The 42,406-nt window shown below is 67.1% G+C and carries 36 protein-coding genes and 1 pseudogene; 22 read left to right on the top strand and 15 right to left on the bottom strand.

Annotated features, from left to right (window positions below):
* The 9 genes and pseudogenes from AYB31_RS12210 to prfH form a co-directional block, all read left to right on the top strand.
* Positions 1–761 (top strand): annotated as a pseudogene (locus AYB31_RS12210) (exodeoxyribonuclease V subunit gamma); the annotation flags it as partial.
* Positions 758–4,327, top strand: coding sequence for an exodeoxyribonuclease V subunit beta (recB, locus tag AYB31_RS12215; RefSeq protein ID WP_068828965.1), 3,570 nt, complete (start codon positions 758–760; stop codon positions 4,325–4,327). The pseudogene AYB31_RS12210 and the gene recB, both read left to right, overlap by 4 nt.
* 202 nt (positions 4,328–4,529) lie before the next feature.
* Positions 4,530–6,362: an exodeoxyribonuclease V subunit alpha gene (recD, locus tag AYB31_RS12220; protein WP_068828966.1), complete on the top strand. Its 1,833-nt coding sequence runs from the start codon at positions 4,530–4,532 to the stop codon at positions 6,360–6,362.
* Between the two features lie 158 nt (positions 6,363–6,520).
* Positions 6,521–7,273 (top strand): PspA/IM30 family protein, encoded by a 753-nt coding sequence (locus AYB31_RS12225; RefSeq protein ID WP_161489381.1) that lies wholly within the window; start codon positions 6,521–6,523, stop codon positions 7,271–7,273.
* Positions 7,274–7,276: 3 nt separating this feature from the next.
* The gene (locus AYB31_RS12230; RefSeq protein WP_068828968.1) at positions 7,277–8,926 is read left to right on the top strand and encodes an AAA family ATPase; all 1,650 of its coding nucleotides are present in this window, start codon (positions 7,277–7,279) and stop codon (positions 8,924–8,926) included.
* Positions 8,923–9,777 carry a hypothetical protein gene (locus AYB31_RS12235; RefSeq protein ID WP_068828969.1) on the top strand — a complete coding sequence of 285 codons (855 nt, stop codon included), beginning with the start codon at positions 8,923–8,925 and terminating at the stop codon, positions 9,775–9,777. Before AYB31_RS12230 ends, AYB31_RS12235 begins: the two co-directional genes overlap by 4 nt.
* Positions 9,778–9,815: 38 nt before the next feature.
* Positions 9,816–11,498 carry a phosphate ABC transporter substrate-binding/OmpA family protein gene (locus AYB31_RS12240; protein WP_068828970.1) on the top strand — a complete coding sequence of 561 codons (1,683 nt, stop codon included), beginning with the start codon at positions 9,816–9,818 and terminating at the stop codon, positions 11,496–11,498.
* Positions 11,499–11,868: 370 nt separating this feature from the next.
* A complete protein-coding gene (locus AYB31_RS12245; RefSeq protein WP_068828971.1) occupies positions 11,869–13,005 on the top strand; it encodes an RNA ligase RtcB family protein in 1,137 nt (378 codons plus the stop codon).
* Positions 13,005–13,616, top strand: a complete 612-nt coding sequence (gene prfH / locus AYB31_RS12250; protein ID WP_068829009.1) for a peptide chain release factor H — start codon at positions 13,005–13,007, stop codon at positions 13,614–13,616. Before AYB31_RS12245 ends, prfH begins: the two co-directional genes overlap by 1 nt.
* 49 nt (positions 13,617–13,665) lie before the next feature.
* Here the strand turns inward: prfH and AYB31_RS12255 are convergent, their stop codons facing one another.
* Both AYB31_RS12255 and AYB31_RS12260 read right to left on the bottom strand, forming a co-directional pair.
* A complete protein-coding gene (locus AYB31_RS12255; protein ID WP_068828972.1) occupies positions 13,666–14,430 on the bottom strand; it encodes a TerC family protein in 765 nt (254 codons plus the stop codon).
* Positions 14,431–14,532: 102 nt separating this feature from the next.
* Positions 14,533–15,468 (bottom strand): AEC family transporter, encoded by a 936-nt coding sequence (locus AYB31_RS12260; protein ID WP_068829010.1) that lies wholly within the window; start codon positions 15,466–15,468, stop codon positions 14,533–14,535.
* A gap of 56 nt (positions 15,469–15,524) precedes the next feature.
* Here AYB31_RS12260 and AYB31_RS12265 point away from each other — a divergent pair, with 56 nt between their 5' ends.
* Entirely contained in the window at positions 15,525–15,926 is a 402-nt protein-coding gene (locus tag AYB31_RS12265; protein WP_068828973.1) for a GFA family protein, read from the top strand.
* Here the strand turns inward: AYB31_RS12265 and AYB31_RS12270 are convergent, their stop codons facing one another.
* From AYB31_RS12270 to AYB31_RS12300, 7 genes are all read right to left on the bottom strand, one after another.
* Complete coding sequence (locus AYB31_RS12270; RefSeq protein WP_068828974.1) at positions 15,927–17,477, bottom strand: sodium:solute symporter family transporter; 1,551 nt, start codon at positions 17,475–17,477, stop codon at positions 15,927–15,929.
* A gap of 84 nt (positions 17,478–17,561) precedes the next feature.
* On the bottom strand, positions 17,562–19,517 hold the full coding sequence (locus AYB31_RS12275; protein WP_068828975.1) for an Lnb N-terminal periplasmic domain-containing protein: 1,956 nt from the start codon (positions 19,515–19,517) through the stop codon (positions 17,562–17,564).
* Entirely contained in the window at positions 19,514–19,834 is a 321-nt protein-coding gene (locus tag AYB31_RS12280) for a DUF2388 domain-containing protein (protein ID WP_068828976.1), read from the bottom strand. Before AYB31_RS12280 ends, AYB31_RS12275 begins: the two co-directional genes overlap by 4 nt.
* Positions 19,835–19,986: 152 nt before the next feature.
* Positions 19,987–21,435 (bottom strand): NAD(P)(+) transhydrogenase (Re/Si-specific) subunit beta, encoded by a 1,449-nt coding sequence (locus AYB31_RS12285; RefSeq protein WP_068828977.1) that lies wholly within the window; start codon positions 21,433–21,435, stop codon positions 19,987–19,989.
* 1 nt (position 21,436) lies between these two features.
* On the bottom strand, positions 21,437–21,751 hold the full coding sequence (locus AYB31_RS12290; RefSeq protein WP_021700956.1) for an NAD(P) transhydrogenase subunit alpha: 315 nt from the start codon (positions 21,749–21,751) through the stop codon (positions 21,437–21,439).
* 11 nt (positions 21,752–21,762) lie between these two features.
* The gene (locus tag AYB31_RS12295) at positions 21,763–22,884 is read right to left on the bottom strand and encodes a Re/Si-specific NAD(P)(+) transhydrogenase subunit alpha (RefSeq protein ID WP_068828978.1); all 1,122 of its coding nucleotides are present in this window, start codon (positions 22,882–22,884) and stop codon (positions 21,763–21,765) included.
* 387 nt (positions 22,885–23,271) lie between these two features.
* Entirely contained in the window at positions 23,272–23,796 is a 525-nt protein-coding gene (locus AYB31_RS12300) for an Mpo1 family 2-hydroxy fatty acid dioxygenase (protein ID WP_068828979.1), read from the bottom strand.
* Between the two features lie 81 nt (positions 23,797–23,877).
* Between AYB31_RS12300 and AYB31_RS12305 the strand changes: the two genes are divergently transcribed.
* The gene (locus AYB31_RS12305) at positions 23,878–24,570 is read left to right on the top strand and encodes a Crp/Fnr family transcriptional regulator (protein WP_068828980.1); all 693 of its coding nucleotides are present in this window, start codon (positions 23,878–23,880) and stop codon (positions 24,568–24,570) included.
* Positions 24,571–24,626: 56 nt separating this feature from the next.
* Here the strand turns inward: AYB31_RS12305 and AYB31_RS12310 are convergent, their stop codons facing one another.
* Entirely contained in the window at positions 24,627–25,844 is a 1,218-nt protein-coding gene (locus AYB31_RS12310) for an HDOD domain-containing protein (RefSeq protein ID WP_068828981.1), read from the bottom strand.
* Positions 25,845–25,999: 155 nt separating this feature from the next.
* Positions 26,000–26,551: a TetR/AcrR family transcriptional regulator gene (locus AYB31_RS12315; RefSeq protein ID WP_068828982.1), complete on the bottom strand. Its 552-nt coding sequence runs from the start codon at positions 26,549–26,551 to the stop codon at positions 26,000–26,002.
* Between the two features lie 78 nt (positions 26,552–26,629).
* Here AYB31_RS12315 and AYB31_RS12320 point away from each other — a divergent pair, with 78 nt between their 5' ends.
* Positions 26,630–27,361: an SDR family oxidoreductase gene (locus AYB31_RS12320; protein ID WP_068828983.1), complete on the top strand. Its 732-nt coding sequence runs from the start codon at positions 26,630–26,632 to the stop codon at positions 27,359–27,361.
* Positions 27,362–27,520: 159 nt separating this feature from the next.
* Positions 27,521–28,114, top strand: a complete 594-nt coding sequence (locus AYB31_RS12325; RefSeq protein ID WP_068828984.1) for a 2-hydroxychromene-2-carboxylate isomerase — start codon at positions 27,521–27,523, stop codon at positions 28,112–28,114.
* A 55-nt stretch (positions 28,115–28,169) separates the two neighbouring features.
* Here AYB31_RS12325 and AYB31_RS12330 read toward each other — a convergent pair whose 3' ends face one another.
* Positions 28,170–28,934, bottom strand: coding sequence for a hypothetical protein (locus AYB31_RS12330; protein WP_068828985.1), 765 nt, complete (start codon positions 28,932–28,934; stop codon positions 28,170–28,172).
* Positions 28,935–29,305: 371 nt separating this feature from the next.
* Between AYB31_RS12330 and AYB31_RS22170 the strand changes: the two genes are divergently transcribed.
* Positions 29,306–29,833: a methylated-DNA--[protein]-cysteine S-methyltransferase gene (locus AYB31_RS22170; RefSeq protein ID WP_068828986.1), complete on the top strand. Its 528-nt coding sequence runs from the start codon at positions 29,306–29,308 to the stop codon at positions 29,831–29,833.
* A 314-nt stretch (positions 29,834–30,147) separates the two neighbouring features.
* The gene (locus AYB31_RS12340) at positions 30,148–31,116 is read left to right on the top strand and encodes a GGDEF domain-containing protein (protein WP_068828987.1); all 969 of its coding nucleotides are present in this window, start codon (positions 30,148–30,150) and stop codon (positions 31,114–31,116) included.
* Between the two features lie 26 nt (positions 31,117–31,142).
* On the opposite strand, the gene AYB31_RS12345 is transcribed toward AYB31_RS12340, so the two are convergent.
* Positions 31,143–32,825 (bottom strand): hypothetical protein, encoded by a 1,683-nt coding sequence (locus AYB31_RS12345; protein ID WP_068828988.1) that lies wholly within the window; start codon positions 32,823–32,825, stop codon positions 31,143–31,145.
* A 249-nt stretch (positions 32,826–33,074) separates the two neighbouring features.
* Here AYB31_RS12345 and AYB31_RS12350 point away from each other — a divergent pair, with 249 nt between their 5' ends.
* Positions 33,075–33,656 carry an RBBP9/YdeN family alpha/beta hydrolase gene (locus AYB31_RS12350; protein ID WP_068828989.1) on the top strand — a complete coding sequence of 194 codons (582 nt, stop codon included), beginning with the start codon at positions 33,075–33,077 and terminating at the stop codon, positions 33,654–33,656.
* Between the two features lie 76 nt (positions 33,657–33,732).
* Here the strand turns inward: AYB31_RS12350 and AYB31_RS12355 are convergent, their stop codons facing one another.
* A complete protein-coding gene (locus tag AYB31_RS12355) occupies positions 33,733–34,353 on the bottom strand; it encodes a LysE family transporter (protein ID WP_068828990.1) in 621 nt (206 codons plus the stop codon).
* Between the two features lie 66 nt (positions 34,354–34,419).
* Positions 34,420–35,205 carry an MmyB family transcriptional regulator gene (locus tag AYB31_RS12360; RefSeq protein ID WP_068828991.1) on the bottom strand — a complete coding sequence of 262 codons (786 nt, stop codon included), beginning with the start codon at positions 35,203–35,205 and terminating at the stop codon, positions 34,420–34,422.
* Positions 35,206–35,329: 124 nt separating this feature from the next.
* On the opposite strand from AYB31_RS12360, the gene AYB31_RS12365 reads away from it, so the two are divergent.
* From AYB31_RS12365 to AYB31_RS12395, 6 genes are all read left to right on the top strand, one after another.
* A complete protein-coding gene (locus tag AYB31_RS12365) occupies positions 35,330–35,740 on the top strand; it encodes a hypothetical protein (protein ID WP_068828992.1) in 411 nt (136 codons plus the stop codon).
* Between the two features lie 153 nt (positions 35,741–35,893).
* Positions 35,894–37,078 (top strand): delta-9 fatty acid desaturase DesA, encoded by a 1,185-nt coding sequence (gene desA / locus AYB31_RS12370; protein ID WP_068828993.1) that lies wholly within the window; start codon positions 35,894–35,896, stop codon positions 37,076–37,078.
* Positions 37,079–37,655: 577 nt separating this feature from the next.
* The gene (locus AYB31_RS12380) at positions 37,656–39,815 is read left to right on the top strand and encodes a hypothetical protein (protein ID WP_068828995.1); all 2,160 of its coding nucleotides are present in this window, start codon (positions 37,656–37,658) and stop codon (positions 39,813–39,815) included.
* 40 nt (positions 39,816–39,855) lie between these two features.
* Entirely contained in the window at positions 39,856–41,040 is a 1,185-nt protein-coding gene (locus tag AYB31_RS12385) for a hypothetical protein (protein ID WP_068828996.1), read from the top strand.
* On the top strand, positions 41,037–41,600 hold the full coding sequence (locus AYB31_RS12390; protein WP_068828997.1) for a sigma-70 family RNA polymerase sigma factor: 564 nt from the start codon (positions 41,037–41,039) through the stop codon (positions 41,598–41,600). Before AYB31_RS12385 ends, AYB31_RS12390 begins: the two co-directional genes overlap by 4 nt.
* A 60-nt stretch (positions 41,601–41,660) precedes the next feature.
* Positions 41,661–42,293 (top strand): hypothetical protein, encoded by a 633-nt coding sequence (locus tag AYB31_RS12395; protein ID WP_068828998.1) that lies wholly within the window; start codon positions 41,661–41,663, stop codon positions 42,291–42,293.
* Positions 42,294–42,406 lie beyond the last annotated feature (113 nt).

Consider the following 42,406-nt stretch of genomic DNA (forward strand, 5'->3'; position numbering starts at 1 on the left):
CCCGTCGCGGCCTGCGCCAGCTGGCACTGCAGGCGGTGGAGCGTGGCTGGAGCGAGGAGCAGGAGCGGCGCATCGCCCGCGCCGCCGGCTGGCTACCGCCCGGCGAGCTGGGCCACGCCTTGTGGGGTAAGCAGCGCGGCCCGGTACGCGCCTTTGCCCCGCGACTGTTCGAGGCGCGCCCCGAGGAAGCCCCCCAGCCACTACTGGTGGATCTCGAACTGGCCGGCGTGCGCGTGCATGGCTGGCTGGATGGCGTGACCTCGTGCGGCCTGTTCGACTGGCGCCTGGCCGCCCCCGGCGCTTGGGACCTGGCCGGCTTCTGGTTGCGCCATCTGCTGCTCAATGTTGCGGCGACGCCCGCCATCGCCCGCGAGAGCCTGCTGGTCTCGCCGGCCGGCGACTGGCAGCTGGGGCCGTTGGGCAATGCGCACGAGCTGCTCGAACCCTGGCTCGCTGCCTATCGCGAGGCGCTGTGCGCGCCGCTGCCGCTGCTGACCCGCAGCAGCTACGACTTCGCCAAGGCGCTGGTAACGCCCAGCGCCAAGAGCCGCAAGGAGCCCATCGACGCCGCCCGCGACAAGGCCCAGGCCGCCTGGCTCGGCGCCGAGTTCAGCCCGCTGCCGGGCGAAGCGCTCGACCCCTGGTATGCCCTGGCCTTCCGCGAACGCGACCCGCTCGACGAGCGCTTCGAACAGCTTGCCGAACAACTGCTCGGCCCGGCGCTCAGGGCGCTGGCGGCGGGCGAGGAGGACGCCGAATGAGTGGCCTCGACCTGCACGACTCGCCCTTCGCCGGCCGCTCGCTGATCGAGGCCAGCGCCGGTACCGGCAAGACCTGGACCCTGACCGCGCTGTACGCGCGCCTGCTGCTGGAGCGCGGGCTGTCGGTCGGGCAGATCCTGGTGGTGACCTACACCACGGCGGCCACCGCCGAGCTGCGCGAGCGCATCCGCACGCGCCTGGCCGAGTTGCTGGCGCTATACGAGGGTGGCAGCAGCGACGACGCTTTCCTGCGCGAGCTGCATCGCCGCCATCCTGGCGAGACCGCACGCCGGCGCCTGCTGCTGGCCGTGCACGGTTTCGACGAGGCGGCCATCTTCACCATCCACGGCTTCTGCCAGCGTGCCCTGCAGGATTCGGCGTTCGAGGCCGGCGGCGACTTCGACAGCGAACTGACCCAGGACGACCGCGAGGTGCTCGACGCCCTGCTCGGCGACGCCTGGCGCCATGTGTTGGCCGAGGCCGACCCGGCCTGGGCGCGGTTCCTAGCCAAGGCCAAGGTCACCCCGGCAACCCTGCGCCAGGCCCTGCGCAGCCATCTGGGCAAACCCTATCTGCGGGTGGAGCCACGCGAGCCGGCCAGCGAGGTGGAGTTGCAGGCGGCCAGCAACGCCTGGCAACGCGCCGCCGAGCTGTGGCGGGCCGAGGGCTATGCCTGGGTCGAGGTACTGCGCGAACACGGCGGGCTCAGCCAGAGCACGCACAAGGTGGCCAAGCTGCCACTGTGGTCGGCCGAGCTGGATGCCTATTTCGCCGACCCGGCAGCGCTGTTCGAGGCGCCAGATGGCCTGGCCAAGCTCGGCACTGCCGCGTTGCTCAAGGCCACCAAGAAGGGCCACGAGGCGCCGGTCAGCACCCTGGCCGACGCCCTGGACGCGCTGGCCGAGGCCGTGCAACAGGCGCTCCCTGCTGGCCGCCAGCGCCTGATCGCGCTGCAGGTGGCGCTGCTCGACCTCCTCAATGTCGAGCTGCCCAAGCGCAAGGCCAGCCAGCGCCTGCTGGCCTTCGACGACCTGCTCAATCGCCTGGACGAAGCCCTGCAGGGCCCGGCTGGCCCTGACCTGGCCGCCAGCCTGCGCGAGCAGTACCCGCTGGCGCTGATCGATGAATTCCAGGACACCGACCCGATCCAGTACGCCATCTTCGACCGCATCTATGCCAAAGCCGTGGGCGAAGACACTGGCCCGCGTGGCGATCTGTGCTTTGTCGGCGACCCCAAGCAGGCCATCTACGCGTTTCGCGGCGCCGACTTGGCCACCTACCTGCAGGCGCGCAGCGATGCCGATCGGCAGTACGACCTGCCGTTCAACTTCCGCTCCACGCCGGAGCTGATTGCTTCCCTCAACTTGCTGTTTGCCCGCCCGCAGCCGTTTGCCGAAGAGGGCCTGAACTATCCGCCGGTCAGCGCCGGCAAGAAAGCCCGCGCGCAGCTGGTGCTGCCGGCGCAGGACGGCAGTGCGCCGCTGGGCCTGGTCTGGCTCGGTGACGAGGGGCTGAACAAGGCCAAGGCCGGTGAGCTGGCCGCGCTGGACACGGCGCGGCGGATTGCCGGACTGCTGGCGGCCAGCGCCAACGGAATGGCTTACTTCGAAGACGATGGCGATAGAAAGCCGCTTAAAGGCGGCGATATCGCCGTGCTGGTCAGCAACCACCGTGAGGCCGCCAGCGTCGCCAGTGAGCTGGCCGCACGTGGCGTGCCCAGCGTGCGCCGGGGCCGCGATAGCGTGTGGCGCAGCGAGGAGGCGGCCGAACTGGCGGCGGTGCTGGCCGCCTATGCCGAGCCGGGTCGCGAAGGCGTGCTGCGCTATGCCCTGGCCACCCGCTTGCTGGGCCGCGATGCCGCGCAGATCGCCCGCTGCCAGGATGACGAGCGCGCCTGGGACGCCGAGCGTGCCGCCGCCGAGCAGTATCACCAGCTGTGGCAACAGCAGGGCTTCATGCGGGTGTTTCGTGCCTGGCTCGATCAGGAGCAGGTCGCCGAGCGCCTGCTGGCCGGCCTCGACGGCGAGCGCCGCCTGACCAATCTGCTGCACCTGGCCGAATTGCTGCAGGCCGAGAGTCTGCAGCGTCCCGGCCTGGAAGCACTGCTGGCCTGGTTCCAGGCCCAGCGCGGCAGCGAGGGTGCCGGTGAAGACGCCCTGCTGCGCCTGGAAAGCGATGCCGAACGGGTGCAGATCGTCACCATCCACACCTCCAAGGGCCTGGAGTACCCGCTGGTGTTCTGCCCCTTTCTGTGGGACGGCCGCCTGCTGGGCAAACACACCGACACCGCGCGCTGCCACGACGAACACGGCCAGCCGCTGCTCGACCTCGGCAGCGAGCGCCTGGACGAACGCCTGCAAGCGGCGAGGCGCGAGACCTTCGCCGAGAAACTGCGCCTGACCTACGTGGCCCTGACCCGTGCGCGTGACCGCCTGTGGCTGCACTGGGGCCCGGCCGCGCTGCCCAAACCGAAGAAGGATGGCAGCCTGCCGGACGAGGGTCTGCACAGCAGCGCGCTGGCCTGGCTGCTGCACGGCCGCCATCTGCCAGGCGACGATGCCCTGGGCGAACTGGCTGGCTATCTCAGCGGCAAGGAAGGCCCGGTCCTGGCGGCCGAGGTGGACGCCCTGGCGGCAGCCAGCGACGGGCTGATCACTCGCCAGCCACTGTTGCAGGAAGAGGCCGGCGGTATCGGCGAAGGCCGTGCCCAGGCGCCGCAGGCGCTGCAGCCGTTCAACCGCAGCCTGCACAGTGCCTGGCGCATCGGCAGCTTCTCCGGTCTGGCCGCCGGCATGCACATGGAGGCGCCGGACCGCGACCACCTGGCCATGCCGGATGCCAGCGAGCCGGGCACCGGCTTCTTCGCCTTCCCTCGTGGCGCCCGCGCCGGTACCTGCCTGCACGCCATTCTCGAAGACTGGGTGCGTGGTAAAGGCAGTCTGGAGCAGCTGGTGCCGAGCGGTTTGCAGGCGCACGGTATCGATGCCGAGACCTGGAGCGAGGTCGCCACCACGCACCTGCAGGCGGTGCTGGACAGCGATCTCGACGGCCAGGGCCTGAGCCTGGCGGCGCTCGACCCGGCGCGACGCCTGCCCGAGCTGGGCTTTACCTTCCCGGTCGAGAACCTGGACGTCGAACGTCTGCGTGCACTGCTCGCCGACCCGGCGCACGCCCTGCCGCTGCCGATGCGCCAGGCTGTCGAGCGCCTGCACTTCGACCAGCTCAAGGGCTTCCTCAAGGGCTTTATCGACCTGACCTTCGAGCATCAGGGGCGCTGGTACATCCTCGACTACAAGTCCAACTGGCTCGGCCCGACCGCCGAGCACTACGGTGCCGAGCGCCTGGAACAGGCCATCGCCGGCGAGCATTACTACCTGCAGTACCTGATCTACCTGGTGGCGCTGCGGCGTTTCCTGCGCAATCGCCTGGCCGGTTTCACCGACGCGCAACTGGGCGGCGCCTACTACCTGTTCCTGCGCGGCATGCCGCAGGCCGGGGTGTACTTCGCCCGGCCCAGCGACAGCCTGCTGGATGCGCTGGACCGACTGTTTGCGGAGGGCCACTGATGGGCTGCATGGTGGGCAACAATCCCGTAGGAGGGGCTTTGGCCGCGATCCAGGCCACGCAAGAGCGTCGCGGGCAAGCCCCCTCCTACAGCGGCGCTGCTGTTTGTGGGAGCGGCTTTAGCCGCGATGGCGGGCTTTCGCGGCTAAAGCGGTGTGCCGCCCAGCCGCTCCCACACAAGATCTCTGCGCCAAGGGAGGCCGCATGCCGCTGACCGACCTGCCCCTCGGCCCCCTGGAGCGCGCCCTGCTCGACAGCCTGCGCCGGCTCGAACCCACTGCTCAGGAGGCCGTGCTGGCCTGCGCCGCGCTGTGCTGCGAGGCGCTGGGCAAGGGCGATGTGTGCCTGCCCCTGGCGCGCGTCGCTGGCCGCCGCCCCTGGCCGGAATTCGACTTTGCCCTGCCTGCCTTGAGCGAACTGAGCGCCCTGCTGCAAGGCTCGGCCCTGGTCGCCGAATCCGCTGGCTTTGCGCCGTTGATCCTCGATGGCGAGCGTCTGTACCTGGCCCGCTACCAGGCCTACGAGCAGCATCTGGCCGAGCGTCTGTTGAGCATGTCTGCCGAGCGCCCAGCGGTAGACGAGGCCATCCTGACCGAGAGCCTGACCCGCCTGTTCGCCTTCAACCAGCAGCAACCGGACTGGCAGCGCCTGGCTGCCGCCCAGGCCGTGCGCCGCCGGCTGGCGGTGATCTCCGGCGGCCCCGGCACCGGCAAGACCACCACCGTGGTGCGCCTGCTCGCCGCGCTTCTCGAACAACCCGGTGGCGACAGACTGGCCATCGGCCTGGCCGCCCCGACCGGTAAGGCGGCGGCGCGCATGGCCGAGGCCATTCGCAATGCCAAGGCCGAGCTGCCGCTGGCCGATCACCTCAAGGCGCTGTTGCCGGAAGAGGCGCGCACCCTGCACCGCCTGCTCGGCAGCCGGGGCGACAGCCCGGCGGTGCGCCACGACGCGGCGCGGCCGCTGGCGCTGGACGTGCTGGTGGTGGACGAGGCATCGATGGTCGACCTGGCGCTGATGGCCAAGCTGGTAGACGCCTTGCCGCCGGGCGCGCGGCTGATCCTGCTCGGCGACAAGGACCAGCTCGCCGCCGTGGAAGCCGGCGCGGTGTTCGCCGAGCTGTGCGAGGGCCGGGGCTTCGACGCCCAGGCCGCCGCCGAGTTGCAGCGCATTACCGGGCAGACGGTGCCGGTCGAGGCACCCCGCTCGGCGCTGGGCGACGCCGTGGTGCTGCTCACCCACAGCCACCGTTTCGCCGGCGACAGCGGCATCGGCGAACTGGCGCGGCGGATCAACACGGGCAATGCCGCCGGCACGCTCAACCTGCTCAAGGAAGATCGCCCCGACCTGCGCTGGCAGTCCCAACCGACCCAGGCGGCCCTGCTGGAACGCCTGGAGCAGGGCTATCGGCCCTACCTGCAGGCGGCGCGCCAGGGTGATCCGGCGACGGCTTTCGCTGCCTTCAATGCCTTCCGTGCGCTCACCGCGCAGCGCGAGGGGCCCTGGGGCGTCAGTGGTCTCAACGAGGCGCTGGAGGCACGCATCAAGCGTCGCTATTCGCTGGCCGAGCGCGAACGCTGGTACCCCGGCCGCGCGGTGATGGTGCGACAGAACGACTATGCGCTGGGCCTGTTCAACGGCGATATCGGCCTGTGCCTGGCCGGCGAGCATGGCTTGCGAGTCTTCTTCGAAGGCGAGGACGGCTTCCGCGCCTTCGCCCCGGCGCGCTTGCCCAGCCACGACAGCGCCTTCGCCATGACCGTGCACAAGAGCCAGGGCTCGGAATTCAGCGAAGTGCTGCTGGCCCTGCCGGAAAGCCCCAGCCCTTTGCTGACCCGCGCGCTGTTCTACACCGGCATCACCCGCGCCAAGCACCAGGTGGAAATATGGGGCCTGCCGGCGCGCCTGAGCGAAGCGGTAAACACCAAGGCCGAGCGCGCGGCGGGGCTGGCCGAGCGATTGGGTGTGACAGCGCCCGTGCCGGTCAACTCGCTGCCGATCGTTGGCTCGCGCGACAACCAGCTCGACCTGTTCTGACGGCAAGGCTGTGACCTGTTGCCGGACACGAGCAGGTCATGAGATGGAAATCGGCCACACGGTTGCATCTGCCCGCCCGCTCGCGAAGAATGCGCCAAGCCCTGCCGGCCGTGGCGCCGGTGCATGATGGATTGCACACCGATCGCAAGGAGTTGTTCATGTTCAGCCGCCTGGCCAATGTCTTCAAAGGCATCCTTTCCTTGTTCATCAAGGACCTCGAGCGCAAGAACCCGGAAGCGCTGCTGGAACTGGAGCAGGAGAACCTGCGCAAGCAGATCGCCAACTTCAACCAGGGCCTGGCTGCCCACGCCGGCCTGGCCGAGCGCCTGATGAGCCAGGTGCGCAAGCAGGAGACCGAGGAACGCGAGCTGCATGCGCGCACCACCGCGCACCTGCGTGCCGGCAACAAGTCGGCCGCCGCGCAGAACGCCCTGCGCCTGCAGACCCTGGCCCGCGAGCTGGAAGAGAACCGTCGCCAGCTGGCCCAGGCCGAAGAGACCTACCAGAACCTGACCAAGGCCCGCGAAGTGGCGGTGGCCGCGGCGCGCGCCAAGATCGATGCGCTCAAGGGCGCGATCAACGACCTGCGCATGAAGACCGCCATGGCCGAGATGAACGAGATGGCGGCCGGCATGGTCAGCGAGATCGGCGGCTCCGGCGACACCCTCAACCGCCTGCACGAGATGGTCGAGGAAGACCGCACCAAGGCCGCCGGCCGTGCGCGCATGGCCCGCGACGCCATGGACATGAGTGAAGTGAACCTCAAGGAAGCCGAGATGGACGCCCTGGCCGACCAGGCCCTGGCCGATTTCGCGGCCAAGGAAGGCATCGCCCTGCCGGGCCAGGAAACCAGCGAGGCGCCTGCCGCCACGCGCAGCATGGGCGGCAATCCACAGTCGGAAAGCCAGTAATCCATGACCAGGGAACAGGATGTACCCGCTTGGCTTGACGAACTGCGCCTGGCCTACGAGAGCGGTGCCCACGGCCAGTTCGTGCTGTATGGCAACGTGGCCGACCGCTTTGCCCTGGACGGTCGCCTGGTCAGCCTGACCCGCTATCTGGACGCCAGGCTGCTGGGCACCTTCGACATCGTCTTTCTCTACGACCCGGGCAACGGCCTGAGCCTGCTGCGCGGCGCCGAACGCTTCGCCGAGTGGCCGGCCGCGGCGCAGGTGCAGCCCTGGCCAACCGAGCCGCGCGCGGCGGTGGAGCTGATCAGCCGCTACCTGCGCTATCGCGCCAATCTGCGCGCCCTGGGGCGGGGTGACAACCAGCATGTGGCGGTGATCCTGCGCGGTGCCGACCTGGTGCTGCCGGCCAGTCTGCAGGGCGATTTCGCCACCGCCAGCCTGGCCAGTCTGGTGCGCGACTGGGCCGCCGAACCGCCGTTCAGCGACATGGCTTTCGCCAGCCTGCTGCTGGCCGACAACCTCAACGACCTGCACCCGCTGGTGGCCAACAACCCGCGCATCGACCGCATCCAGGTGCCGCTGCCGGACGTCGCCAGCCTGCAGCAGTGCCTGGCACAGCTGCAGGTCGAGCATCCCCAGGCGTTCGTGGCCGACGACACGGGCGCTGCGCAGGCCCTGGCCGGGGTCAGCCTCAGCGCCCTGGCCAGCCTGGTCAAGCGCCGTGCCCATGAAGGCAAGGTACTGGGCACGCAGGACTGGACCGAGGCGAAGAAGGAGCTGGTCGAGGCCGACAGCAGTGGCCTGGTCGAATTCATCGAGTCCGCACGCACTCTCGACGACTACCACGCCCAGGATGCGCTGAAGACCTGGCTGCGCCAGGACATGGCGCTGTGGCAGGCCGCCGACCTGCGCGCTCTGCCCAAGGGCTACATCTTTTGCGGCCCGGTGGGCACCGGCAAGACCTACCTGGTCGAGTGCCTGGCCGGCGAGGCCGGCGTGCCGGTGGTCAAGCTGAAGAACTTCCGCGACCGCTGGGTCGGCTCCAGCGAAGGCAACCTGGAGAAGATCTTCCGTCTGATCCGTGGCCTCGGCCGTTGCATCGTGTTTATCGACGAAGCCGACCAGGCCCTCGGCAAACGCGAGGGTGGCGGCAGCGATGGCGGCCTGTCCGGGCGCATCTATTCGATGATCGCCCAGGAGATGGGCGCCGCCGACAACCGCGGCAAGGTGATCTGGATTCTCGCCTCGTCACGCCCGGACCTGATCGAGGTCGACCTCAAGCGCCCCGGCCGCGTCGATGTGAAGATTCCTCTGCTGCCGACCACCACGGCCGAAGAAAGCGCGGCCCTGCTCAAGGCCATGCTCAAGCGCTTCGACCTCAAGCTCGAGCGCGCCGACCTGCTCAAGCTCGACCTGCCGCTACTGCTGACGCCGGGCGCCGCCGAGGCGCTGGCGGTCAAGGTCTATCGCCAGGTGCGCACCGCCAAACAGTCGGCGCTGGCAGCGCTGAAGCAGTGCCTGCTGGGCTATCAGCCGCCGGTGTCGGCACAGGTCCTGCGCTTCCAGATGGCCATCGCCATCCGCGAGGCCACCGACGCGGCCTTCGTGCCCGAATCGCTGCGCGCGCTGGGCCAGGAGGGTGTCGGCCCATGAACAACCTGCGTTATCTGTGGGCGGCCTTCAATGCCCGCACGCTGGGCATGCCGCTGCCGCTGAACTGGTTTGGCCTGGCCGCGTTCGGCCTGCTCGGGGCGTTTGTCAGCCCCGGTTTCTGGGTGCTCGGCGGTGGACTGGAAGTGGCCTACCTGGCGCTGCTGGCGAGCAATGCGCGGTTTCGTCGGGTGGTGGACGCCGACGAGGTGCCGCTTGACCCTGCGGCGGATCGTTACGAAAACCTGCTGAGCCTGCTCGATGCGGCGCAGCAGCAGCGCCAGCAGCGCATCGAGGGGCGCGCCCGCGAGGTGCTGCAGCTGCTTTCGCGCTCGCCGCTGATGAGTGCTCACGCCGACAGCCTGGAGCAACTGGTGTGGCTCAACCTGCGCCTGCTGGTGGCCGGCCAGGCACTCAGCGTGGTGGTCGACACTGCCGCCAAGGACAGCGCCGAGCTGCAGCGCCAGGAAGACCAGATCGACCTGCGCATGACGGCCAGCGACCTCGCGGATGATTTGCGCCGCAGCCTGGAGCAGCAGAAGCAGGTGATCGACGCCCGCCAGGCGGCACATGCCGAGGGTGTGCGGCGCAAGGAACATGTGGACGCCGAACTGCAGCGCATCGAGCAGCAGATCGCCCTGATCCGCGAGCAGACTTTGCTGGCCACCGATGAAGAGCAGGTCGGCGTGGCGCTCAATGCGCTGACCTCGTCGTTCAACGAGGCGAGCAACTGGCTGAACAGCCAGCGTGACCTGCTCGGCGTACTTGAACTGAATGACACACACAGCCTGCCGCGCTACGTGCTGCAGGGCAAAAGCAAAAAAACAGCCACGGCCGAATCGGCCGGACACTGATTGGCGCGCGCTTGCCGCCACTGACAGGGAGACACGTCATGCCTTCAATTCTTTCCCGGCTCCGCCAGCGTGGCAGTGCCGCCGGCAAACTGCTGACCATAGTGCTGGTGCTCGGCCTGCTCGGTCTCGGTGGCTGGCTGGTGAGCAAGGACATGCTCAAGAACAATCCGGACAGCCCATTGGCCTCGCTGAGCAACAAGGTCAGCAGCGCCAACCTGCCGACGCCCAGCGAACCGGTGGTCGGCACGCCCAAACTGCAGTCCGCCGCGCCCTACGAGATGAAGAACAACATCATCGACGTCGACATCAGCGAGTACGCCGGTTACGGCGGCCTGATCCTCGCCAACGGTGGCCTGGAGCCGAACCCGGAGTCCTTCTTCGCCAAGCAGTACGGTTTCCAGCTGCGCCTGAGCAAGGGTGAGAGCGAAGAGTGGTCGGCACTGAACAACGGCCAGTTGGCGGCGGTGGCCACCACGGCCGACGTGTTGGCGGTGCTCGGTCGCCAGTTCGATGTGACGGTACCGGCACAGATCGCCTTCTCCCGTGGCGCCGACCAGGTGGTGGTCGACAGCGGTATCGCCAGCGTCAACCAGCTCAAGGGCAAGGTGCTGGCCGGCACCCAGTTCAACGAGAGCGAATTCTTCATCCGCTACCTGGCGTCCGAGGCCGGGGTGCCGGTCAAGGTGCTGCGTGACCTGGACAGCCGTCCGGCGCCGAACGAGCTGGGTCTGGTGTTCTATGACGATGCCTTCGTCGCCTGCGATGCCTATGCCGCCGAGCTGCAGGGCAACCGCCGCCTGAACGGCTGCGTCGGCTGGTCGCCGCGTACCGACCAGGTGGTGGAAGAGGCCGCCGGCAAGGCCAAGATGCTGGTCTCCAACCGCAACCTGCTGGTGGTGGCGGACATCCTGGTGGTCAACAAGGGCTTCGCCACGGCCCACCCCGAGGTGGTCAAGGGCCTGGTGCACGGCCTGCTCGAAGGCAACCGCCAGCTGCGCGACAACCCGCAGGCCAATGCCGGCGTGGTGGCCAAGGCCTTCGGCTGGACCGAGGCGGAAACCCTCGACGAGCTGAGCAAGGTGCACCTGAGCAACCTGCCGGAAAACCTGGCCTTCTTCGATGGCAGCATCGACTCGGCCGGCTCCTTCCAGGGCATCTTCCAGTCTTCGGTGCTGGCTTACGGCGCGCTGATCAAGAACCCGGCCGACCCGGCCCGCTTCGCCGATCTGCAGTACCTCAAGGCGCTGGAGCAGAGTGGCCAGTTCAAGGGCCAGAGCATCGCTATCGCGCCGATCCGCACCACCGGCAAGGTCGCCCTGGAAGGCGACGCGCTGCTGAGCAAGGACATCCGCTTCTTCTTCGAGGCCAACTCGGCCGAGCTGGACAAGCAGGCCAAGGAGAACCAGGAGTACCTGGACACCATCAAGAAATTCCTCCAGGTCAGCCCCGGCTCCGTGGTGCTGCTGCGTGGCCACGTCGACAACGGCATGGTCGCCGACTTCGAGCGCCAGGGCGGCGCCGGTCTGGTACGCAGCATGGCGCTGAAGGCCATGGAGCTGTCGCGCCAGCGCGCCCTGGCAGTCAAGGAGGCCCTGCTGGCCCGCCATCCCGGGATTAAGGAAGACCGCATCGAACTGGTCGGCCGCGGCTGGGAAGAGCCGGTGAGCCAGGACGGCGAGCAGAACCGCCGTGTCGAGGTGCAGTGGTTCACCCTGGAATGACGATTCGAGGCTGACTCCCCTCGGAGTGAATACCTGGACAGAAGACACCGGCCCGTAGCCGGTGTCTTTCTTTGTCATGCCCATCGATCTATTGGCGCGCATCTCGCGCTACGGCCCAGGCGAACCTTGGTCGGCAGGATTCAGCTTGCCGAAATAAATAGGGGGGGATTGCATGACGCGCAGCATCGGCCTAGGATTCGCGCCTTCTTCCCTCAACCGACAGCAAAGGAGGCACATCATGCAACAGCTGATTACCCTTTGCAGGTCGCGTCTGGTCTGATTCTCTCCGCCGCTTTTGCTGCGGCGCGCTTCACCCGGCCCGGTCCTGCCACTTCCCAACCTTTTCGTTTCAACCCATAGGGATTGGACCATGGGCAATTGCATCCGCAATCTGTCCGACGGCATCGTACTGATTGCCGCGGACGACACCTGGATCGAAGGCAAAGCGATCCAACAACTTGAAACCACCGCTCGCCTGCCGGGCATGCAGCGGGTGGCCGGTATGCCGGACCTGCATCCGGGGCGCGGTTACCCGGTCGGCGCAGCATTCTTTTCCATTGATCGCCTGTATCCGGCGCTGGTCGGCAACGATATCGGCTGCGGAATGGCGTTGTGGCGCACCGATATTCCGACGGCCAAGCTGCACCTGGACAAGCTGGAGAAGCGCCTGGGTAACCTCGATGCGCCGCTCGGCGAGTACTGGGCCGACACGGTCTCCGCCTTCGGCCTGCCGCCCTGCGGCCACGAGCGCTCGCTGGGCACCATTGGCGGCGGCAACCACTTCGCCGAGCTGCAGCAGCTCGATCTCAGCTATGACGACGAGGCACTGGAACGGCTCGGCATCACCCGCAACCGCCTGCTCCTGCTGGTGCACAGTGGCTCGCGCGGGCTGGGCGAGGCGATCCTGCGCGAGCAGGTTGAGCTGTTCGGCCATGCCGGGCTGGAGGCCGCTAGTGCGGCCTGCACGCATTACCTCGCACGCCACGACGGCGCCTTGCGCTTCGCCGAGGCTAATCGGCAACTGATCGCCCGGCGCATGCTGGAGCGCCTGCGCGCCGACGGCGAGGCGCTGCTGGACGTGAACCACAACCTGGTGTCGCCAGCCCGTATCGCCGGCAGGGACGGCTGGCTGCACCGCAAGGGTGCCACGCCGGCCGACCAGGGGGTGATGGTGATTCCCGGTTCGCGTGGCGACTTCAGCTACCTGGTCGAGCCACTGGCTGACGAACGTAGCTTGCTGTCCCTGGCTCACGGCGCCGGGCGCAAATGGATGCGCAGCGAGTGCAAGGAGCGCCTGGCGCCGCGCTACAGCGTCGAGCAACTGGCCCGCACTGCGCTGGGCAGCCGGGTGATCTGCGCCGACCGGGCGCTGATCTACGAGGAGGCGCCGGAGGCCTACAAGGCCATCGACTCGGTGGTAGGCGCCCTGCGCGAAGCCGGACTGGTACGGGTGCTGGCGCGGTTAAAGCCGGTGCTGACCTACAAGACGCGGGGAGGGTGCTGCTGATGATCCTTCTGCAACTATCGGCAGGGCAGGGGCCCGAGGAATGCGCGCTGGCGGTGGCCAAGGCGTTACGGCGACTGATCACGGAAGCCGAGTTGGTGCGGGTTGGCGTGTGTGTGCTGGAGGAAGAGGCCGGCCCGCAGCGTGGCACGCTACGTTCTGTGCTCTTGGCACTGCAAGGAGAGAGGGCCGAGGAGCTGGCCGCAACCTGGAATGGTCCGCTGCAATGGATCTGCAGCAGCCCCTACCGACCCACCCATGGGCGCAAAAACTGGTTCTTTGGTGGTGCGTTGTTTGCGCCGCCGGCGGCGAGCCTGGAAAGCGAAATTCGCTTCGAAACCCTGCGCTCTTCCGGGCCCGGTGGCCAGCACGTCAATACCACCGACTCGGCGGTACGTGCCACGCATCTGGCCAGTGGTATCAGTGTCAAGGTGCAGAGCGAGCGTAGTCAGCATGCCAACAGACGCCTGGCGCTAATGTTGATTGCCAGGCGCTTGGCCGAGCGCGCGGAACAGGCCGACGACCGGCTGCGAGCCGAGCGGCGGCTCCGCCATCACCAGTTGGAGCGAGGTAATCCACGGCGGATTTTTCGCGGCGAACGCTTTATCGAGTGAATGGAAAACGGGGCCAGTCGGCCCCGTTTTTCTGTGTACTCAGCCGGCCTTACTCGCCCGGCATCTCTTTGCGCAGCTTCACCGGTTCGCTCTGCTTGCGCCCACGGGCGCCGCGCATGCGGATGTTCAGCGCTTCCACGGCCAGGGAGAAGGCCATGGCGAAGTAGACGTAGCCCTTCGGTACATGCACTTCGAAGGCTTCGGCGATCAGCACGGTGCCGACCACCACCAGGAAAGACAGGGCCAGCATCTTCAGCGACGGGTGCTTGTCGATGAAGGCGCTGATGCTGCCGGCGGCCAGCATCATCACCAGCACGGCGACGATGATCGCGGCGACCATGACCGGTACGTGGTCGACCATGCCGACGGCGGTGATGACCGAGTCCAGGCTGAAGACGATGTCGATGATGGCGATCTGGATGATGGTGCCGATGAAGTTGCGGGCGGCGCCGCTGGCCGGCGTCTGCTCGCTGTCATCCTCGCCTTCCAGGCTGTGGTACATCTCGCTGCTGCTTTTCCACAGCAGGAACAGGCCGCCGAAGAACAGGATCAGGTCGCGCCCCGAGATGCCCTGGCCGAACAGCTCGAACAGGTCGTTGGTCAGGCGCATGATCCAGGCGATCGACAGCAGCAGGGCGATGCGGGTGACCATCGCCAGAGCCAGGCCGAACAGGCGGGTACGTGCCTGCAGGTGTGGCGGCATGCGCCCGACCAGGATGGCGATCATGATGATGTTGTCGATGCCGAGGACGATTTCCAGGGCAGTCAGGGTCAGAAAGGCAACCCAGATTTCGGGGTTGGTCAGCCATTCCATGTGGGCGTCCTCGGGTTGGGGCGCGCGATTCTAGCGCCGCCCCGGATGGAAAGCTGTACCGGGCCGACGCGATATTGTGTGGCCAAATAATGCAGGCGGGTGTCAGCCCACCAGCAGGCTCATCACCAGCGGCAGGGTAGCCGCCGCCAGCAGGGTCTGCAGGGTGATGATGCCGGCCATCAGGTGGCTGTCGCCGCCCAGCTGGCGGGTCAGCACATAGGCGGTGGGCGCGGTGGGCAGGGCGAAGAACAGCACCAGCACGCTGCTTTCCAGCGCCGGCAGGTGAAGCAGCCGGGCCACGGCGAAGGCCAGTGCCGGCATGGCCAGCAGGCGCAGGGCACAGTTCCAGGCCAGGGCGGCCTTCTCGCCGCTCAGCTCCTGCGGGCGCAGGGCCGCGCCGACGCAGAGCAGGCCGAGCGGTAGGCTGGCTGCGGCCAGCAGGCCGAGAAGACGGTCGCTGCCACCCGGCAGGCCGATGCCGCTGAGGTTGACCAGCACGCCAGCCAGGCAGGCGAGAATCAGCGGGTTCTTCAGTACCGGCACCAGCAGGCCGCGGGCGCTGACGCCGCGATCTGCCGACAGCGACCAGACCGACAGCACATTGACCGTCGGCACCATCAGCGCCAGCAGCAGCGCGGACAGCACCAGGCCCGGCTTGCCATGCAGGCTGCCGACGGCGGCCAGGCCGAGGTAGGTGTTGAAGCGCAGGATGCCCTGGCTGAAGGCACCGAAACGCCCGGCCGGCCAGCCGCGCAGGCGGCGCACCAGCAATAGGCCGAGCCAGGCCGCACCGAGGCCGCAGAGTACGGCCAGGGCCAGGCGCGGCAGTGCCGGGTTGTCCAGCGGTGCGGTGGCCAGGCTGCTGAACAGCAGGGCGGGAAACAGGATGAAGTAGTTGAGGCGCTCGGCTGCGGGCCAGAAGGCTTCGCCGGGAAAATTCCAGCGGCGCAGGCAGTAGCCGCCGACGATCAGGGCGAACAGGGGCCAGAGGGCTTGCAGAAGAGTGGTCACGGCGGCTTCCAGGCGCAAAGCCGCCATCTTGGGCAAAAGCGTGCCGGCACGCTAGGGTGAGAAGGCCAATCAGGAGGCCGACCATGGTCGAATCGAATACCGGTGGCTGCCATTGCGGCCGCCTGCGCTACCGCATCGATGCGCCGCTGCGCGATATCGCCCATTGCCATTGCTCGATCTGCCGGCGCACCAGCGGGGGGATCGTCACCACCTGGCTGACGGTGCCGCTGGCCGGCTTTCACTGGACGCGGGGCACGGCGGCCGCCTATGCCTCCTCGCCCAGCTGCATCCGCTACTTCTGCAGCCAGTGTGGCTGCCATCTGGTGCTGTTCACCAGCCTCAGCCCGGACAGCCTGGACATCACCGTAGCCAGCCTCGATCACCCCGAGCGGGCGCCGGCCGACCGGCATATCTGGGTCAGCAGCCGCCTGCCCTGGCTGCACCTCGACCCGCAGTTGCCGGAAGAGGACGAGGAAGCGCTGTGATCACCAGAACGCCACCACCAGCGCCAGCGTGGCCAGGGTCAGCAGCAATGCGCCCAGGCGCACGAACCGCGACAGCCGCGCCCCCTGGCCCTGCGCCGCACTGGCCAGCTGCGCGGCAGAGGGCCGGTCGGCGTCCGGCAGGTACTGGCAGGCGAGGATCGCGACCAGGCTGAAGGCGAACAGCAGGCCGGCGACTATGGTGAAGTGCAGCTGATGCCAGCCGAGCTGGGCGGCGGTGAACACCGCAGCGGAGAACAGGTGCCCGGCGATCACGCCGCGCCAGGCGGCACGGGCACCAATACGGCGACTGCACAGGGCGAGGGCGAAGACGGCCACCAGCGGCGGGGTGACGTAGGCGAAGGCCTGTTGCAGGTAGGCGAATAATCCGGGGAAGTGGTCGATGGCCGGCGCCCAGGCCGCTGCCAGGCACATCAGGATCAGTGTGCTGTAGCGGCCCCAGCGCGCCAGTTGTTGCGGGTCCATGCCGGGGCGGTGGGGCTGGACGAAGTCGACCATCAGCAGGGTCGAGGCCGAGTTGAGGGTCGAGTCGACGCTGGACATGATCGCCGCCAGCAGCGCGGCGAGCATCAGCCCGGCCAGGCCCGGCGGGGCGAACTCGGCGATCATTCGCGGGAACACGGTGTCGGCGCGCTCCAGGTCGCTGAACAGTGCCGCCGCCATGGCGCCGGGCAGGACCATGAGAAACAGCGGCAAGAGTTTCAGCGCCGCCGCCAGCAGCGCGCCACGGGCGGCCGCTTCGGCGCTGCGTGCACCGAGCAGGCGCTGGGCCACGTACTGGTTCATGGTCCAGTAGTAGAAACCGAGGATGGGCAGGCCGATCAGGGTGCCCAGCCACGGCAGCGCGGGGTCGTCCAGCGGGCGGATCAGCGACAGGTGATCCGGCTCCAGGCGGGCCGTGACCTGGCTCCAGCTGAAGTCGAACTGGGCGAATACCAGCACGCTCAGCACCAGCGAGCCGATTAGCAACACCAGGGCCTGCAGCACGTCGGTGTAGGCCACCGCGCGCAGACCGCCGGCGGTGGTGTAGAGCCCGGCGAACAGGGCCAGGGCGGCGCAGGTCGGCACCAGCTCCAGGCCCGGAATGAAGAGCATCAGGACCAGCGCCCCGGCGTACAGGCTGCCCGCGGTATCCAGCACCACGCTGAGGAACAGCGAGGTCGCCGACAGATACTTGCGCAGGCGGGCGTCGAAGCGCCGTTCGAGCATTTCCGGCACCGTGGTCAGGCGTTGGCCGATGAACAAAGGGGCGACGAACAGGGCGCTGAACAGCAGTACCAGTGCGGCCATCCACTCGTAGTTGGCCACCGAGATGCCGTGTTCCCAGGCGGCGCCGGGCAGGCCGATCAGGGTAGTGGAGGAGATGTTCGAGGCGAACAGGGAGAGGCCGATGACGGGCGGGCCGAGGCTGCGGCCGGCGAGAAACAGTTCGTCCAGGTCCGGCGCGCGTCGGGTGACGCGCACGCAGAGTACGACGACGATCAACAGGTAGAACGCGACGATGACGTAATCGAGATCGGCGAGAACAGGCACCCTTTCTCCTCGGTCCGGTTAGCGGAACCAGAGGGTATAGCATCCATGGCCGCCGGTTTGAACCCCGGGCATGGCATGCGTCGCTCAGGGCAGGAGCAGGCCGCCGCTGCGTTCGTGGACCTGACGCAGGTGCGCGCCGATGGCCTTGAGGTTGCGTTCGCCGGCCTCTACCTCGGCCAGAAGCTCGGGCGCCAGCAGGTTGCGCACCTCCTTGTCCAGGGCATCGCTGAGCTGGCGCAGGCGTACCTGACGCGTGCTGCTCTCGGTCTCCAGTGTCTGCCACTCGCCGGGTTGCGGCAGGCCGTAACCGGCATCCAGCAGCTCCGCCGGGCGACTGAGGAAACCGCTGTTGTCGAGGATCTGGCGCAGGGTGTTGTCGGCGTTGCTGAAACGCTGGTCCTGGGGATCGCCGCGGGCGCTGAGGTAGCGCTGCTTGAGCTGTTCCTGGGCCAATAGCAGCTGGCGACGCAGGGCCGCCTGTTCGAGCAGCAGCAGGGCCGCGCTGGCGCGCAGGTCGGCTTGCGCGATCCAGGGTTGGCGCTGCGCGGCCGGCAGCGCCAGCCAGTCCTCGACCTGTTCCTGGGCAATCGGCAGGCGCTCGCGCAGTACGCTGAACATGGCCTGGTAGCGCTCGCGGAAGGAGTCGAAGCGATAGCCTAGGCGCAGTGCCTCGCGCGGGTCGTCGAGCACGCTGCGGTCGGCCAGGCCGCGTCCGACCAGCAGGTCGAGCAGGCCGTTGGGCATGATGCTGTCCAGCGCCTGCAGCTCTGGGCGGGCGCTGCCGCTGCGCAGCAGCTTGAGGGTTTCCACCGCGCAGTTGTTGGAGAGGAACCAGTAGTCGCCGTCGTAGCTCCAGTGCTGCTCGGCGGCACGCGCGACCAGTCGTTCCAGCTGATCGCGGTCGAGCCGCAGCGGTACCGAAGCCAGGCTGCGTAGCTCGACCTTGGTGTATTCCTCGATCACCTGCTCCAGCGGCAGGATGAACAGGCGCGAGGGGTAGGCGCCCATCAGGCCGTCCCAGCTGGACAGCTGCACATCACCGACGAAGGCGCGGTACGACAGCACCAGGTGCTGGTCGAGGTCCAGGCGGCAGGCCGGGCCGCGGGGCCGGCCCGGAGCGCAGATCACCAGGCGCAGCATGCTGTGGCCCCAGCGGCTGGCCCACTGGTTGTTGGCTTCGGCCAGCAGGTAGTCGACCTCGTAGACCCGCTCCGGGTCGAGCTGGCCCAGCGGCTGGCGGGCGAAGTCGCGCCCGGCGTTGAGGTAGGGATAGCTGCCGGCGCAGTCGGACTGATTCGCCGGTTGCCAGGCGAAGTGTTCGCGCAGGTAGCGCTGCAGGCTGGGGCGACGACAGGCATAGCTGGGGTCGAGGAGGAAGTACTCCATGTTCACCGCGATGAACTCACGCGGGTTGCTCAGCTCATAGCCATCCGGGCTGCGCGCCACCTGACCGTTACCCGCCTCACGCTGGCCGCGCTTGCCGACGGCCTGCTGCCAGCCGGCCAGGTCGAGCAGGCGTGGGTCGTCGCTGAGGCTGAAGCGCCGCGCGGTCTGCCCACGGCATTCTTCGCGCAGGCCGACCGGGCCGCTGCGCGCCAGGTCGATCTTGCAGCGTTGCTGCAGGCGCCGCTCGGCCTGCGGCCACAGGCGCGCGCGGTCGTACAGGTGGGTCAGTTCATGCAGCACGGTGGCCAGCACCTCTCGGCGCAGGCTGCCGTGGCTGCGGCCGTTGTCGGCCTCGGCCTGCGCCGGGTCGAGCAGTTGCGGCAGCAGACGGGCGTTGAGGCTGAGGGCATCGAGGCGGGTGATGCGCCCATAGGCATCGGAGGGCAGATCGTCCGACCAGTGCACCCTGACCTTGCGATCCAGGCGCTGGATAAAGCTTGGCGGCAGATGCGCCTGGGCTTGGTCGAGCAACGCTTGGCTGGCCTGGCGCTCGGCTGGGTTCAGGCCAGCGTCATCCAGGCTCAGGCGTAGCCCGGCCTGGGCGCCACCACCCAGCAGGAGGAGCGCCGCCAGCCACGCGGCGCGGGCTCTCACAGCGCGAGAATGGCTTCGGCCAGTTGCAGGTCGGACGCCTGGCGCGCTTCCGGCAGGCGCTCGCGCAGGGCGCCGAGGGCGGCTTCCAGTTGTGCGCCGCGTACTTCGCCGGCACTGGCGACGAAACTGGCGGCGTCATCACGGGCGGCGCGCACGACTTTCATGTCCCGCACCGACGTGGTGGTGTCGGAGGTGAAATCGAGGCTGCGATCCAGTGCACGGACGATGATGTTGCTGGTGGCGACCAGGGTCTGGGCCTGGACGCTGGCGGCGCAGAGGAGGGTGGTGGCGAGGAGGGCGGACAACAGGTTGCGCATGACGGCTCCGGGCGGTCGGGTTGATCGGCGTATTGGACGAGAATGACGGGGTGCAGTTCAAGCACACGGATGCATTCGCTGTGTGCAATGTGGCTTGTGAGCACAAAAAAACCCGGCATGTGCCGGGTTTTTTGTGGGACGGAGCAGACGTCTTACTCGACCGCCTTCACCATGTCCTCGATGACCTTCTTGGCGTCGCCGAACACCATCATGGTCTTGTCCATGTAGAACAGTTCGTTGTCCAGACCGGCATAGCCGCTGGCCATGGAGCGCTTGTTGACGATGATGGTCTTGGCTTTGTAGGCCTCGAGGATCGGCATGCCGGCGATCGGCGACTTCGGATCGTTCTTCGCCGCCGGGTTGACCACGTCGTTGGCGCCGAGCACCAGCACCACGTCGGTCTGACCGAACTCGGAGTTGATGTCCTCCATCTCGAACACCTGCTCGTAAGGCACTTCGGCCTCGGCCAGCAGGACGTTCATGTGGCCCGGCATGCGGCCGGCGACCGGGTGGATCGCGTACTTCACGGTCACGCCGCGGTGGGTCAGCTTCTCGGCCAGTTCCATCAGCGCGTGCTGGGCACGGGCCACGGCCAGGCCGTAACCCGGGACGATGACCACGGTGTCGGCGTTGGTCAGCAGGAAGGCGGCGTCGTCGGAGGAGCCCGACTTCACGTTGCGTTCCTGCTGGGCGCCAGCCGGGCCGCCGGCGTCGGCATCGGCACCGAAGCCGCCGAGGATGACGTTGAAGAACGAGCGGTTCATCGCCTTGCACATGATGTACGAGAGGATGGCACCGGACGAACCGACCAGCGAACCAGCCACGATCAGCATCGAGTTGTTCAGCGAGAAGCCGATACCGGCGGCAGCCCAGCCCGAGTAGCTGTTCAGCATCGACACCACGACCGGCATGTCGGCACCGCCGATCGGGATGATGATCAGCACGCCGATGACGAAGGCCAGGGCCACGACTACGGCGAAGGCGGTGATGTTGCCGGTGAAGGTGAAGTACAGGCCCAGGGCCAGGATCGCCAGGCCGATGACCAGGTTGACCATGTGCTGGCCCTTGAACACCACCGGGGCGCCCTGGAACAGGCGGAACTTGTACTTGCCGGACAGCTTGCCGAAGGCGATCACCGAACCGGAGAAGGTGATGGCACCGATGGCCGCACCGAGGAACAGCTCCAGGCGGTTACCGGCCGGGATGGCGTCGCCCAGGGCATGCACGATACCCAGGGACTGCGGCTCTACCACGGCGGCAATGGCGATGAACACGGCAGCCAGGCCGATCATGCTGTGCATGAAGGCGACCAGTTCCGGCATCTTGGTCATTTCCACGCGCTTGGCCATGATCGAGCCGGCGGTGCCGCCGACCAACAGGCCGACCAGCACGTAGCCCAGGCCCTTGGCGGCGCCGCCCTCGGCCATTTCCGCGCCGAGCTTGAACACCAGGAAGATGGTGGTGACCACGGCGATGGCCATGCCGACCATGCCAAAGGCGTTGCCCTGGCGCGAGGAGGTCGGGTGGGACAGGCCTTTCAGCGCCTGGATGAAACACACCGAGGCGACGAGGTACAGCAGGGTGATCAGGTTCATGCTCATCTTATTTGCCCTCCGCCTTGGCCTTGGGCGCCTTCTTCTTGAACATTTCCAGCATGCGGCGGGTGACCAGGAAGCCACCGAACACGTTGACCGCGGCCAGGGCCACGGCCAGGGTACCCATGGCCTTGCCCAGCGGGGTCACGGTCAGGGCTGCAGCCAGCATGGCGCCGACGATGACGATCGCGGAAATCGCGTTGGTTACCGCCATCAGCGGGGTGTGCAGGGCAGGGGTGACGTTCCAGACCACGTGGTAGCCCACGTAGATGGCCAGCACGAAGATGATCAGGTTGTAGATGCTGGGGGAGATCAGTTCCATCTCTCGACTCCTTAACCGTTCTTGCGTACGACTTCACCGCCGTTGCACATCAGGCAAGCGGCGACGATGTCGTCTTCGAGGTTGAGCTGGAACTGGCCTTCCTTGTCGATCACGAGCTTGAGGAAGTCCAGCAGGTTGCGGGCGTACAGGGCGGAGGCATCCGCCGGCACCAGCGCGGCCAGGTTGGTGTGGCCGACGATGGTCACGCCGTGCTGTACCACCACCTGCTCGGCGACGGTCAGCGGGCAGTTGCCGCCTTGCGCCGCGGCCAGGTCGATGACTACCGAGCCCGGCTTCATTTCGGCAACGGTGGCCTCATGCAGCAGGGTCGGTGCCTTGCGGCCCGGAATCAGTGCGGTGGTGATGACGATGTCAGCCTGCTTGGCGCGCTCGTGCACGGCCTTGGCCTGACGCTCCATCCACGAGGCCGGCATCGGGCGGGCGTAACCACCGACACCCTGGGCGCACTCGCGCTCTTCATCGGTCTCGAACGGTACGTCGACGAACTTGGCGCCGAGCGACTCGATCTGCTCCTTCACGGCCGGACGCACGTCCGAGGCCTCGATCACCGCGCCCAGACGCTTGGCGGTGGCGATGGCCTGCAGGCCGGCGACACCGGCACCGAGGATGAGGATGCGGGCGGCCTTAACGGTACCGGCAGCGGTCATCAGCATCGGCATGAAGCGCGGGTAGTGGTGGGCGGCCAGCAGCACGGCCTTGTAGCCGGCGATGTTGGCCTGCGACGACAGCACGTCCAGGCTCTGCGCGCGGGAGGTACGCGGTGCGGCCTCCAGGGCGAAGGCGGTGACGCCGCGGGCATTCATGCGCGCGATGGTGTCGTTGCAGAACGGGTTGAGCATGCCGACCAGCACAGCGCCGGACTTCATGTGGGCCAGTTCGGCTTCGGTCGGAGCGACCACTTTCAGTACCAGATCGGCACCGAAGGCGGAAGCGTCGTTGCCGATGGTTGCGCCAGCCGCTTCATAGAGGCTGTCCGGGATGCTGGCGCTGACGCCTGCACCGCTCTGGACGGTCACCTGGTGGCCTTGGCCAACCAGTTTCTTGACGGTCTCGGGCGTCGCGGCAACCCGCGTCTCCCCGGCGTGGGTCTCGAGAGGAACACCGATGTGCACTGCAAAATCTCCTGCGTGATCTTTTAGGTGAACCCGCGTACTACGCTGGTAAACGGGCAAAAGGGGATCAGCACAAACCGCCCCACAACAGGGCGGGCGCGGCATTGTGCAGGCGATTGCCGGGGTCATCAAGAATTTCTGAAGCGGCACCGCGGGGTAACTACAAGTCACCAGGTGACCGGTTGTTCTCGTCTTGCCGCGTAAACGGCCGTCATGTCTGGGATGCCGCTGGATTGGGAGTTGGAACAGGGGGCAGAGGTCATCAAGGAGCTGAATGACCGTCTGTCGGTCACAGCTAATGGCGGGGGTGGTGTCGCAAAGCCGACAGACGGAGTCGTTCTTGTAGTCCTCCCGGCAGCCGGACTACCCGGCACCGGGAGGTCGGATTCAGGCCAGGGCCTTGTGTGGGCGGATGCAGGTGGGGCCGGCGCGTTTCTCCACGGCGTCCTGCACGTCCGGGCGCAGGCCGAGGAGGAAGCCCAGTTCGGCGACCACGAACAGCGGGCCGACCACCAGGCCCATCAGGTCGTCGACGAAGGCCGGCTTGCGGCCCTCGTAGTAATGGCCGATGAACTGAATGATCCAGCCCACCACGAACAGGCCCAGGCCTGCGCTCAGCCACAGTGCGGTGGTCTGTTGCGCCAGCGCTGCGCCCGCCCACAGGCTGAGGGCCAGCAGGGTGCCCATCAGCAGGCCGAAGCGCAGGTCCAGGCGCAGATAGAAAATGCTGGCGGCCAGGGCGGTGAGCAATGCCGGCGAGAGCCATAGGCCGGCGATGTCCCAGCCCGGGCGCGACAGCAGCACGGCGACGGCCACGACTATCATGGGGATGCCGATGAAGTGGCTGAAAATATTGCGTCGGTCGCGGTGGTATTCGGCGTACTGGGCGAGATGATCGACGAGGGTTTTCATTGTTATGGTCCTCAGCAAGGCAGGTTGCTGGCATGATCGCGCCAGCTCTCGATGCACGACTGTCAGTTAGGCGACAAAGCCATGTCCGAAGCCCCAACGCACTATCGTTCCCTGCTGGAAAGCGGTCAGTGGTTCAGTCACCTGCCGCCGGCATTGCGCGAGGCCCTGCTGGGCAAGGCGCGCTTGCTCCAGCTCGAGCCGGGCCAGCGCCTGTTCCGTCGTGGCGACCCTCCCTGCGGTCTGTACGCGGTGCTGGAGGGGATGATGCGTGTCGGGGCGGTCGGTCGTGACGGCAAGGAGGCGCTGCTGACCCTGGTCGAGCCGCCCTACTGGTTCGGTGAGATTTCCCTGTTCGACGGCCAGCCGCGTACCCACGATGCCTACGCCGAGGGCGCGACCCGCCTGCTGCAGGTGCCGCAGGCTGCGTTGCTGGCCCTGCTCGCCGCAGAGCCTGGCTACTGGCGCGATTTCGCCCTGCTGATGAGCCAGAAGCTGCGCCTGACCTTTATCGCTCTGGAACAGGTGAGCCTGCTGCCGGCCGCCCAGCGCCTGGCGCAGCGCCTGCTGATGATGGCCGAGGGCTATGGCGAGACCGGTCCGCGCCAGGTGCTGCACCTGGCCCAGGAGCAGCTGGCGCTGATGCTCGGCCTGTCGCGGCAGACCACCAACCAGATTCTCAAGGACCTGCAGGTGCGCGGTGCCCTGCACCTCACCTATGGCGAAATCGAGATCGTCGATCTGGAAACGCTGCGCCAGGCGGCAGGTCTCGATTGATCTTTGCCTGGGCCGCGGCGCTGGCTGGCGGCGGCAGGCTTGGCTGGTGGGTCCGCTTACTCCGCGCGCAGCAGGTGCGCCGGCACGCCGTTGAGCAGCTCGCGGCGCAGGCGCAGCAAGCGGGCGGGTCGTGATTCGAGCAGGGTTTCCAGGCTGCCTTCGACAGGCTGTGCCAACAGCACAGCGCAGAGGTTGAGCACCAGCGCCTCGCGGCTGAACACCCCGCTGCCGAGCTGGTAGAAGGCGGCGATCAACTCGCGCAGCCCTAGCGGCAGACGCCAGCGCATGCGCAGCGCGGAGCCGAAGCCGGAGGCGCGTTGCTTCATGCTGGCGGCAATCTGCCCGTCGCTGAGCTCGCCGCCGGCGTTCTGCCAGTCCTGCAGGCTGCGCAGCAGGGCCAGTTCGCCGATGTTGTGCAGCAGGCCGGCGGTGTAGCACAGCTCATGATCGAGGCGCAGTTGCGCGGCGAGCCAATGGGCCAGTTCGGCGCTGCGTTGGGCTTGTTCGCCCACCTGGCTGGCCAGTGCGGACAGGCGCGGGTCCTGCAGGCGGGCGTTGCGCTGTATTGCCATGCCCAGCACCAGGTTCAGGCTGTGGGCCACGCCCAGGCGCTGCAGGGCCTGGGCCAGGGTCTGGCAAATGCCGCTGCGCTGCTCGGCGGCGCTGTTGGCGGCGGCGATCAGGCGCGCGGTGATCTGCGGGTCGCGTGCGAAATCCCGGGCCAGGGTGCCCAGGTCGCTACTGGCGGCCTGCAGGCAGGCACTGACCGCGTCGCGTACTTCGGCCAGCAGTGGCGCGCCCTGGCCTTCCTCACGCACGTCGTCGAGATACTGCTCCAGGCTTTCGGCCAGCGTTGCGTGAGCGATCGAAGGCGTCGCCCCATTGGCGGCTGGCAGCAGGTTGGCGATACGCTGGCGCAGCAGTTCGGCATTGAAGGGGCGGGCCAGATAGGCCGTTGGCGCTAGAGGCAGCACGGCGCGCACGCTGCTGGCGTCGACTCTCCGGCTGATCAGGATGCAGGGCAGGGCCGGGGTGCGCGGGTGACGACGCAGCTGGCGCAACAGCTCGATGCCGTCGATACCGGGCAGTTCACCATCGGCAATCACCAGGTCGGGCAGGCGGCGTTTGCAACTGGCGAGGGCCGCCGTGCCATCGCTCAGGCGCTGGATGCGGGCGTCGCCGCGGACATCGAGTACCAGTTGGGTGAGCAGTTCGGCAGTCCAGGGGTCTGCTTCGGCAATAAGGATTTCGGGGCTGATGGCCGAGGCGGACATGGATGACTCGAATGATGGCAAAGTAATGGCGCCAATATGGCGGCGCGCATTCTACGATTTGATCGATATTTATCCAGAGTTTGCCGACGACCAGTGAGTCAGCGCGCGCTGAGGGTGACAGTAAACCGATATCTGCAGGTCGGGATTGCCTTGGATCAAACCAGGTAGCGGTTGATCAGCGCCCGGCTCGAGTCGAGTACATCTTCCTGCAACTGTGGCGTGGCCAGCATGCGTGCCACCACCAGGGCGCCGACGCACTGGGCGAGGATGGCCCAGGCCAGTTGTGGGTCGGCCAACTCCTTGGCCCAGGCCTGCTGCAGGCGCAGCAGCCAGTGTTCGGCCAGTTCGCGCACGCTGCGGTCGGCGCGGGCGATTTCGGCCCCCAGGCTGGGGATGGCGCAGCCGCTGTCCGGCTGCTCGACATGCTGCATGCTCAGGTACAGGTCCAGACAACGCTGCAGCTTGTCGCGGCTGGCCTCTTCGCTGCCGAGTAGCTTCAGGCTATGGCTCAGCTCACGTTCGACGATGGCGGCGAACAACTCGTCCTTGGAGGAAAAGTGGCCGTAAAAGGCGCCGCCGGTCAGGCCGATGGCCTTCATCAGGCCGTCCACTCCAGTGCTGGCGAAGCCGCCGCGCTTGGCCAGCGCACCGCTGCTGGCCAGCAGCTTCTCGCGGGTTTGGGTCTTGTGTTCGGCGGAATAGCGCATGACGGGTTCCCGTTGACGATGCCGGGATCTTAGCATAACGTTCGTTTACTAAGTGATCGTTTAGTAAAGAGGTGGCGCATGAGCAACGACAAGAAAGTGGTGCTGGTCATAGGGGCAGGCGATGCCACCGGCGGAGCCATCGCCAAGCGTTTCGCCCGTGAGGGCTATGTGGCTTGCGTGACCCGACGCAGCGCCGACAAGCTGCAGCCGCTGGTCGACGAGATCCGCGCCAGCGGTGGCGAGGCTCACGGCTTTGCCTCCGATGCGCGCAAGGAGGAGGAAGTGGCGGCGCTGGTGGAGGGTATCGAGCGGGATATCGGTCCGATCGAGGCCTTCGTCTTCAATATCGGCGCCAACGTGCCGTGCAGCATTCTCGATGAGACCGCGCGCAAGTACTTCAAGATCTGGGAGATGGCCTGCTTCTCGGCCTTTCTCACCGCTCAGGCCGTGGCGCGGCGCATGGTCACCCGCGAACGCGGCACCATCCTGTTCACCGGTGCCACCGCCGGCCTGCGCGGCGCCGCCAACTTCGCCGCCTTTGCCGGGGCCAAGCATGGCGTGCGTGCGCTGGCGCAGAGCATGGCGCGCGAGCTGGGGCCGCGGAACATCCACGTTGCCCATGTGGTGGTGGACGGTGCCATCGATACCGCCTTTATCCGCGACACCTTCCCGGACATCTACGCGCGCAAGGAGCAGGAGGGCATCCTCGACCCGGAGCATATCGCCGACAACTACTGGTTTCTGCATACCCAGCCGCGCGATGCCTGGACCTTCGAGCTGGACCTGCGTCCCTGGATGGAAAAATGGTAAACAGCTGGCTGCGCGACGATGTGGCGTCGTTGGCGGCCCGGTGAAAAATGCTCATTGGCTACAGCCAACTCCGCTTTTTCCCCAGCCCGCCGCCTAGCCTGATCGCCGCTCGCTCAGCCTTCGCTGCGTGTGAACAACAAACAACAAGAGCGCAATTCGATGAGCAAGACCGTAGAGTTCTACTTCGATTTCGGCAGCCCGGCCACCTACCTGGCCTGGACCCAGCTGCCGGCGCTGTGCGCCGCCGAAGGTGCCGCGCTGGTGTACAAGCCGATGCTGCTGGGCGGGGTGTTCCAGGCCACCGGCAATGCCTCGCCGGTGACCATCCCGGCCAAGGGCCGCTTCATGCTGCAGGACCTGGCGCGTTTCGCGCATCGCTACCAGGTGCCGATGCAGTTCAATCCGCATTTCCCGATCAATACCCTGGGCCTGATGCGTGGCGCGGTGGCCGTGCAGCTGTATCAGCCGCAGCGTTTCGAGGCCTTTCTCAAGCTGATCTTCGAGGCGATGTGGGTGCAGGCACGCAACCTGGGCGACCCCGCGGTGCTGGGCGAGGTGCTGGCCGGGGGCGGTTTCGACCCGCAACAGCTGCTGGCCTGGTGCGCCGAGCAACTGGTCAAGGATCAGCTCAAGGCCACCACCGACGAGGCCATCAAGCGCGGCGTATTCGGTGCGCCGAGCATGTTCGTCGACAATGAGCTGTTCTTCGGTCAGGACCGTCTGGACTTCGTGCGCGAAGCGCTGCAGGCCTGATTGGGCAGGCATGAAAAAGCCGGGCAGTGCCCGGCCTTTTCGTATGCGGCGGTTGTTATGGCGCGCCGGCGACCTGGCCCAGGCTGATCCACTGATCGGTCAGCGAACGGGTGTGGCGGTCCACCGTGGTGGGGGCAAAGGCGCGGCCGGAGGCGCTGGCCAGAGCGTTGCTGCCGCTGTTCATGTCGACCAGGGCGGCACGCAGGAATTTCCAGCGGGTCTTCAGCTTGGCGACCGAGCTGTTGCCCTTGCTGTCGAGAGCGGCCATCTCCGCGTCGATCTGCGGCACCAGCACGCGCTCGTCCTGGCCGACATAGTTGCCCGGCTGTTCGCGGGCGATCTCGAAGCTGCCAATGTAGGAGCGGCTCAGGTACTGCACGCCGAGGTACTCGATCTTGGCCGGCAGCTCGCCCGAGGGATCGGCGTTCGGCACGCTACGGGCAACACTCAGCAAGGTGCGCAGGGCGTGGGCCAGTTCCTCCGGGTAGCGCCAGGGCATGTTCTCCTCGTTGGGGCCAAAGGAAACACCGCGGCGTAACTGGGTAACAAGTTGGTTGGCTAATCCGGGTATTTCCGAACTGGCGCTCATGGCGTTCTGTGCGGCGGTCTCCAGTTCGGCGATATCCTTCTCCAGGCGCGCCTTGTGGGCCTCCTGAAAGCCCTCGCCCCGCAGCAACAGCAGGCTGCTGGTTGCCCGGGAGGCGTAGATCTGTACTTGCTCGGCAGCAGTCATGGCGGCGGCCTGGGTCACTGCAGAGAAAGCCGCCAACAGCCCAAAGACTAACGAAAAGTACAGCTTGATCAGAGGGTTACGTTTCATCCCCGGTCGCTCCTTATTATTTTTCTCGGCGCGGATGCGGAGGGTGCCGTTCAGGTCCCGACGCAGTAACAACAGCCTACTGCGCATCCTGATAGCAAAGGATGAGCCAAAAGAGTGAATTTCATCGCAATTTTGACGCCGCACGTATGGCGCGCCGCGAACTGTGCTAGGGCTGCCGACCCGTGTCGGGCCAGCAGCGGATTCCATTTCCGAGGGTGGGGCTGAAGTAGAGTGTCGTGCCGCACCACCCTGGCGTGGCGCGGAGACTACGGAGAGTTCTTTGCTCTTAACATTACCGATCAAGAGTTTTTACTTTCTGGGTTACTTCAGGACCGCTTGGACAGGGCTCATTGTTTCCGAGGGCTGTACTCATGACTTCAGGCAGCACCGTGCGTGGTGATCTGATCGCTACTCCACTGGGGCCGATGTTGGCCCTGGTCGATCAGCAGGGAGCCCTGCTGCGCCTGGATTTCCTGCCTGACGAGCGGCCCTGTCCGCAACCCTGGCAGGGCTTCGCCTGGCGCCAGGATGCCGCTGCGTTGGCGCCGGTCGCGGCGCAGTTGGCCGAGTATTTCGCCGGTCGCCGTCGGCATTTCGACCTGGCCCTTGCGCCTCATGGCACGGCCTATCAGCACCTGGCCTGGAGCTATCTGCGCCAGGTGCCTTATGGCACCACCCTGAGTTACGCCGAGCTGGCGGCACGCCTGCCACACAGGACCTCGGCGCGGGCCATCGGCCGGGCCAATGCGCTGAACCCGATCGCCATCGTCGTGCCCTGCCACCGCATCATCGGCGCCGATGGCAGCCTGACCGGCTATGCCGGAGGCCTGGCGCGCAAGCAGGCGCTGCTGCAACTGGAAGGCGTGCCGACGCCTGGCAGCCAGGGGCTGCTGCTGTGATTCGTCCTCGGACGCTCGCTCGTGCTGTAGCTGTAGCGGTTGATCTGCAGTTGTCTGCTTGAGTGCGTTGACGTCGAAATCGTCGAGATAGCCGCGGCCCAGGGCAATAACGGCGTTTGCGCCTGGAACGAGCGGCCCGCTTGCCGGTCTCAACTGCCGGTCGGCGATACCACACGGCAGCGCCCGAGTTCCGCGGCCTGGCGCCGCTAGTGGAATTTCTCGCCACCCGTCACATCGGCTGCGCCCAGCCATCGTCAGAAACCTGTGCTGGGCATAAGCTCGAACAATCGGTCAAGAAAGTACGAGGTTGGGTTATGGAAGACCAGAACCGGGCACCCAGTGAAGTGGAAGAGCTGACCCTGAGCCTGCTGCATTGCCGCGGCGAGGTGGAGCGTCTGCGCGAGCGCGAGCAACTGGTGGGCAGCCTGCTGGCCAGTGTCAACGTGGTGCTCTGGGCCTTCGATTGGGCGCAGCAGCAGATCGTCTATGTCAGCCCCGCCTACGAGCGAGTATTCGGCCGCAGCGCGGCCCTGCTGCTGGCGGACTACGGCGAGTGGCGCAACAGCATCTACCCGGACGACATGGAATACGCCGAGCAGAGCCTGCGCTCGGTGCTGCAGGCCGGCGCGGTGGAGCAGCGCGAGTACCGCATCATCCGCAGCGATGGCCAGGTGCGCTGGCTCAGCGACAAATGCTTCGTCAGCCCGCCGACCCTGTTCGGCGGGCGCGCGCTGGTGGTTGGCATCGCCGAGGACATCACCGAGAAGAAGGTGATGCAGAGCGAGTTGCAGCGCCTGGCCACCCGCGATGTGCTGACCGGCGCGAGCAACCGTCGGCACTTCTTCGAGCGCGCCGGCGAGCTGTATGACGAGGCCCGGGCCAGCGGCCAGCCGCTGTCCTTCCTGCTGCTGGATATCGACGACTTCAAGAAGATCAACGACAGCCACGGCCACCAGGTCGGCGACCGCGTGCTGCAGCGCGTCGCCCACTGCGGCGCCTATGTGGTGCGCCGCGATGATCTGTTCGGGCGCATCGGCGGCGAGGAGTTCGCAGCGGTGTTCCCCGCCTGCGACCTAGAGCAGGCGCAACTGGTGGCGCAGCGGCTGCAGCGTGAAGTGCAGCGCCTGCAGTTCCCCGATGGCGACGAAAGCTTCGGCGTGACCATCAGCCAGGGCCTGACCTGCCTGGGCGAGGGCGACTCACTGGACGACCTCTACGGCCGTGCCGATGCCGCCATGTACCGGGCCAAGCGCCAGGGCAAGGACTGCATCGTGCTGGGCTAGGCGCTGCAGCGAAAGCGCAGCTGACCTCAGGGATGCAGCCAGAAGGCGAACTCGGCGAACTGCTCGCCGCGCCACCAGTCCGGCTTGCCGCTGCCGTAACGGAAATTGCGGGCCCCGGCCTGGCTCTGCAGCGGCGCGGTGACCTGCCCGGTGCGGTTGCGGCGGGCGCGCAGCTCGCCGACTTCCGGCGCCACCACGACGATATGTCCGGACAAGCCGTCGACCTTGCGTCGGGCGACGATCAGAGCGATGGCGCCCTGGTTGGCCTCCAGCTGCAGCTCGTCGAGGTCGGCCGCGCGGCGCCAGGCGAAGCCCTGACCGAAGTCGCGCAGCCAGCGGAACAGGTCGTTGGCGCGCTGCTCCTCGATGGTCTGCCCGTAATGCGCCGCCACCGTTTCCCCGCGACCCATGCGCAGCAGCGCCGCGGCGCTCCACCAGACCCTTGGCAGATAGGCGCCGGCCAGGTGGCAGTAGTCGTGGGCGTAGAGGTTGCAGTAGGTGCGCCCGCCGCCGGGCTGGTAGCGCAGGTGCGCCGGGTCGTCCACCGCCAGCCAGTCGATGATCGCCGCCAGCTCGGCGCGGCGCTGTTCGGCGCTGCTGCCCTGGCGGCCGGGCTGCTGCTTTTCGTTCAGTGAGTGGGCGTTGGCCGCCTCGCTGCGCCGGGTCACCGTGCCGGCCTTGCGCGGCATATGCGCGGCGGGCAGCGTCCGCATGACGGGCTCTGCCGCCGTCAGCGCGCTGCCGGCGGCGGCCGGCTTGAGGTACTGAGTGGCGACGAAGCCCTGCAGCAGGGCGCCATTGCGGTAGGTCTGGATTTCCAGAAAGCCATTCTGCTTGCGCCCATCCAGCGCCTGCACCAGTTGGCCGTCCGGCAGCGTGCCGCGCAGGTTGGCGCTCGGCCTGGCGGGTATCTCCGGCGTGCCGCGCAGGTTGAGCATGCCGCTGCTGACCTGCACCTCGAACAGCTTGCCGGCGGCGCTCGGGGCGGCCACCGCCGGCAGCGGCGCCAGGCCCGGCTCGGCTGCTGTGGCCTGGCCGTCGGGGGCGACCGAATGACACAGGCGGATGAAGTCGAACAGCGCCTCGCCGTAGTAACGGCTGCCATCGAAGTAACCCTGCTTGAGGCCCTTGGACGGGGTGAAGCTGCCCCTGTTGTAGGCGATGCCGAGGGCCGCCATCTCGTAGTCGCTGAGGCTGCTGCGCCCGGCCCAGCCGAGCTTGCGCAGCTTGACCTGCAGCTCGCCGACCGCCTTGCCCAGCGCCGCATCGAACTCGGCGTAGCGGCGCTGCAGAAAGTAGTCCGGCTCGTGCAGGAAGAACTGCAGGTCGTACTGGAAGATACCGAAGCCGTGGCAGAACTTGTTCGGGTTGCTGGCCGCCTTGCGGTAGTCGGGTATGTGCTCGGCCATCTCCACCAGAGCCTGGCGCGCCAGATCGAACATGGCCTGGCCCCTGGGTTTGCTCAGCAGGTCGGCCTTGGTCTGCGGGAAGGCACGGCGCCCGGCGCTGGCATCCAAGGTATCGCCGACGCACAGCTGCAGCACCCGGGCGACGGGCAACTGTTTGCGCAGACGGTTCCAGATGTAGCCGGTCTCCTGGCAGGCGATGGCGGTGAGCAGGTCGAGGCTGAGCGGTGTGCCCTGCACGGCCTGTTCTATGGGTTGGCGGAACTGCTGCTTGAACCAGCTGATGGCTGCAACGTCGGGCATGGCGACGCCTCCTCCGGTGAGGTGGGAACAGTCCTACGTTGGAGTGAGCGAGCAAGGCCGGAGGGCGCCACTGGAACGACATCGGGACGATGCGATCAGGCTCAAGCAAAGCCGAGCGCTGGCCCGCTTGCCAGGCCGTTCGGCAGATCGAAAGTTTTAATAATGGAATAAGTAAATAAATTCTTATTCCATAACATGGCGTTCAACCCTTCCTAGACTGGCCTTCGCAACCTCGCGAGGAGGCCCGTCATGGCCAGCCAGAACACTCATTATCTGATCCTGCCGGGCTGGCAGGGTTCGCCGCACGAGCATTGGCAGAGCCACTGGCAACGCAGCCTGCCGCACGCCAGTCGGGTCGAGCAGGCGGACTGGAACAACCCGGACCCGCACCGCTGGGTCGCCGCACTCGAACGACAAGTGGCGGCGGCTCGTGGCTCGTTGATCCTGGTTGCGCACAGCCTTGGTTGCATCACCGTGGCGCGCTGGGCCGCGCAGGCGCCGATCAGCTCGCTGCGCAAGGTGCGCGGTGCCTTGCTGGTGGCGCCGGCGGATGTCGAGCGGGCCAACTGCCCCGAGCCGCTGCGCGGCTTCGCGCCTATCCCGCGCGAGCCGTTGCCCTTCCCCAGCCTGCTGGTGGGCTCGGACAACGACCCTGCCGCCAGCGCAGCGCGCGCCCTGGAGCTGGCGCGCGCCTGGGATGCCCAGGCGGTGATCCTGCCGGGCGCGGGGCATATCAACGTGAAGTCCGGCCACCAGCGCTGGGAGCAGGGCTTCGCCCACATCTATCGTCTGCAACGACAGATCGAGCAGCAGGCGCGGCAGCGCGCCTGAGTGCCCGCATGCGGCGCTAGGCCGACCCCGGAAAAGTCTGCCAAGCATTCGCGCTAGCGCGCTGGCAAGCGCCGCCCTAGCTGCGCTGTAGCGACGAGGCCGCCAGGCCCAGCCCCAGTGCCACCAATACGCCGCCGATGGCACGTTCGATCAGGTGCCGGCTGCGCGCAACGAAGCCGCGTGCGGCCTCCGAAGACAGGCCGTAGGCCACCAGGACGAACCAGAACAGATGGGCGACGGCCATGAACAGGCCGTAGCCGAGCTGGGTCAGGGTGGCGGTGTCCGGGCTGATCACCTGGGTGAACAGGGCGACCACGAACAGCGTGGTCTTGGGGTTCAGGGCATTGGTCAGGAAGCCGATGCGCAGCGCCTGCCAGTCGCTCAGCTGCGGCGCGGCCAGCACCTGCTGCGTGTCCGCCTGGCGGCTGCGCAGCATGCCGATGCCGAGCCAGATCAGGTAGGCGGCGCCGGCGAACTTGACCAGGTTGAACAGCAGGATCGACTGGGAAATCAGCAGGCCGATGCCGAGCATCGAGTAGGTGACGTGGACCAGCACGCCGAGACTGATACCCAGTGCCGTGAGCAACCCGGCACGGCGCGAGAGGAACATGCTGTTGCGGCTGACCATGGCGAAGTCGGCGCCGGGGCTGATCACGGCGAGCAGGGTGATGGTGACGACCGAGACGAGTTCGAGCATGGCGCAGTCCGCTTTCCGGGTGGGCTGATGAAGATGGGGGCAGTTCTCGCGTCCTGCAAGCGAGAACTAGGGTTGTGCCAGCTGGCGCAGGTACTCGGCGCTCGCCTCGTCGGCCGGGAAGAAGGTCTCCAGGGCCAGCTCGGCCAGGGTCACGTCGTTGGGCGTGCCGAATACCGTGGTGGTGCTAATCAGGCTCAGCACGACGTGCTCGGTGCGAAACTGCAGTGGCATCAGCACGCTCGCAGGCGTTGGCTCGGCCTGCTCGGTGGGAGCCGGGTAGCTCAGCAGTTCTTCCTGCAGTTCCATCAGCTGGGGATCGCCGCTGATCTCGATATCGTGCTGCAGCCGCATCAGCAGGTAGGCGCGCCACTGCGCCAGGTTGACGATGCGTGGCGCCAGGCCATCCGGGTGCAGAGAGACGCGTAGCACGTTGAGCGGCGGGCCGAGCAGTTCGGCCGGTACGCCGACGAGGAAGGGCGCCACCGAGGCGTTGGCCGCCAGCAGGTTCCACTGGCGGTCGATGGTCAGCGCCGGGTAGGGCTCGTGGGCCTTGAGCAGCTGCTCGATGGCGCCACGGGCGGCGGCCAGGGCCGGGTCGTCCAGTGCATGCTGGCTGTACAGCGGCGCATAACCGGCGGCGCTGAGCAGACGGTTGCGCTCGCGCAGCGGAATCTCCAGCTGCTCGGCCAGGTGCAGCAGCATCTCGCGGCTGGGCAGGGCGCGGCCGGTTTCGACGAAGCTCAGGTGGCGGGTGGAGATGTCCGCCTCGCAGGCCAGATCGAGCTGGCTCAGGCGGCGGCGCTGGCGCCACTGGCGCAACAGGGCGCCGACGGGGTGATGGATGGTGCTCATGGCATCGACCTTAGACCAGTGACATCACGGCGGCCATTACCTGACAGGTAATCGACGCGCCACCGGTAGCGGGAGAACCCTATGCCCAGGCGCCAATCCGGCGCCCTCGTCTGGAGGATTCGTCATGCATACCCTGAATGCTTCCCCGTTGTTGCGTCGTGCCCTGCTCGCCGATGGCCTGGTCGGCCTGGCCACCGGTTCCCTGCTGGTCCTCGCCACCGGCTGGTTCGCCGAGCTCCTGGCGCTGCCGCGCGAACTGCTGCTGGCGTCCGGCTGGGCCCTGTTGCCTCTGGGCGTGTTCCTGGTCTGGCTGGGCAGTTGTGAACAGGTCAACCGCCTGCTGGTGTGGGCCGTACTGGCGGTCAATGCGCTGTGGGTTGTGGACAGCCTGTTGCTGCTGGTCGCCGGTTGGGTCGAGCCGAACCTGCTCGGGCATGCCTTCATCATCGCTCAGGCGCTGCTGGTGGTGCTGTTCATCGAGCTGGAGCTGGTTGGCCTGAAGCGCTCGCAGGTATGGTCCGAGCAGATCCAGTAAGGCGACTGGCGCAAGCGGCCGCGCTATAGATAGGGCGGCTGCCTGCATATTCTCGTCTAAAGGTCTACTGGCAATCTCACCCCGCATGGTGATAATGCCTCAAGGTGGTCGATGTTCGGCCCACCTTTTATCTCCCGCGAGGCAACACTTTCCATGTGGTACAACGGTTTACTCGATCTCTCGGTCTGGCAGCTCATCGCCGTGACCCTGGTGCTGACTCATATCACCATCGTCAGCGTCACCGTCTACCTGCATCGCTACTCGGCGCACCGCGCCCTGGAGCTGCACCCCGCGCTCAAGCATTTCTTCCGTTTCTGGCTGTGGATGACCACCGGCCAGAACACCCGCGAGTGGACCGCCATCCACCGCAAGCACCACGCCAAGTGCGAAACCGTCGATGACCCGCACAGCCCGGTGATCAAGGGCCTGGGTACCGTGCTGCGCAAGGGCGCCGAGCTGTACCAGGAAGAGGCGAAGAACGCAGAAACCCTGCGCATCTACGGTAAGAACTGCCCGGAAGACTGGATCGAGCGCAATGTCTACAGCCGCTACACCATGGGCGGCATCGTGTTGATGGCGATCATCGACCTGGCCCTGTTCGGCGTGCTCGGCATGACCGTGTGGGCGGTGCAGATGATGTGGATTCCGGTGTGGGCGGCCGGCGTGATCAACGGCCTCGGCCATGCCGTCGGCTATCGCAATTTCGAGTGCCGCGACGCCGCCACCAACCTGGTGCCCTGGGGCATCCTGATCGGCGGCGAGGAGCTGCACAACAACCACCACACCTACCCGAACAGCGCCAAACTGTCGGTGAAGAAGTGGGAGTTCGACATGGGCTGGGCCTGGATCCAGCTGTTCAGCTTCCTTGGCATGGCCAAGGTGCAGCGCGTGGCGCCCATCGCCCACCGCGTCGAGGGCAAGCGCAGCCTGGACATGGACACCGCCATGGCCATCCTCAACAACCGCTTCCAGATCATGGCGCAGTACCGCAAGCTGGTGATCAAACCGCTGGTGCAGCAGGAACTGGCCAAGGCCGACGAGTCGGTGCGCCACCTGTTCCGCCGCGCCAAGCGCCTGCTCTCGCGCGAGACCAGTCTGCTCGACGAGCAGCACCAGGCGCGCATCAGCGAGCTGCTGGCGCAGAGCCAGGCGCTCAAGGTGATCTACGAGAAGCGCATCGCCCTGCAGCAGATCTGGGTCAAGACCAGCAGCAACGGCCACGACATGCTCGAAGCCATCAAGCAGTGGGTGCACGAGGCCGAGGCCAGCGGCATTCAGTCCCTGCGCGAGTTCGCCGAGCAATTGAAGACCTACTCGCTGCGCCCGACGGCAGCCTGAGTCTGCCTGTTGTGAAAAGCCCGCCACCTGGCGGGCTTTTTCATGCCTGCGATTCGCCCCGGCGTTCGTTGAAAAAATATTGAACCGCAGGCCCACCGGGCTACGACTGAGGGGTGTCATCCACCCGACAGGAGCGCCCGGTCATGCGAGGTCAGCGCATTTCTCTGATAATCGGCCCGCCATCCAAGAGGCAGGCCGGCAAGCCGCATGGCGGCCTGTGGTCACAACGCGAGGGGTGCAGCGAACTGGGCCTGGTCTACGATGTGATCGTGGCGGGCATCCGCGAAGGCCAGGGGCTGCGATACCACGCGGCTCTACTTGAGCGCTCTGGCGGCGCAAGGCACAAGGTGTCCGTAGGCAACGGCACGCACCTGCTGGACGGGTCGGTCGATGACCGGCAGCAGGTTGGGGAACGCAACGAGAGCAATAACAACGCACGGGTCACGGTGGTTGTACACAACCGTGGCCGAACCCAACCCGGCCGGGCACCACAGTGCGCTCCGGTCCTGCCCCAGTGAGCCAGCTCTGCCGCGCCCGCCTTGTGGGCGGTCGCTGGGGCCAAGCGCAGGAACAGGCCATGCATATCCTGAACCTCATCCATCGTTGCTGTGCAGCGCTGCTGCTTGCCGGGTTGGCCGCTCAGGCCGCTGCCGAGGAGGCACTGAGCCTTGCCGAGGGGCAGACCCAGCTCAGCTTCAGCGTGCCGGGCCTGGAGACGTTGAGCGCAGGCGACCAGTTGGCCGTGGAACTGGACGGCTACGACGTCACTGCCCTGGTCAGCCGCAGCGATGCCGACTTTCGGCTCGACCTGGGCAGCCCGCTGGCAGCCGGCCCGCACCCGCTGCTGGTGATGGTGTTCTACGCCGACGGCAACGTTGCGACCCTGCTGGAGACTGACGTGCAGGTCGCGGATGGCGGCGCGGCGCCAGCTCCGGACACCGCGGCCGAGACGGCTGCGCCGGCCGCTGCAGCGGTTGGCGAACTGGTCGGGCCGTTGCCGGCTAGCGAGGCGCAGCAGAGTCAGGCGCCTGCCTATCGCTACACCCTGTACGGACTGCTCAGTAACAGCTACCGGGTCGACGAGAAGGATCCTGCCACGTACCGGGGTACACCGCGCTACGCCAGCAACGGCGGGGTCAGCTATCGCGGCGAGGGCGGCGGTGTCGACTGGCAGTGGCAGGCCGAGCTGGATGCGCTGTACGACAACCTCAGCGAGAACAACCCCACCGGCAACGAGTGGGAACTGGCCAACTACCGCCTGGCTGCCACCCGTGGCAGCGGCCTGCAGCGCCAGGGTGTGGCTCTGGGCAACTACGGCGTGTTGCGCGAAGACCTGCTGTTCAGTGCCTACCAGCGCCGTGGAGCCGTGGTGAGCCTAGGTGATGCCCTGGAAGGCCCGCTGCAACTGGATGTATTCGGCCTGCAGAGCGAGCCACTGACCGACTACAACCGCCGCCTCGGCTTTCCCGACAATGGCCGCGAGCGCAGCAGCGGCGGATTGCTGACCTTCACTCCGCTGCAGGACGATCCACAGCTGCTGCAGCTCAGTGCCGGGTATATCAACGGCGAAACCACCGACAGCGGCACGGCCTGGCTATCGGCCGACCAGCAGACCCGCTACGGCGGCGACAGCTGGAACTTCGCGCTGGACTCGCGCCTGGGCGAGAACAGTCTGTGGCTGCATGCCGACTACGCCTGGTCGAGCTTCGACAGCGACGGCCTGGGACGTGGCGAGGGGGCTCGCGACGATACCTCGCACGATCTGCAGGCGCAGTTCAGCTCCGGCCAGTGGTTTCCCGCCGGGCCCTTCGATCAATGGAACCTGACCCTGCAACGCCGCGAAGTGGGCCTGGACTTCTTCACCCTGGGCAACCTCTCGCTACCCGGCGACCTGCGCATGGACCGCCTCAACTGGCAGGGCTATCTGGGCAACCTGCAGCTGGATGTCGAGCTGGCGCGAGAGACCAACAACCTCGACGACGAGGATGACGTGGCCGACCAGATCGCCGACCGCCGCGTGTTCAACCTCTACTACTACCCGACGGTGGATGCCGCGGCGTTGCCCTGGCGTCTGCTCGGCATGCCGTCGCTGAACGCGGGCTATAGCGACAGCCGCCGGCGCCAGGACGACGAGGACGCGCAGAAGGTCGGCTTCGACCTGGACGATCGCACGCGCGAGTCGCTGTTCGGCGTGAGCTTCTACCACGCGCGCTGGAACTGGTCGGTGCAGCACACCGTGCAGCACACCGACGACCATTCGCGGCCGGTGGAGCAGAACGGCTTCCTGGTCTACGAGCCACCGTCCGATCAGCGCAACCGCTTCACCACCCTGCAGATCGGCTACATGCCGCTGGACTCGCTGAGCCTGTCCACCAGCTGGCAGTGGAACAAGCAACGCGAGACCGATGACGACAACGTCTACCGCGGCATAGGTCGCGGCGTGGACCTGGCCTGGCAGATCGTCCCCGAACGCTGGCGCCTGAGCGCCTCCTACTACCGTGGCCGCGACACCAGCCACCTGGGCGATAGCGATTTCCTCGGCGACAGCATGCTGCAGCAGAGCGCCAACCTGCAGCTGACCTGGAGCGTCGAGCAGCCCGACGGCCTGCGTCCTGGCCTCGACCTGTTTCTCAAGAGCAGCTACGCGCAGCAGGACAGCCGTCTCTACGACGAGACCCTGGAGGACTGGCAGCTGCTGCTGGGCTTCGACCTGCGCTGGGATACCCACAATTACTGACAAGGCGAACCCGCGCGGTTGTGCGGGTGGAAGGTGAATCATGAACGCTCTGTGCAAACTCTTCCTGGCAGCCCTGCTGGTGCTGTCGCCACTGCTGACCGAGGCGGCGTTACGTGCAGCCAAGGTCCAGCCCGCGCAACGACAGTTGCTGGCCAGCCAGGACAACAGTTTCGCCGTGTCTTGGCAGCTGGTGGCGACGACCGGCTATAGCGACGGCGCCCTGTCGAGCTCGGCCCAGATCATTAATCCCGCGACGGGCGCCACCTTGCTGACGGTTGGCGGCACGCTCAACCAAGGCGGGGGCGGCCCATTCCTGTTCAGCGAGTTCGTGCGCATTCCGGCCGCCAGCGTGCAGGCCTGGCAGAGCAGCGGCATCCGCCGGCTGCTGCTGGTGCGCACCTTCAGTGATCTCTCCGGTGGTGGGCAGGTGCGTGCGCAGCAGGTGCTGACCCTGGCCAGCAGCGGCCTGCGTGCCCCGCGTGAAGGTCAGGATGGCGAACTGCTGGTGCAGCGCCTGAGCCTGAGCTTCAGTGACAACCAGCGGGTCAAGGTGGTGCCGCCGGGCGAGGGCGTGCTGGCCAAGGTGTTGCTGGCCTACAGCGGCAACGGCCTGCTCGAAGGCCGTTGGCAGGTGGCCGAGCCGGGTAGCACCGAAGGCAAGCCGGTCTACCGCACGCTGCTGCTGGTGCGCAGCTACCTGCGCGCTGCCCAGCAGAGCACGCTGAACAGCCCGCCGCTGCCGACCGACAAGGCCGGCAAGTACCGCGTGCGCTTCTGCGTGACCAATCATGAACTGGTGCCGCCGGATGCCCTGTTGCTGGATGCAGGCTGCCCGCTCGATACGCTGACCGTGGAAACCGTCTACGAAGTGCTCGGTAGCGAACAGCCCGAGCGGCGGCCACTGATGACCAGCGAGCCGCGTGACGGCGACGTGACTGGCGCCAGCCAGTTCAACTGGCAGCCGGTGGCTGGCGCGGTGGTCTACCAGCTGCAGCTGTTCGCTGCCGATGGTCCGCGCGGTGACGACAGTGCGGTGCTCGGCGAGTCGCCCAGCTTCGTCGCCGGCATGTTGCTGCCGGCCAGCGTCAATCGCAGCACACTCTCGCCGCTGCTGCGCAGCAAGCTGCAAGCGGGGCAGTACTACCTGTGGCGGGTCACCGCCCACGACCAGGGCGGCAGCATGATCGGTCGCAGCCAGGAATGGCGAGTGCGTTACCAGCCATGAGAGATGCTACCGACGAACAGCTGCTGCAGCGCATCGCCGGCGGTGACCAGCAGGCGCTGCGGCAGTTCTACGAACGCTTTCACGGCGTGGTCTACCAGTTTTCCCTGCGTACCCTGCACAACGGCGCCGATGCCGCCGAGGTGCTCAACGAGGTGATGCTGGAGGTATGGCGCCGTGCGGCGAGTTTCGCTGGCCAATCGCAGGTGCGTACCTGGCTGTTGTCGATCACCCGCTACAAGTCGATCGATCTGCTGCGGCGCAAACGTCCGACCGAGCTGCTCGACGAGGCCAGCCTGGAGGTCGAAGGAGCCGGCGAGTCCTGTCCGGCCAGCCTGGCCATCGAGCTGGGCCAGCAGGGCGCGCAGGTGCGCCAATGCCTGGATCGCCTCAAGGAGGGTCATCGTCAGGTGGTCTACCTGACCTTCTTCGAGGAGCTGTCCTACCCGGAGATCGCCGAGATCATGGCCATTCCCAACGGCACGGTGAAGACCCGCATGCTGCACGCCAAGCAGCAGTTGCTGCAGTGCCTGCGCCGCCTGTTGGGGGGCACCGCGCCATGAAAAGACTGAACCCTCGACGCGCCGCGCACGACTCAGTGGTACAGACCGCGGAGGTGATAGATGAACACTGAAACCGATGATCGGGCGCTGCTGGAGCTGCTGCCCTGGTATCTCAACGGCACCCTGAGCGGACCGGAACTGGCCGCCGTGGAGGCCCTGTTGCTGCGTTCGGCCGAGGCCCGTGAGGAGCTGGCAGTGCTGCGCCGTCTGGCCGCTGCCGTACGTGAGCAGGAGCAGGGCTACAGCGGCGAACAGGCGCCGCCTTTCGAGCTGGGTTGGGCGCGATTGCAGCGCAGTTTGCAGCAGGAGGCGCCAGCGCCGGCGCGGCGTGACTGGTGGAAGCCCGGCCTGGCTGCCGCTGCGGCGCTGGTCGTGGCCTTGCAGCTGGGCATCCTGATGCGCCCGGCGCAGGTCGACAGCGACTGGCAGCTGCAGAGCGGTGGCCAGGAGCAGCTGCTCAGCGGCGGCTACCGGGTACAGCTGCGCTTCGTCGAGCATGCCCAGTGGCAGCAGATCCGTGGCCTGCTGCTGGAGCTGGATGCGGTGCTGGTCGACGGCCCCACGGCGCTGGGCATGGTGCAGGTGCTGGTGCCGGCCGATAAGCGCTTCCGCGATGGTCAGGCATTGCTCGACTGGCTCGGTCAGCAGCCGGTGGTGCAGCACGCCGCCTTGCTGGCCCGGCAGCAACCATGAGGCGCTGGGCGCTGCTGCTGGCGCTGCTGCTGAGCTTGCCGGTACGGGCCGCCAGCGAGCCGGGCACGGCTCCGACAGCGGCTGGCGCGGCGCCACCCGCCAGCAGCCTGCCA

This window comes from Pseudomonas sp. BMS12, from assembly GCF_001592875.1.
In the GTDB taxonomy this organism is placed as follows: domain Bacteria; phylum Pseudomonadota; class Gammaproteobacteria; order Pseudomonadales; family Pseudomonadaceae; genus Aquipseudomonas.

Coding starts and splice junctions, on each gene's coding strand:
- AYB31_RS12330 (WP_068828985.1), bottom strand. CDS start 28,934: ATGAAACGTAACCCTCTGATCAAGCTGTACTTTTCGTTAGTCTTTGGG.
- AYB31_RS12320 (WP_068828983.1), top strand. CDS start 26,630: ATGAGCAACGACAAGAAAGTGGTGCTGGTCATAGGGGCAGGCGATGCC.
- recB (WP_068828965.1), top strand. CDS start 758: ATGAGTGGCCTCGACCTGCACGACTCGCCCTTCGCCGGCCGCTCGCTG.
- AYB31_RS12225 (WP_161489381.1), top strand. CDS start 6,521: ATGTTCAGCCGCCTGGCCAATGTCTTCAAAGGCATCCTTTCCTTGTTC.
- AYB31_RS12265 (WP_068828973.1), top strand. CDS start 15,525: ATGGTCGAATCGAATACCGGTGGCTGCCATTGCGGCCGCCTGCGCTAC.
- AYB31_RS12245 (WP_068828971.1), top strand. CDS start 11,869: ATGGGCAATTGCATCCGCAATCTGTCCGACGGCATCGTACTGATTGCC.
- AYB31_RS12300 (WP_068828979.1), bottom strand. CDS start 23,796: ATGAAAACCCTCGTCGATCATCTCGCCCAGTACGCCGAATACCACCGC.
- AYB31_RS12280 (WP_068828976.1), bottom strand. CDS start 19,834: ATGCGCAACCTGTTGTCCGCCCTCCTCGCCACCACCCTCCTCTGCGCC.
- AYB31_RS12290 (WP_021700956.1), bottom strand. CDS start 21,751: ATGGAACTGATCTCCCCCAGCATCTACAACCTGATCATCTTCGTGCTG.
- AYB31_RS12260 (WP_068829010.1), bottom strand. CDS start 15,468: ATGGCGGCTTTGCGCCTGGAAGCCGCCGTGACCACTCTTCTGCAAGCC.
- AYB31_RS12365 (WP_068828992.1), top strand. CDS start 35,330: ATGCATACCCTGAATGCTTCCCCGTTGTTGCGTCGTGCCCTGCTCGCC.
- AYB31_RS12395 (WP_068828998.1), top strand. CDS start 41,661: ATGAACACTGAAACCGATGATCGGGCGCTGCTGGAGCTGCTGCCCTGG.
- AYB31_RS12345 (WP_068828988.1), bottom strand. CDS start 32,825: ATGCCCGACGTTGCAGCCATCAGCTGGTTCAAGCAGCAGTTCCGCCAA.
- AYB31_RS22170 (WP_068828986.1), top strand. CDS start 29,306: ATGACTTCAGGCAGCACCGTGCGTGGTGATCTGATCGCTACTCCACTG.
- AYB31_RS12390 (WP_068828997.1), top strand. CDS start 41,037: ATGAGAGATGCTACCGACGAACAGCTGCTGCAGCGCATCGCCGGCGGT.
- AYB31_RS12385 (WP_068828996.1), top strand. CDS start 39,856: ATGAACGCTCTGTGCAAACTCTTCCTGGCAGCCCTGCTGGTGCTGTCG.
- recD (WP_068828966.1), top strand. CDS start 4,530: ATGCCGCTGACCGACCTGCCCCTCGGCCCCCTGGAGCGCGCCCTGCTC.
- AYB31_RS12255 (WP_068828972.1), bottom strand. CDS start 14,430: ATGGAATGGCTGACCAACCCCGAAATCTGGGTTGCCTTTCTGACCCTG.
- AYB31_RS12305 (WP_068828980.1), top strand. CDS start 23,878: ATGTCCGAAGCCCCAACGCACTATCGTTCCCTGCTGGAAAGCGGTCAG.
- AYB31_RS12235 (WP_068828969.1), top strand. CDS start 8,923: ATGAACAACCTGCGTTATCTGTGGGCGGCCTTCAATGCCCGCACGCTG.
- AYB31_RS12360 (WP_068828991.1), bottom strand. CDS start 35,205: ATGAGCACCATCCATCACCCCGTCGGCGCCCTGTTGCGCCAGTGGCGC.
- AYB31_RS12350 (WP_068828989.1), top strand. CDS start 33,075: ATGGCCAGCCAGAACACTCATTATCTGATCCTGCCGGGCTGGCAGGGT.
- AYB31_RS12340 (WP_068828987.1), top strand. CDS start 30,148: ATGGAAGACCAGAACCGGGCACCCAGTGAAGTGGAAGAGCTGACCCTG.
- AYB31_RS12315 (WP_068828982.1), bottom strand. CDS start 26,551: ATGCGCTATTCCGCCGAACACAAGACCCAAACCCGCGAGAAGCTGCTG.
- AYB31_RS12380 (WP_068828995.1), top strand. CDS start 37,656: ATGCATATCCTGAACCTCATCCATCGTTGCTGTGCAGCGCTGCTGCTT.
- prfH (WP_068829009.1), top strand. CDS start 13,005: ATGATCCTTCTGCAACTATCGGCAGGGCAGGGGCCCGAGGAATGCGCG.
- AYB31_RS12310 (WP_068828981.1), bottom strand. CDS start 25,844: ATGTCCGCCTCGGCCATCAGCCCCGAAATCCTTATTGCCGAAGCAGAC.
- AYB31_RS12285 (WP_068828977.1), bottom strand. CDS start 21,435: ATGAGCATGAACCTGATCACCCTGCTGTACCTCGTCGCCTCGGTGTGT.
- desA (WP_068828993.1), top strand. CDS start 35,894: ATGTGGTACAACGGTTTACTCGATCTCTCGGTCTGGCAGCTCATCGCC.
- AYB31_RS12325 (WP_068828984.1), top strand. CDS start 27,521: ATGAGCAAGACCGTAGAGTTCTACTTCGATTTCGGCAGCCCGGCCACC.
- AYB31_RS12355 (WP_068828990.1), bottom strand. CDS start 34,353: ATGCTCGAACTCGTCTCGGTCGTCACCATCACCCTGCTCGCCGTGATC.
- AYB31_RS12240 (WP_068828970.1), top strand. CDS start 9,816: ATGCCTTCAATTCTTTCCCGGCTCCGCCAGCGTGGCAGTGCCGCCGGC.
- AYB31_RS12230 (WP_068828968.1), top strand. CDS start 7,277: ATGACCAGGGAACAGGATGTACCCGCTTGGCTTGACGAACTGCGCCTG.